59 protein-coding genes and 1 pseudogene (1 of these 60 cut by a window edge) are annotated in these 55249 nt (G+C 71.7%); 40 read left to right on the top strand and 20 right to left on the bottom strand.

Annotated elements, in window-relative coordinates; translation table 11 throughout:
* The 16 genes from ACXJMZ_RS26815 to ACXJMZ_RS26740 form a co-directional block, all read left to right on the top strand.
* Window positions 1–431 carry the 3' end of a phage tail protein gene (locus ACXJMZ_RS26815; protein WP_457032606.1) on the top strand. The gene continues 700 nt to the left of window position 1, outside the view, so 431 of the gene's 1131 nt are visible here — the last part of the coding sequence; its start codon lies off the left edge, out of view; the stop codon is at window positions 429–431.
* A gap of 46 nt (window positions 432–477) precedes the next feature.
* Window positions 478–1323, top strand: coding sequence for a hypothetical protein (locus ACXJMZ_RS26810; RefSeq protein ID WP_457032605.1), 846 nt, complete (start codon window positions 478–480; stop codon window positions 1321–1323).
* 47 nt (window positions 1324–1370) lie between these two features.
* A complete protein-coding gene (locus ACXJMZ_RS26805; RefSeq protein ID WP_457032604.1) occupies window positions 1371–2195 on the top strand; it encodes a hypothetical protein in 825 nt (274 codons plus the stop codon).
* On the top strand, window positions 2182–4575 hold the full coding sequence (locus ACXJMZ_RS26800; protein ID WP_457032603.1) for a hypothetical protein: 2394 nt from the start codon (window positions 2182–2184) through the stop codon (window positions 4573–4575). The genes ACXJMZ_RS26805 and ACXJMZ_RS26800 overlap by 14 nt, the downstream gene beginning before the upstream one ends.
* Before the next feature lie 42 nt (window positions 4576–4617).
* Entirely contained in the window at window positions 4618–4884 is a 267-nt protein-coding gene (locus tag ACXJMZ_RS26795; protein WP_457032602.1) for a hypothetical protein, read from the top strand.
* Window positions 4881–5549, top strand: a complete 669-nt coding sequence (locus ACXJMZ_RS26790; protein ID WP_457032601.1) for a hypothetical protein — start codon at window positions 4881–4883, stop codon at window positions 5547–5549. The genes ACXJMZ_RS26795 and ACXJMZ_RS26790 overlap by 4 nt, the downstream gene beginning before the upstream one ends.
* Window positions 5550–5647: 98 nt before the next feature.
* Complete coding sequence (locus ACXJMZ_RS26785; RefSeq protein ID WP_457032600.1) at window positions 5648–5884, top strand: hypothetical protein; 237 nt, start codon at window positions 5648–5650, stop codon at window positions 5882–5884.
* Window positions 5881–6222, top strand: coding sequence for a hypothetical protein (locus ACXJMZ_RS26780; RefSeq protein ID WP_457032599.1), 342 nt, complete (start codon window positions 5881–5883; stop codon window positions 6220–6222). The genes ACXJMZ_RS26785 and ACXJMZ_RS26780 overlap by 4 nt, the downstream gene beginning before the upstream one ends.
* A gap of 36 nt (window positions 6223–6258) precedes the next feature.
* Complete coding sequence (locus ACXJMZ_RS26775; protein WP_457032598.1) at window positions 6259–8166, top strand: peptidoglycan-binding protein; 1908 nt, start codon at window positions 6259–6261, stop codon at window positions 8164–8166.
* Window positions 8167–8314: 148 nt separating this feature from the next.
* Window positions 8315–9508, top strand: coding sequence for an MFS transporter (locus tag ACXJMZ_RS26770; RefSeq protein ID WP_457032597.1), 1194 nt, complete (start codon window positions 8315–8317; stop codon window positions 9506–9508).
* A 3-nt stretch (window positions 9509–9511) separates the two neighbouring features.
* Entirely contained in the window at window positions 9512–10705 is a 1194-nt protein-coding gene (locus ACXJMZ_RS26765; RefSeq protein WP_457032596.1) for an acetoin utilization protein AcuC, read from the top strand.
* Window positions 10702–11529: a phosphatase gene (locus tag ACXJMZ_RS26760; RefSeq protein ID WP_457032595.1), complete on the top strand. Its 828-nt coding sequence runs from the start codon at window positions 10702–10704 to the stop codon at window positions 11527–11529. The genes ACXJMZ_RS26765 and ACXJMZ_RS26760 overlap by 4 nt, the downstream gene beginning before the upstream one ends.
* Before the next feature lie 117 nt (window positions 11530–11646).
* A complete protein-coding gene (locus ACXJMZ_RS26755) occupies window positions 11647–11856 on the top strand; it encodes a helix-turn-helix domain-containing protein (RefSeq protein ID WP_057231645.1) in 210 nt (69 codons plus the stop codon).
* Window positions 11857–11960: 104 nt separating this feature from the next.
* Window positions 11961–12077, top strand: coding sequence for a 30S ribosomal protein bS22 (locus tag ACXJMZ_RS26750; RefSeq protein ID WP_449797774.1), 117 nt, complete (start codon window positions 11961–11963; stop codon window positions 12075–12077).
* A 140-nt stretch (window positions 12078–12217) separates the two neighbouring features.
* Complete coding sequence (locus tag ACXJMZ_RS26745; protein ID WP_457032594.1) at window positions 12218–13249, top strand: NAD-dependent epimerase/dehydratase family protein; 1032 nt, start codon at window positions 12218–12220, stop codon at window positions 13247–13249.
* Between the two features lie 7 nt (window positions 13250–13256).
* Window positions 13257–14261: a lysophospholipid acyltransferase family protein gene (locus tag ACXJMZ_RS26740; RefSeq protein ID WP_457032593.1), complete on the top strand. Its 1005-nt coding sequence runs from the start codon at window positions 13257–13259 to the stop codon at window positions 14259–14261.
* A gap of 71 nt (window positions 14262–14332) precedes the next feature.
* Here ACXJMZ_RS26740 and ACXJMZ_RS26735 read toward each other — a convergent pair whose 3' ends face one another.
* From ACXJMZ_RS26735 to ACXJMZ_RS26725, 3 genes are all read right to left on the bottom strand, one after another.
* Window positions 14333–15538 (bottom strand): DUF5667 domain-containing protein, encoded by a 1206-nt coding sequence (locus tag ACXJMZ_RS26735; protein WP_457032592.1) that lies wholly within the window; start codon window positions 15536–15538, stop codon window positions 14333–14335.
* 259 nt (window positions 15539–15797) lie between these two features.
* Window positions 15798–16625 (bottom strand): ECF subfamily RNA polymerase sigma factor, BldN family, encoded by an 828-nt coding sequence (locus ACXJMZ_RS26730; RefSeq protein ID WP_457032591.1) that lies wholly within the window; start codon window positions 16623–16625, stop codon window positions 15798–15800.
* A gap of 427 nt (window positions 16626–17052) precedes the next feature.
* Entirely contained in the window at window positions 17053–17940 is an 888-nt protein-coding gene (locus ACXJMZ_RS26725; RefSeq protein WP_457032590.1) for an HAD family hydrolase, read from the bottom strand.
* 66 nt (window positions 17941–18006) lie between these two features.
* Here ACXJMZ_RS26725 and ACXJMZ_RS26720 point away from each other — a divergent pair, with 66 nt between their 5' ends.
* The 7 genes and pseudogenes from ACXJMZ_RS26720 (at window position 18007) to hemB (ending at window position 25133) form a co-directional block, all read left to right on the top strand.
* Window positions 18007–18285, top strand: a complete 279-nt coding sequence (locus ACXJMZ_RS26720) for a glutaredoxin family protein (RefSeq protein WP_457032589.1) — start codon at window positions 18007–18009, stop codon at window positions 18283–18285.
* A gap of 147 nt (window positions 18286–18432) precedes the next feature.
* Entirely contained in the window at window positions 18433–19143 is a 711-nt protein-coding gene (locus ACXJMZ_RS26715) for a 3'-5' exonuclease (RefSeq protein WP_457032588.1), read from the top strand.
* A gap of 143 nt (window positions 19144–19286) precedes the next feature.
* Complete coding sequence (locus ACXJMZ_RS26710) at window positions 19287–20147, top strand: redox-sensing transcriptional repressor Rex (protein ID WP_457032587.1); 861 nt, start codon at window positions 19287–19289, stop codon at window positions 20145–20147.
* Window positions 20148–20181: 34 nt separating this feature from the next.
* Window positions 20182–21525 carry a glutamyl-tRNA reductase gene (locus tag ACXJMZ_RS26705; RefSeq protein WP_457032586.1) on the top strand — a complete coding sequence of 448 codons (1344 nt, stop codon included), beginning with the start codon at window positions 20182–20184 and terminating at the stop codon, window positions 21523–21525.
* Between the two features lie 41 nt (window positions 21526–21566).
* A pseudogene (locus tag ACXJMZ_RS26700) lies at window positions 21567–22335 on the top strand (hydroxymethylbilane synthase).
* A complete protein-coding gene (locus tag ACXJMZ_RS26695) occupies window positions 22332–23969 on the top strand; it encodes a uroporphyrinogen-III synthase (RefSeq protein ID WP_457032585.1) in 1638 nt (545 codons plus the stop codon). Before ACXJMZ_RS26700 ends, ACXJMZ_RS26695 begins: the two are co-directional and overlap by 4 nt.
* 183 nt (window positions 23970–24152) lie before the next feature.
* Window positions 24153–25133: a porphobilinogen synthase gene (gene hemB, locus ACXJMZ_RS26690; protein WP_057231630.1), complete on the top strand. Its 981-nt coding sequence runs from the start codon at window positions 24153–24155 to the stop codon at window positions 25131–25133.
* A 7-nt stretch (window positions 25134–25140) separates the two neighbouring features.
* Here the strand turns inward: hemB and ACXJMZ_RS26685 are convergent, their stop codons facing one another.
* The 3 genes from ACXJMZ_RS26685 to ACXJMZ_RS26675 form a co-directional block, all read right to left on the bottom strand.
* Window positions 25141–25398 (bottom strand): hypothetical protein, encoded by a 258-nt coding sequence (locus tag ACXJMZ_RS26685; RefSeq protein ID WP_457032584.1) that lies wholly within the window; start codon window positions 25396–25398, stop codon window positions 25141–25143.
* Between the two features lie 79 nt (window positions 25399–25477).
* Window positions 25478–25822: a hypothetical protein gene (locus tag ACXJMZ_RS26680; protein ID WP_057231626.1), complete on the bottom strand. Its 345-nt coding sequence runs from the start codon at window positions 25820–25822 to the stop codon at window positions 25478–25480.
* 81 nt (window positions 25823–25903) lie between these two features.
* Window positions 25904–26248 (bottom strand): hypothetical protein, encoded by a 345-nt coding sequence (locus ACXJMZ_RS26675; RefSeq protein WP_057231624.1) that lies wholly within the window; start codon window positions 26246–26248, stop codon window positions 25904–25906.
* 289 nt (window positions 26249–26537) lie between these two features.
* Here ACXJMZ_RS26675 and ACXJMZ_RS26670 point away from each other — a divergent pair, with 289 nt between their 5' ends.
* On the top strand, window positions 26538–27212 hold the full coding sequence (locus tag ACXJMZ_RS26670) for a hypothetical protein (RefSeq protein WP_457032583.1): 675 nt from the start codon (window positions 26538–26540) through the stop codon (window positions 27210–27212).
* Between the two features lie 70 nt (window positions 27213–27282).
* Here ACXJMZ_RS26670 and ACXJMZ_RS26665 read toward each other — a convergent pair whose 3' ends face one another.
* The 4 genes from ACXJMZ_RS26665 to ACXJMZ_RS26650 form a co-directional block, all read right to left on the bottom strand.
* Window positions 27283–27645: a hypothetical protein gene (locus tag ACXJMZ_RS26665; protein ID WP_457032582.1), complete on the bottom strand. Its 363-nt coding sequence runs from the start codon at window positions 27643–27645 to the stop codon at window positions 27283–27285.
* Between the two features lie 95 nt (window positions 27646–27740).
* Window positions 27741–27911 carry a chaplin gene (locus ACXJMZ_RS26660; RefSeq protein WP_457032581.1) on the bottom strand — a complete coding sequence of 57 codons (171 nt, stop codon included), beginning with the start codon at window positions 27909–27911 and terminating at the stop codon, window positions 27741–27743.
* Between the two features lie 31 nt (window positions 27912–27942).
* Entirely contained in the window at window positions 27943–28185 is a 243-nt protein-coding gene (locus ACXJMZ_RS26655) for a chaplin (protein ID WP_457032580.1), read from the bottom strand.
* A gap of 250 nt (window positions 28186–28435) precedes the next feature.
* Entirely contained in the window at window positions 28436–28705 is a 270-nt protein-coding gene (locus ACXJMZ_RS26650) for a chaplin (RefSeq protein WP_457032579.1), read from the bottom strand.
* Window positions 28706–28965: 260 nt separating this feature from the next.
* Between ACXJMZ_RS26650 and ACXJMZ_RS26645 the strand changes: the two genes are divergently transcribed.
* Both ACXJMZ_RS26645 and ACXJMZ_RS26640 read left to right on the top strand, forming a co-directional pair.
* Entirely contained in the window at window positions 28966–29205 is a 240-nt protein-coding gene (locus tag ACXJMZ_RS26645; protein ID WP_457032578.1) for a chaplin, read from the top strand.
* A 283-nt stretch (window positions 29206–29488) separates the two neighbouring features.
* On the top strand, window positions 29489–31132 hold the full coding sequence (locus ACXJMZ_RS26640; RefSeq protein WP_457032577.1) for an RICIN domain-containing protein: 1644 nt from the start codon (window positions 29489–29491) through the stop codon (window positions 31130–31132).
* A 67-nt stretch (window positions 31133–31199) separates the two neighbouring features.
* Here the strand turns inward: ACXJMZ_RS26640 and ACXJMZ_RS26635 are convergent, their stop codons facing one another.
* Entirely contained in the window at window positions 31200–32921 is a 1722-nt protein-coding gene (locus tag ACXJMZ_RS26635; protein WP_457032576.1) for a glycosyl hydrolase family 8, read from the bottom strand.
* Window positions 32922–33040: 119 nt separating this feature from the next.
* Window positions 33041–33907: an NAD-dependent epimerase/dehydratase family protein gene (locus ACXJMZ_RS26630; protein ID WP_457032575.1), complete on the bottom strand. Its 867-nt coding sequence runs from the start codon at window positions 33905–33907 to the stop codon at window positions 33041–33043.
* A gap of 172 nt (window positions 33908–34079) precedes the next feature.
* Here ACXJMZ_RS26630 and lysA point away from each other — a divergent pair, with 172 nt between their 5' ends.
* Entirely contained in the window at window positions 34080–35312 is a 1233-nt protein-coding gene (gene lysA, locus ACXJMZ_RS26625) for a diaminopimelate decarboxylase (RefSeq protein WP_457032574.1), read from the top strand.
* A 94-nt stretch (window positions 35313–35406) separates the two neighbouring features.
* Here lysA and ACXJMZ_RS26620 read toward each other — a convergent pair whose 3' ends face one another.
* Both ACXJMZ_RS26620 and ACXJMZ_RS26615 read right to left on the bottom strand, forming a co-directional pair.
* Window positions 35407–37818 carry an FtsX-like permease family protein gene (locus tag ACXJMZ_RS26620; RefSeq protein ID WP_457032573.1) on the bottom strand — a complete coding sequence of 804 codons (2412 nt, stop codon included), beginning with the start codon at window positions 37816–37818 and terminating at the stop codon, window positions 35407–35409.
* A complete protein-coding gene (locus ACXJMZ_RS26615) occupies window positions 37815–38501 on the bottom strand; it encodes an ABC transporter ATP-binding protein (protein WP_457032572.1) in 687 nt (228 codons plus the stop codon). Before ACXJMZ_RS26615 ends, ACXJMZ_RS26620 begins: the two co-directional genes overlap by 4 nt.
* 161 nt (window positions 38502–38662) lie before the next feature.
* Here ACXJMZ_RS26615 and ACXJMZ_RS26610 point away from each other — a divergent pair, with 161 nt between their 5' ends.
* Entirely contained in the window at window positions 38663–39190 is a 528-nt protein-coding gene (locus tag ACXJMZ_RS26610; RefSeq protein WP_457032571.1) for a hypothetical protein, read from the top strand.
* Between the two features lie 60 nt (window positions 39191–39250).
* Complete coding sequence (locus tag ACXJMZ_RS26605; RefSeq protein WP_457032570.1) at window positions 39251–39631, top strand: Imm32 family immunity protein; 381 nt, start codon at window positions 39251–39253, stop codon at window positions 39629–39631.
* Here the strand turns inward: ACXJMZ_RS26605 and ACXJMZ_RS26600 are convergent.
* Entirely contained in the window at window positions 39621–39965 is a 345-nt protein-coding gene (locus ACXJMZ_RS26600; protein ID WP_457032569.1) for a VOC family protein, read from the bottom strand. The genes ACXJMZ_RS26605 and ACXJMZ_RS26600 overlap by 11 nt on opposite strands.
* A 27-nt stretch (window positions 39966–39992) precedes the next feature.
* Window positions 39993–40901: a hypothetical protein gene (locus tag ACXJMZ_RS26595; protein ID WP_457032568.1), complete on the bottom strand. Its 909-nt coding sequence runs from the start codon at window positions 40899–40901 to the stop codon at window positions 39993–39995.
* 320 nt (window positions 40902–41221) lie between these two features.
* On the opposite strand from ACXJMZ_RS26595, the gene ACXJMZ_RS26590 reads away from it, so the two are divergent.
* From ACXJMZ_RS26590 to ACXJMZ_RS26575, 4 genes are all read left to right on the top strand, one after another.
* Complete coding sequence (locus tag ACXJMZ_RS26590) at window positions 41222–43294, top strand: SpoIIE family protein phosphatase (protein WP_457032567.1); 2073 nt, start codon at window positions 41222–41224, stop codon at window positions 43292–43294.
* 190 nt (window positions 43295–43484) lie between these two features.
* Entirely contained in the window at window positions 43485–43772 is a 288-nt protein-coding gene (locus ACXJMZ_RS26585) for a polyprenyl synthetase (RefSeq protein WP_457032566.1), read from the top strand.
* Window positions 43765–44817, top strand: coding sequence for a polyprenyl synthetase family protein (locus tag ACXJMZ_RS26580; RefSeq protein ID WP_457032565.1), 1053 nt, complete (start codon window positions 43765–43767; stop codon window positions 44815–44817). Before ACXJMZ_RS26585 ends, ACXJMZ_RS26580 begins: the two co-directional genes overlap by 8 nt.
* A 29-nt stretch (window positions 44818–44846) precedes the next feature.
* Window positions 44847–46016, top strand: a complete 1170-nt coding sequence (locus ACXJMZ_RS26575; RefSeq protein ID WP_457032564.1) for an oxygenase MpaB family protein — start codon at window positions 44847–44849, stop codon at window positions 46014–46016.
* A gap of 138 nt (window positions 46017–46154) precedes the next feature.
* Here the strand turns inward: ACXJMZ_RS26575 and ACXJMZ_RS26570 are convergent, their stop codons facing one another.
* Together ACXJMZ_RS26570 and ACXJMZ_RS26565 are read right to left on the bottom strand one after the other, a co-directional pair.
* Window positions 46155–46871 (bottom strand): maleylpyruvate isomerase family mycothiol-dependent enzyme, encoded by a 717-nt coding sequence (locus ACXJMZ_RS26570; protein WP_457032563.1) that lies wholly within the window; start codon window positions 46869–46871, stop codon window positions 46155–46157.
* Window positions 46872–46899: 28 nt separating this feature from the next.
* The gene (locus tag ACXJMZ_RS26565; RefSeq protein ID WP_057231582.1) at window positions 46900–47388 is read right to left on the bottom strand and encodes a hypothetical protein; all 489 of its coding nucleotides are present in this window, start codon (window positions 47386–47388) and stop codon (window positions 46900–46902) included.
* Between the two features lie 413 nt (window positions 47389–47801).
* Between ACXJMZ_RS26565 and hemL the strand changes: the two genes are divergently transcribed.
* From hemL to ACXJMZ_RS26530, 7 genes are all read left to right on the top strand, one after another.
* The gene (hemL, locus tag ACXJMZ_RS26560) at window positions 47802–49136 is read left to right on the top strand and encodes a glutamate-1-semialdehyde 2,1-aminomutase (protein WP_457032562.1); all 1335 of its coding nucleotides are present in this window, start codon (window positions 47802–47804) and stop codon (window positions 49134–49136) included.
* Between the two features lie 65 nt (window positions 49137–49201).
* Complete coding sequence (locus ACXJMZ_RS26555) at window positions 49202–49852, top strand: histidine phosphatase family protein (RefSeq protein ID WP_457032629.1); 651 nt, start codon at window positions 49202–49204, stop codon at window positions 49850–49852.
* Window positions 49853–50013: 161 nt separating this feature from the next.
* Window positions 50014–50613, top strand: coding sequence for a TlpA family protein disulfide reductase (locus tag ACXJMZ_RS26550; protein ID WP_457032561.1), 600 nt, complete (start codon window positions 50014–50016; stop codon window positions 50611–50613).
* Window positions 50610–51386 (top strand): cytochrome c biogenesis CcdA family protein, encoded by a 777-nt coding sequence (locus ACXJMZ_RS26545; RefSeq protein WP_457032560.1) that lies wholly within the window; start codon window positions 50610–50612, stop codon window positions 51384–51386. Before ACXJMZ_RS26550 ends, ACXJMZ_RS26545 begins: the two co-directional genes overlap by 4 nt.
* A 3-nt stretch (window positions 51387–51389) precedes the next feature.
* Complete coding sequence (gene resB / locus ACXJMZ_RS26540) at window positions 51390–53066, top strand: cytochrome c biogenesis protein ResB (RefSeq protein ID WP_457032559.1); 1677 nt, start codon at window positions 51390–51392, stop codon at window positions 53064–53066.
* A gap of 3 nt (window positions 53067–53069) precedes the next feature.
* Window positions 53070–54206 carry a c-type cytochrome biogenesis protein CcsB gene (gene ccsB / locus ACXJMZ_RS26535; protein ID WP_457032558.1) on the top strand — a complete coding sequence of 379 codons (1137 nt, stop codon included), beginning with the start codon at window positions 53070–53072 and terminating at the stop codon, window positions 54204–54206.
* A 61-nt stretch (window positions 54207–54267) separates the two neighbouring features.
* Window positions 54268–54672 (top strand): hypothetical protein, encoded by a 405-nt coding sequence (locus ACXJMZ_RS26530; protein ID WP_457032557.1) that lies wholly within the window; start codon window positions 54268–54270, stop codon window positions 54670–54672.
* A gap of 163 nt (window positions 54673–54835) precedes the next feature.
* Here ACXJMZ_RS26530 and ACXJMZ_RS26525 read toward each other — a convergent pair whose 3' ends face one another.
* Both ACXJMZ_RS26525 and ACXJMZ_RS26520 read right to left on the bottom strand, forming a co-directional pair.
* Window positions 54836–55042: an acyl-CoA carboxylase subunit epsilon gene (locus ACXJMZ_RS26525; protein ID WP_057231570.1), complete on the bottom strand. Its 207-nt coding sequence runs from the start codon at window positions 55040–55042 to the stop codon at window positions 54836–54838.
* A 57-nt stretch (window positions 55043–55099) separates the two neighbouring features.
* Window positions 55100–55249, bottom strand: a 150-nt coding sequence (locus ACXJMZ_RS26520) for a carboxyl transferase domain-containing protein (protein ID WP_457030221.1), incomplete at its 5' end; no start/stop codon positions are given.

Raw genomic sequence — 55249 nt, 5'->3', positions numbered from 1 at the left:
CGGAGAGCGCGTTCAACGCCGTGCTGTCCGCCGTGAAGACGCCGCTGAACGCGGTGATCGGGCTGGTCAACAGGGCGATCAACTCGATCAACGGGATCCGGATCGACATCCCCGACTGGGTGCCGGGCATCGGTGGCAAGGGCTTCGGGGTCAACATCCCGACCATCCCGATGCTGGCCAACGGCGGCGTCATCGCGCCGTCCGCCGGCGGCACCCTCGCGCTGATCGGTGAGGGCGGGCAGCACGAGGCGGTCATCCCGCTGGACCGGCTGGACAAGATGCTCAGCTCGGGCGGTGCCTCCCCGGCGGCGGTCAACCGCCTTGCGGCGGCCGTCGAGTCGCTCGCGCTGCGGCCGGTGCTGATCCAGGTGGATTCCCAGACCATCGCCCGGGCGGCGATGGACGGGCAGCGCCAGCTCGTCCGCCGCTGACGGCCGGCAACCAGAACTCACCACCTACTGAGAGGAGTTGTGGCTCATGCCGCACAACCTGTGGATCGGCCGCCCCGGTTCGCTCCGGGAGATCGACCAGGCCGCGAAGAGTTGGGACCGCAGCGCCGACCTCGGGGTGACCGAGTTCCGGTCGCTGAGCGGGCGGGCCACGGTGGTGTACGCGCCGAGGTCGGTCCGCCGGCTGAAGCTGAGCTGGGAGTCGTTGGACCAGGGGACGGCCGCCTATCTGGACCGGCTGGTCCGCCGGGTGGACGGCAACGGGCCGCTGGTGGTGCTGGATCCGGTGGTGGCGAATCTGCTGACGGCGGATCAGTCGGCGGGCCGGGCGCTGTCCAGGGTCGCGGCCGGGGCCGATCCGGCCAGGCCGGGGCAGTGGTACCCGGTCAACGGGCTGCTGGTGGAGTCGGTCAACGTCCCTGGGGCGTACGCGTTCCAGGCCACGGTGGCCACCGCGACGGTGAGTTGGAAGCACCCCAACTGGCCGGGGCTGCCGGTGGTGCCGGGGATGGCGGTGACGTTCGCGTTGCCGACCGCGTTCCCGGCGGCCACCTCGGTGGCGCAGGTGAAGTTCCTCAACTCGGCCGGTAACGACCTCGGTTCGGGGGCGCTGAGCAGTCCGGGCCGGACCGTCAACGGCACGGTGCCGGTCGGAGCGGTGTACGCGGTGCCGTTCGGGACGCCGGGTGCGGTCGGCAACCACGCGCTGGCCGGGGCCTGCTTCACGGTCGGCGGTGACTGGGCGTCGGAGGAGCAGCCGGGTGAGGGATACCCGGCGATGGCGGTGATCGGCTACGCGGACACCCCGGCGGCCAAGCTGCCCTACCGCAACATCTCGATTGATCTGCTGGAAGCGGCGAGCACCGCCGGTTGATCCCGAACGAAGCAGAACTCGCCATCTACTGAGAGGAGTTGTGCCATATGCCGCACAACCTGTGGATCGGTCGGCCCGGTTCGCTCCGGGAGATCGACCAGGCCGCGAAGAGCTGGGACCGCAGCGCCGACCTCGGTGCGACCGAGTCCCGGGCGGCGAGCGGACGGGCCACCGTGGTCTACAAGCCGAGGCCGGTCCGCCGGCTGAAGCTGAGCTGGGAATCGCTGGACCAGCGCACCGCCGTGTACCTGGACCGGTTGGCCCGCCGGGTGGACGGCGCCGGGCCGTTCGTGGTGATCGACCCGGCGGCGGTGAACCTGCTGGACGCCGCCCAGGCGGCGGGCCGGGACTGGCCCGGCAGCGGGGGGAAGGTGAACTGGTTCGGCCACGGGCCGGCCAGCACGCTGGTGGAGTCCGGTACGGCGCCGGGCACGTTCGCCCTCCAGGCCGGCGCGGTGGACAGCGGCGTCGGCTGGCGGCACTCGTACTGGGCGAACATCCCGGTGGCGCCCGGCATGACGGTGTCGTTCCGGAGCCCGACCGCCTTCCCGCTCACCGGCGTCACTCAGCTGGACTTCAAGGACGCCACCGGGACCTACCTCAGTACGGCCACCGGCGCCGCGGGCCAGGTCACTGCCGTCACGCCGACGGGCACCGCCTACGTCACCCCGGTGGCCAAGCCGGGCGCGGTCGGCAGCTACTCGCTGGCCGGCGCCTGCCTCACCATCGGCGGCGACTGGCCGGACCCGACGCTGCCCGGTGACGGCTGCCCGGCGATGGCGGTGACCGGCTACTCGGACACCCCGGCGGCCAAGCTGCCGTACCGCAACATCTCGATCGACTTCCTGGAGGTGGCAAGTGCAGCAGGATGACGCGGTCCTCGAGGCCGCCCTCGCGGTGGGCGAACGTTCCTACCAGAACACCACCCGGCTCGGTGGTGTCGATCTGTCCGCCCAGATACAGGCATGGAAGGTGGACAGGGCTTACACCACCGACCTCCCGCAGGCGATGCGGGCCTTCTCGGGCAGTTCCTCGGCCCAGCTGGACCTGGAGCTGGCCGGGACCGGCGGGGTGTCCGCGCCCGCGCTCTATTCGCCGTGGTCCGGCCGGATCACGGGTGACGTGGTCCGGCCGGGCCAGTCGGTGGTCCAGCTGAGCGGCCTCGGTGCCGGCGTCCAACTTCCGGTCTTTCGGGGCACAGTGCGCAACCGCAGTGCCGACTCCGGTACCGACACGGTGCGGATCAGCGCGCTGGACGGTGCGGAGCGGCTGCGCGGACCGGCCCTGTTGCCGAAGCCCTACGTCGGCTTCAGTGCCAACTCCCGCCAGCCGGTGGCCAGCGCCACCTGGTGCGTCGACGAGCTGCTGCGGCAGGCCGGCATCCTGACCTGTCCGCCCGCCCGTGCTCCCGACTACCAGACGGGTAAGCCCTACACGCTGCTGCACGCCTCACTGCACGGCGGGGTGACGCCCGGCATCGGCACCCTGGAGGTGGTCCCGGACGCCAGGCACTACCGCTGGAGCCGGTCGGCGGCGCCGTACGAGATGGCCCTGGTGCCAACCCAGCCAGGGGTGCAGATCGGCTGGATGCCGCGCTCCAGGGTGCTGTTCCCCGGCCCGGGGACACTCCTGGAGGCCACCTTCAACTCGCTTGCCGGAGCCGGGAACAAGGCGGTCTTCAAGCTGTACCTGGACCGGCTGGGGAAGGACTTCGGGCTACTGAAGTTCTCGGTCGACTTCGCCGCCGGAACGCTGGAGTTCTGGTCCGGCACCATGAAGGAGTCGGGTGTCGAGGAAGGGGTGGCCCAGAGCTGGTCCTTCCCCGCCCTGGCACAGCGGCGCGGGGTCTGGCAGCTCGGCCTCCTGATCGACAGCGCCTGGTCGCTGATGAGCGAGTACGACGCCAACGGGGACTGGATCAGCAACGAGATCATGGCCATTCCGTTCCTGCGGGGCGAGGATGGCACTGTCCTGCAGGGGAACTTCGCCGAACTCGGCGGCCTCGGAAAGCAGTTGGCCTCTGAGCTGTACCGGGTCGATCTGGTGACGGATGTCGCCACCGAGGGCGTCCAGCTGACCAAGGGCTACAACCTGCAGTCGCCGATCGCGGCAGACTTCAAGCAGAGCTGGACCAGGGGCGCCACACTGGACGAGGTCACCCTTCCGCTCTACAACATCCCGGCGGTCTCCGGCAGCCAGTGGGAGGTGATCTCGCAGATCGCCAAGGCGGCCATCGGCACCGCCGAGTTCGACGAGAGCGGCATCTTCAGGTGGCGCAACCACACCCGGTTCAGCAGCCGCCCGACCACCGCCCAGCGGACCGTGACGACACTGCGGGAGATCGCCTCGCTGACCGTGTCGGAGGAGATCGACGCCTGCCGCAACTACTGCGTCCAGCCGTACCAGGACTGGTCCAAGGTGGATGTGGTGGTCGGCGAGACTTATGCCGACGCCGAGGTGCGCAGCATTCCTCCGCAGGGCCGGGTGGAGATCGCCTACTCGGTGGGGGAGGGCGACTTCGACATCTTCGCCCCGCTGGTCGACGACGACGTCCTGGCGGCGGGCGGGTCGGCGCTGCGGTTCGCGCCGACCTCGCCCCCCTCTGTGGTGGCACCGGCGGTCAAGGGCCGGGTGGAGACCCGGATCCAGCGGGACGGCGGCACGGTCTACCTCACCCTGGAGAGCTGGTCCCCGAACACGGTCTACACCGTGAACCGCGACGGCTCGCCCTCGGTGCGGCTGGTCACCTACAAACCCTCGGCCGATCCGGTGGTGCGCACGGTGGTGGCCCAGAGCGTGGCCAGCCAGGCCAAGTACGGCCGGCAGCAGTACAGCGCGGAGGGCTCGGACTGGGTGCAGGACCAGCGCACCGCATCCGATCTCGCCAAGGCCCTGCTGAATGCCGGTATCTACCCGGTGCCGGTGTTCGGCGGGGTCGACGTCCTCTACGACCCGACGCTTCAACTGGGCGACGTGGTCCGGGTGGTGGATACCGCCGGAGCCGCGCTCGACACCATGGCCTGGGTGGTCGGCATGAGCGTGGAGGCCGGCCGCGACGGTGCGGTCCGGCAGACCTTGACGCTGCGCGGTACCGACTACAACTCGGTGCCGCTGGACGCTCCGGGCGCCGACCAGCCGGTGGACCCGGCGGCCTGGAACACCCGTACCTACGCCCAGGTGGCCGGAAGCTATCCGACCCTCGCGGCCCTCACCGCCTCCGGGCGCAGTTACCAGGGCCTGCATTCGAGCTGACGTCCCGACCGGGACCGACTCTTCGTCAGATTGGAGCACACCATGAGCGAACCCACCACGGTGGAACTCAGCGCCGTCCAACTCCAGCAGCTCGCCGACTCGGTGGCCGAGCAGCTGGCCGGCCTGCTGATCCGCCGCGATCCGGCCCAGCTGCCGGTCGGCGGCCTGGTCAGCACGCTCGGCCAGTGGGTCACCCCGCCGCAGGGCGCCGTGGCGGTCGCGACCGCACCGGACTTCCCGGAGCTTCCTCCGGTGGACCCGGGTTCGGTCCCGGCAGAGGCCGTGCAGGACGGGGGTGCGGCGGCATGAGCAAGCTGACCCCGATGAGCCGGCTGCCCTACCCGGAGGCCACCGACCCGGCCGACCTTCCCAAGCACCTGCAGAGTCTCGCCACCGAGCTGGACTCCCGCACCGTGCTCCGGTTCGACGACAGTGCCTCGCGAGACCTGGCGATCACGCAGCCGGTGACCGGCATGGTGGCCCACGTCAAGAATCGCGGCCACACCACCTACGACGGAACCGCCTGGGTGCCGTTGTTCGACCAGCCGCTCGCCATCTACCTGCAGACCACCGCGCAGAGCATCCCCAGCGGTGGGACCTCGCAGCTCAACTGGCCTGCCCCGCAGTTCGACACCCACGGCGGGTACAAGTCGGCCACCCCGACCCGCTACACGCCGGTGATGTCCGGGCACTACCTGGTAACCGCCCAGATCTCGTTCAGCGTGAACGCCAACGGCGGCCGGGTGGTGAACCTCATGAAGAACGGCACGGCCGGCTTCGGCCAGGCCGCGCACGCGGCCATCCCGGGCACCGCGTACAACACCACGGTGGTCGCCACCGGGCTGATCTACCTGAACGGTGTCGGCGACTACATCGAGATCCAGGTGGCGCAGAACTCCGGCAGCACCATCGCCACGGTGGCCCCCGGCGCGGACTCCTCCACCAAGCTCACCGTGCTGCGGGTCCACAGCTGACCCCGCGCCACTCACCCCACTGAAGCCCTGCTCCTGGCCCAACGGCCAGGAGCAGGGCTTCAGTTCGTTCCCCTCCCGTAGGTCCGTAAGGAGCACCCATGTCCGACTCCACCCGCCGTACCCTGCGCACCACGGTGCAGACCCTGCTCGGGCTGCTCGCCGCCGTCCCCCTGCTGGTGGACAGCGGCAGCCTGCCCGCCACCCTGCCCGGCCTCGCCCTGGCGGTCACCGTCTCCAGCACCGTCACCCGGCTGATGGCGCTGCCCGGCGTCGAGCAGTTCCTGCCGTCCTGGCTGCGCCGGGAGACCGCCGACGCGCCGTCGGGCGAGCGGTGACCGCTGACGTCCTGGGGACGGCCGCCCTCGAGCCCGTCGTGGTCTGGTGCGGCGCACTCACCGCCGTCACCGCGGCGACCGGCATGCTCTGGCGGCTCGGCCGGGTGGTCCGTCAGATCGCCCACCGGGTAGAGGAGTTCAGTGAGGACTGGCAGGGCACCGAATCCCGCCCCGGCGTCCCCGGGAGGGAGGGCGTGATGACCCGGCTGGACGGCATCGAGCGACGGCTCACCGCTGTCGAGCACGAACTCCGTCCGAACAGCGGCTCCTCGATGCGCGACGCGATCGACCGGGTGGACCGCCGCACGCTCCGGATCTCCCCCGACGCGGAGGCGTGAACTCCCTTACCCATCCATCGAATTCAGGAGGCATCCATGCAGTTCGTCCCGCGCGCCCAGTGGGGCGCCACTCCGCCCAGGGGTGACTGGCGGTACGTCGACGGCACCCGCGGCGTCAAGATCCACTACGAGGGCACCGCCGTCCCGTCCGACCTCACCCAGCACCACGACCGCTGCGCCGGCCGGGTCCGCGCCATCCAGGCCGCGCACCTGGCCGACCGGAACGAGGGCTGGATCGACATCGCGTACTGCGTCGATGACCAGACCCAGGCGCTCACTCCGTCCGGCTGGAAGAGCTACCAGGAGCTCAGCGCCGGAGACGTTCTGCTCACGCTGAACCACGCCACGGGGGAGGCCGAGTGGCAACCCGCACAGGGCATCCACGTCTTTCCCGCCAAGCCTCGCGAACTCATCTCGATGGAGGGGCGCTCGCACTCCTCGTTGACCACACCCGAGCACAGGTGGCCGGTGGAGTACTACTACCGCCGGACCGGGACCACCAGGGTCAAGAACCCGGACGGGACCTGGGCCGACATCGGAGGTCGTTCGCCGAGGAAGGTGCGTGGGTACGAGCGGGTGTTCGCCACCTCCGAGACCCTGACGGACAAGCACCGGATCACGGTCGCCGCACCGGTTGCCAACCTTCCTGTCGAGGCGGTCCACAGCGATGAGTTCGTCGAACTGGTCGCTTGGTTCTGGACAGAGGGCAACATCGCGAAGAGCCGGGGCAAGCTGACCACCGGCGTGACGATCTATCAGTCCCATGTTGCGAACCCTCGGCTGGTTGCAAGGATCGAACAGACGCTACGGAAGCTCTACGGCGCTCCGGTGCCCCAGCTGGACCGGCGTGGTGACACGCTGCCGCGCTGGCGGATGTACGAGAACGGCCACAAGACGGAATTCCGGCTGAACCACATCGCGGGCCGGTCGCTGTTGGACGTGGCAACGGCTCCGGACAAGGTCGTCCGCGCCGACTTCGTCACCCAGTTGACCCGGGAGCAGCTGGAGCTCTTCGTGGATGTGTCCGTTCTTGCGGACGGCTCGGTCGCGGGACGGGGCGGCACGGTCACCCAGAAGGTGCGGGGCAGGCTGGAGGCACTGCAAATCGCCTGTGCACTGCTCGGCTGGCCTGCCGGCATCCATCCGGCGCACTACCGGGGCCAGGAGCGATGGTCTCTGCACTTCAGCCGGTCCGAGCGGGCGACACGGTTCTTCCCTGTCGCGGCACACAGTCGCGGGCATCGGTTCGCCATCAGCAGGGTCAGCCACGATGGTCCGGTCTGGTGCCCGACCACCCCCAACAGCACGTGGCTGGCCCGCCGGAACGGGACAGTCTACTACACCGGGAACACGGCGGTCGTCTGCCCGCACGGCCACGTCTTCGAGGGACGGGGCGCCCACCACCAGACCGGCGCCAATGGCGGGGCCTCGCTCAACCGCGACCACTACGCGGTCTGCGCGATGGTCGGCGACTCCGGGCTGACCGAGCCCACCGAGGCGATGCTGCACGGCCTGCGGGACGCGGTCGAGTGGCTCCAGCGCGACGGCGGCGCGGGCCCGGAGATCAAGGGGCACCGGGACGGCTACGCCACCAGCTGCCCGGGCGGCCCGCTCTACCGCTGGGTCCAGGCCGGCGCACCCCGCCCCGGCGGGCAGCCCGCCGTACCGCCGCCCGCCGTCCCGTCACCCGCGCCCCGGCCCTCCACCGGGCCGGACTGGCCGGGGGAGTACCTCAGGCTCCAGTCCCCGATGCTGCACGGCGAGAACGTCCGCCGCTGGCAGCAGCGGATGCGCGAACGCGGCTGGCCGATCGACGTGGACGGCTGGTTCGGCCCGGCCTCGGCCGAGGTGGCCCGCCGCTTCCAGGCCGAGAAGGGGCTCAGTAGTGACGGTGTGGTCGGCCCCGCCACCTGGGCCGCGAGTTGGAACAGCCCGGTGACCTGAGCCGGGCTCAGCCGGGGACCGGTCCGCCCGGGCCGGTCCCCGGCAACGATTCGGTCCGACCCCTCCCGCAAACACGATCGAACGCCTACGCTCACGGCTCAACATCTCCGTACCGGCCGGTAGCGCCGACAGTGAGCGAGGCCGAGCCATGCCCGAGCAGCAGGTGGACGCGCGGTTGCGCCGGTCGCGGGCGGCGGTGGCGGTGAGCTTCGTGCTCCAGGGCGTCACCTTCGCGCTGCTGGTGACCTGCATACCCGAGATCCAGCGCCGGTACGGGCTGAGCGACGGGCTGCTGCCGGTCTTCCTGGCGGCGGTGCCGATCCTGGCAGGCGTCGGTTCGGTCGCCTCCGAGTCGGTGGCCGGGCGGGTCGGGGCCAAGGTGGTGCTGCGGGTGGTGCAGCCCGCCGTGTGCGTCAGCCTGGCACTGGTCGGTCTTGGCGGCGAACTGTGGGAACTCGCCATCGCCCTGGGCCTGTTCGGCCTGCTGGTCGGTGCACTCGACGCGAGTATGAACATGCTCGGGGTCGGCCTCCAGCGCCGGTACGGCCGGAGCATCATGCTCGGCTTCCACGCCGCCTTCAGCCTCGGCGGCATCCTCGGCGCCGCGCTCGCCGGGCTCGGCTCGCACTACGACCTCGACCTGCCGGTGCTGTTCGGCGGTGCGGCCGCCCTGCTGATCCCGCTCGCGCTGGTGGTCGGCACCCGCTTCCCAGGCCCGGCCGAACTCGGCGACGCCGTACGGGAGGCAGCCGCCGCCGCAGCCGCCCGGATCCCCTGGCGTCCGCTGCTGCCGCTGTGCGCGGCGATGGCCTTCGCGTACATCGCCGACGCCTCGGTCTCCAACTACAGCGTCAAGTACCTGACCGACGTGCTGGGCAGCCCGGAGGACCTGGCCAAGCTCTCCTACCTCGGCTACATGGTGGCGATGCTGCTCGGCAGGATGGTCGGCGACCGGGCGGTGGAGCGCTGGGGCGCGGTCCCGGTGGTGCGCGGCGGGGCGGCGCTGGCCGCGCTCGGCTTCGCGCTGGCCGCCGCCGCGCCGGGCGAGTGGGCCGGGGTGGCCGCGTTCACCGTGCTGGGCTTCGGCATCTGCGCGATCATCCCGCAGGTCTTCGCGGCCGGCGGCCGGCTCTACCCGGAGGCGTCGGACGCGGCGGTGGCCCGGCTCAACCTGTTCAACTACGTCGGCTTCCTGCTCGGCTCGCCGCTGGTCGGCGCCCTCGCCGAGGCGAGCTCGTTCCGGCTGGCGCTGCTGGCCCCGATGGTGCTGATCCTGGCGATCCTCCCGTTGGCCCGGCACTTCGGTACTTCGGCGGGGAGCCGGCAGCCCGCTACCGTGTGACCCATGCCCGAGAACTGCAGCGGCCTGCACCTGTACTGGGACGAGGCCGTCACCTCGTACGACTTCGGGGCGGGGCACCCGATGGACCCGACCAGGCTGGCGCTGACCATGCGGCTGGTGGAGGCGTTCGGCCTGACCACCGCACCGGGGGTGACCGTCCGCTCCGCCCCGCCGGCCGGGGAGTCGACGCTGCGGCTGGTGCACACCGCCGGGTACGTGGACGCGGTCCGCCGGGTCGCCGCCCACCCGGAGCACAGCGACCTCGCGCACGGCCTGGGCACCGCCGACACCTGGACGTTCGCCGCCCAGCACACCGCCTCCGCACTGATCGCCGGTCAGTCGGTGGCCGGCGCCGAGGCGGTCTGGCGCGGCGGGGAGGTCCGGCACGCCGTCAACTTCGCCGGTGGCCTGCACCACGCGATGCCGGACCGGGCGGCGGGCTTCTGCGTCTACAACGACCCCGCGCTGGCGATCGCCCGGCTGCTGGAGCTCGGCGCCGAGCGGGTCGCGTACGTGGACGTGGACGTGCACCACGGGGACGGCGTGCAGGCGGCGTTCTGGAACGACCCCCGGGTGCTCACCGTCTCGCTGCACGAGAGCCCGGCCACCCTGTTCCCCAACGAGACCGGCTGGGCCACCGAGACCGGCGGCCCGGACGCGCCGGGCACCGCCGCCAACCTGCCGCTGCCCGCCGGCACCGGCGACGCGGGCTGGCTGCGCGCCTTCCACGCCCTGGTGCCCGAGCTGCTCTCCGCGTTCCGCCCCCAGGTGATCGTCAGTCAGCACGGCGCCGACACCCACCTGGCCGATCCGTTGGCCCACCTGACGGTCAGTCTGGACGCCCAGCGGCTGGTCGCCGAGGCGATCCACCAGCTGGCCCACCACTACGCGGACGGCCGCTGGCTGGCGCTCGGCGGCGGCGGGTACGCGGTGGTGGACGTGGTCCCGGTTGCCTGGACCCACCTGGTGGCCGTCGCCGCCGGGCACCCGATCGACCCGGCCACCGAGCTCCCCGCCGAGTGGCGGGCCGAGGCCGAGCGGCTGACCGGCCGCCCCGGCCCGGCCCGGATGACCGACGGCGGCACCCCGCACTGGCGGGACTTCCACGACCACGGCTACGACCCCGGCGACCGGCTTGACCAGGCCATCCTGGCCGCCCGCCGGGCCGTCCTCCCGCACCACGGACTGCTGCCGTGACCCGGGCCGAGCTCACCCGGGCCGAACTGGTCGCGCACCTGCTCAGGCACCGGCTGGCAGGCCCGGCCGTCCCGACACTCCGGCAGAACAACCTGCGGCACTACCGCCTGTTCGGCCAGGCCGACCCGGCGGCCCTGATGGGCCTGGACCCGGAGCGCCGCTGGGGACCCGGCGCGGTGCTCGACCTGATGGCCGAACGGGTCGGTGTGCACCCCGACTTCAGCTACGGCCAAGGGCCGGACACCATCGACCCCGAGCGCACCGTGGACGCCCTGGAGCGCCTCGCAAGGCTGCTGGCCGCCACCGCCCGCCGCCGGGGCACCGTGCTCGCCGGGACCGGGCACCCGACCAAGCTGGCGGGCTTCCACGGCGCACTGGCCCGGGCCCTGGAGCGCTCGGGCTGCGCCCTGCGTACGCCCGCGCGCGGCACCCGGTTCCGCGAGCCCACCCCGGCCGGGCAGCGGAGCTGCGTGCTGGACGCCGTCGGCCCGGTCCTGGTGGTCCGCTCCGCCGACAGCGCGGGCGAGCTGCTGCACACCCACTCGCCGCAGCCCGTCCGGCTGGCGCTGGCCGCGCTCACCGAGGCCGGGCATCCGCTGCCCGACCTGGTGCTGGGCGACCACGGCTGGCTCTGCGGGGCGGGCCGGCTGGGCATCCCGGCCGGTGGCCTGGCCGACTCCAACGACGTGGCGCCGTTCGTCGCCGAGGCCGAGGGCACCGTGACGGTGGCCGTTCCGGTGGACGACGGTGCGCACCCGGACTGCTACAGAGCGCTGAGCGACTACGTACTGCAACGGGCGGATCTCGCACCGTACAAGGACTGAGCTTCTCCCTCTTCCCACTGGTACCACCCTTAACTACTCTGGGGATACACGTGTGCCGGTGGAGTCACCGAAGGGGAAGTCGGTGCCTTGCACACGGGTAAGGGTCGGGTGAGGGTCATGAGTTCCGGCGAACGCCCATTGCAGGAGGTCGTCTTCCTGACCGTGGCAGAGGTTGCCTCGGTCATGCGGGTGTCCAAGATGACGGTGTACCGGCTGGTACACAGTGGAGAGCTGCCCGCGATCAGGGTCGGCCGCTCCTTCCGAGTCCCCGAGCAGGCCGTCCACGAGTACCTCAGGGAGTCCTACGTGCGCCTCGAGAGCGCGTAGAGCTGGGGCCTCTTCGGAGCACGATTACGGCTTAACCGCAGCGACGGGTAGGCTAGGCCCTCCGTCAGTCGTATGGACTCCGTCTCTCACGGACGTGAGTCTCAGTGAGCGAGGGTAGTTCCGTGGGCTCTGTCATCAAGAAGCGTCGCAAGCGTATGGCCAAGAAGAAGCACCGCAAGCTTCTGAAGCGCACTCGCGTTCAGCGTCGTAACAAGAAGTAGGCACCCACGGCCGCGCCCTGCGCGCCAGGTGTGCAGACAGCGCCCGTTCCGGTTCAGGCCGGGGCGGGCGCTGTCGTTTGCCCGGATCGAAGCCCGGCGCGATACGGTGCGTGCAGGGCTTTCGAGAGGGGTGCGGCGCAGTGGGCAAGGTCGTGCTCGTCACCGGCGTCGCCCGGCACCTCGGGGCCAGGTTCGCGGCCCGGCTGGCCGGCCGCCCCGGCATCGACCGGGTGGTCGGCGTGGACAGCCGGGAGCCGTGGGGCGGGATGGCCGCCGACGGCGTCGAGTACGTCCGGGTCGACCTGCGCCGACCCGCCGTCGCCCGGGTGATCGCCGAGTACGACGTGGACACCGTGGTGCACCTGGACGTCAGTGCCGGGATGCAGGGTGGCCGGGCCACCGCCAAGGAGACCAACGTCATCGGCACCATGCAGCTGCTCGGGGCCTGCCAGAAGGCACCGGGCTTGCGCCGACTGGTCGTCAAGTCCACCACTGCCGTGTACGGCTCCGCCCCGCGCGACCCGGCGGTGTTCGGCGAGCGGATGCCGCCCAAGGCCCTGCCGCGCAGCGGCTTCGGCAAGGACGCCACCGAGGTCGAGGGGTACGTCCGCGGCTTCGCCAGGCGCCGGCCCGACGTGGCGGTCACCGTGCTGCGGTTCGCCAACATCGTCGGCCCGGCCGGGGACACCCCGCTCTGCGACTACTTCGCGCTGCCGGTGCTGCCCACCGTGCTCGGCCGCGATCCCCGGTTGCAGTTCGTGCACGAGGACGACGCCGTCGCGCTCCTGCACCTGGCGGCCACCGAGCCGAGGCCCGGCACCTACAACGTGGCCGGGGACGGCGTGCTGCTGCTCTCCCAGTGCGCCCGCCGGCTCGGCCGTCCCACCGTCCCGCTGCTCGGGCCCGCGCTGGGCCTGGCCGCCGGTCTGGCCCGGCGGACCGGCCTCGCCGACATATCGCCCGAACAGCTCCAACTGCTCAGCCACGGGCGGGTGGTGGACACCACCGAGCTGCGCGAGGGCTTCGGCTGGACGCCGACCATGACCACCCCCGAGGCGTTCGCCGACTTCGCCGCCGCCCAGTCCGGCGGGCTGCTGCCGCCCGAGCGGCTGGCCGCGGCCGCCGACCGGCTGGCGGGTCTGCTGACCCGTCAGAACCCTCCGAGGAGCTGAGGCCGAGATGACCGCTGCGAGGGACGCCGAGCCGGCGAAGGTGATCCCGATCGAGTCCGCACCTAGCTGGCAGCCGGAGCCGTCCGGGCCGGGCCTGTCGGACCGGATCGCCGACGCGGTCGGCGGCGCGCTGGCCGGGCCGCTCGGCTCGGCCGCCACCCGGGCGCTCGGCAAGGGCTGGGAGGACCGGGCCGCCAACGGCCTGTCCTTCCTGCGGCGGCGGATCACCGGCGACTACGAGGTGGACGAGTTCGGCTTCGACCGGGAGCTCACCGAGGAGGTGCTGCTCTCGATGCTCCGCCCGCTGGCGGAGAAGTACTTCCGGGTCGAGGTCCGGGGCATCGAGAACATCCCGGCCGAGGGCGGGGTGCTGATCGTCGCCAACCACTCCGGCACCGTCCCGCTGGACGCGCTGATGACCCAGATCGCCATCCACGACCACCACCCCCGGCAGCGGCACCTGCGGATGCTCGCGGCCGACCTGGTCTTCGTGCTGCCGGTGGTCGGCGAGCTGGCCCGGAAGGCCGGGCACACGCTGGCCTGCAGCGAGGACGCCGCCGCGCTGCTGGAGCGCGGCGAGGTGGTCGGGGTCTGGCCGGAGGGCTTCAAGGGCATCGGCAAGCCGTTCGCCGAGCGGTACAAGCTCCAGCGCTTCGGCCGGGGCGGCTTCGTGGCCTCCGCGCTGCGGGCCGGGGTGCCGATCGTGCCGTGCTCGATCGTCGGCGCCGAGGAGACCTACCCGATGATCGGCAACGCCCGGACGCTGGCCCGGGCGCTCGGGCTGCCGTACCTGCCGATCACGCCGACCTTCCCCTGGCTCGGACCGCTCGGCGCGATCCCGCTGCCGACCAAGTGGACCATCCAGTTCGGCGAGCCGATCCCGACCGACAGCTACCCGCCGGAGGCGGCGGACGACCCGATGCTGGTCTTCGATCTGACCGACCAGGTCAGGGAGACCATCCAGCACACGCTGTACAAGCTGCTGGTGCAGCGGCGGTCGGTCTTCTTCTAGACATGCCTCAGGGGGGCCTGGGCAGCTGCCCAGGCGGCCTGGGCAGCTGCCCAGGCCCCCCTGACGTGCACTCAGCCCAGCGAGATCTCCGGCAGCAGGCCCGGGATCAGCGCCGGAATGCGCAGCTCCTGGGTCGGCGGCTGGTCCTGCGGGGCGTCTGCGGCGGCCGGCGCGGGTGCGTCGGCGGCCAGCTCGGGCGAACCGGCGGCCGGGGAGGCCGCACCGCCACCGGTGACGCCCGGCAGCAGCTTGTCGAGCAGACCGGGGCTGGCCTTGCTGCTCGGCGTGGTCGCGCCCGGTCCGGTGCCGGAGTTGGGCCGGCCCGGGTCGGTACGCGGCTGGGTCGCGCTGCCGGCACCGGTGGCCGGGGAGGCCGCGGTACCGCCGGGGGACTGCGGAGCGCTGCCGCCGGGTGCGGCCGGGGAGTGGCCCTTGGCTGCCGACGGGGCCAGCTGGAGCGGGGCGACGTCCTCGGTCATCTCGTCGAAGAGCTCGTTCACCTTGCTGGCCTGGCCGCTGAGTTGGGTCGGCAGCTGGCCCTTGACGGCCGCCCACCGGTCGTCCTCGCCGTCGGTGAAGCCGGCCAGCCGGCGCATCGGGTCGAGCGACCCGTTGCTCCGGTAGACCGAGCGGAGCAGCTCCCGGCCCTTGACCGCCTCGGCGTGCATGTCGTCCAGCGCGCGGCGGACCTGCTCCACCGTGGCCGGGCTCAACGTCGCGCCGGTGTCCGCCCGGCCGAGCAGGCCCTGGGCCTCCTCCAGCCGGGTGGAGGCCTGGTCCAGCAGCAGGGCGCCGACCTCGGAGTCGGATCCTGCCCAGCTGAGCCGGAGGTCCTCGAGCCCGCGCTTCATGCCGTAGAGGGTGTCACCCGGAAGGGCGTTGGAGCTGGCGGCGGCCGCACCGGCGAAGCTGCCGACCGCCACGCCGGCCACCAGGCCGCCGATCGCCAGCCGCCGGCCCCAGCGCATCCGCGCCCCGGACCGGAGCGCCCGGTGCCTGCGCTGCTGCGGCACCTTCGCGGCTGGGCTGCCCGTCCAGTCGCGCTCGAACGCGGCCATCAGCTGGGCGCGTTGGAGCGTCCTGGCCTCGGTGCTGAGCTCGGGCTCGGGCAGTGCGCCGAGCGCGTCCGCCATGGTCAGCAGCTCCGCCATCGCGGTGGAGCCCCCGGGCCGACTGCTGCCGGGTCTCCGGTCCCCTTGGTGGGGCTCTACGTGGTGGGCCTCCAGCGCCTCGGCGAAGGCCCTCGCCCGCCGGTGCTCCAGCATGTTTGCCGTCACGGGCCACACCTCCCTTCGTCGTTGTGGACTCCCCGGCCTGCCGGACGGTTGCCTCGGCGGGCCAAAACCACTCCATCGGGTGAGCGTGGTCGATCCTGCTTGACCGACGGCCCGGCGGGGGCTTGCAGGTTGGCCAACGAGCAGGGCCGGGCGTCGGTTACGCACGGCCCCTCTTCCGCATTAAGCAGAGCATGTGACCGCTCGTTCACCCGCCCGGGGAAGCCAGGCAGTTGATATGACGCATCGTCAGCTATTGAGCTCACCGGGCGTCGGGGGGCAGCAGTCGGGCCAGGGTGCGGACCGCGCGGTACTGGAGGGTCTTGATGGCACCCTCGTTCTTGCCCATGATTCTGGCCGTCTCGGCCACCGAAAGCCCCTGCAGGAAGCGGAGCGTGACGCACTCCTGCTGCTGCGGATTGAGCCGTCGCACCGCGTCCAGCAGGGCGGCGTTGGAGAGTGACTCCAGCACCGAGTCCTCGGGGCTGCGCTCGCACTCGTTGGAGTCGAGCATCTCGCCGGTGGTGACCTCCAGGCGGAACCGGCTGGACTTGAAGTGGTCCGCCACCAGGTTGCGCGCGATGGTCACCAGCCAGGCGCCGAAGTCCCGGCCCTGCCAGGTGAAGGTGCCGATCCGGCGCAGCGCGCGCAGGAAGGTCTCGCTGGTCAGGTCCTCGGCGGTGGCCCGCCCGCCGACCCGGTAGTAGATGTACCGGTAGACGGTGTCCGAGTAGTGGTCGTAGAGCCGGCCGAAGGCCTCGCTCTCACCGGCCTGGGCCCGCTCGACCAACTCCATGATCGGGTTGTGCTCGGACTCGAGCCCCGGCGTGGGTGTGGTTCTGGCCCTGCTCCGGGAGCCGGGCCCGGTGCCCGCGCCGACCCGGCTGCGGGTGCCGGTGCCGCCGGTGGTGGTCGAGGAGCGGAGCGCTACCCCGCCCGCCGACGGGACACCGGCCAGCGCCGGTTGGGGCACGTACAGCTCGAACTCGCGGATCGCGGACCGGAGTCGGTCGAGGTGTGTACCGCGGCGCAGGTTGGTGGGCGACGGGCGGGAGGAGGCAGGCGCGTCGTTCCGGACGGGTGGGTACACGGGACTCCCAGAGGCAGAACTGTGGACGGATCACCTCCGCCTGCGCGGAGAGCACACTCCGACTGACCCCTCGTCAACGGGGACGTGTGGGTGGCGTGCATCCAGGAGAGAATAACGCTTTGTGCAATGACAGCTACACCCTGTGGCCGAAGTGGTCGTTTGAGATCCGCTTGGCGTGCATATGCGGCTGGAACTGACCGAAGATGGCATCAGCCGCTCGGCTCAATGTGATCGCCCGTGTGCGCCGGGTGACAGTTTCCGGAGGTGAGGGGCCCGATTCCCGGGTTCCGGCCCCGGCAACCCCCGACTTTCCCAACTCTCCGAACGATCGGTTCCGGTCACGGGCGAACACGATCGGATCACCCGGATCCGGCAGCGGAGTTCGCCCTTAAGAGTGACCCGCTTTCGGTGTCGTGCTGACCGGCCGTCAGGCCGCCCGCTGCCGACGCCTGAGCGCCACCGCGGCAGCGGTCGCACCGGCGAGGACTCCCAGGCCGGCCGCGGTGGGCAGGCCGATCCTGGCCGCCTTGCGGCCGGTCCTGAAATCGCGCACCCGCCAGCCGTTGGCCCGGGCGTGCCGCCGCAGCGTCGAGTCCGGGTTCACCACGTACGGGTGGCCGACCAGCGCCAGCATCGGGATGTCGTTGGCCGAGTCGCTGAACGCGGCGCACCGGCTCAACTCCAGCCGCTCCCGCCGGGCCAGTGCGGTGACCGCCGCCGCCTTCGCCTCGCCGTGCAGCAGCCCGCCGACCAGCCGGCCGGTGTAGACCCCGTCCACCGCCTCGGCCACCGTGCCGAGCGCCCCGGTCATGCCGAGCTGCCGGGCGATGATCCTGGCAACCTCCTGCGGGGCTGCGGTGACCAGCCAGACCCGCTGCCCGGCGTCCAGGTGCAGCTGCACCAGCGCCTGGGTGCCCGGCCAGATCTTCCGGGTGATCACGTCCGCGAAGATCTCCTCGCAGATCGCCTCCAGCTCGGTGGTCCGCTTGCCCGCCACCAGGCCGAGCGCCTTGTCCTTGGCGTCCGCCATGTGCGCCGGGTCCTCGGCGCCGTGCACCCGGAACCACGCCTGCTGCCAGGCGAACCTGACCATGTCGCGGCGGGTGAAGAACCTCCGCCGGTACAGGCCGATGCCCAGGTAGAAGATCGCCGCACCGCGCAGGATGGTGTTGTCGCAGTCGAAGAACGCGGCGGCCTGCGGGTCGTCCGGGGTCGGCGTGTGGTCCTCCGCCGCAGCGGCGGCGGCCTCGCCCGCCAGGGCCGACTGCTCGTTCGGGGAGCGCCGTACGTGGGAGAGCCTTCTGAGGGCGACCATGGCCCCGAGCATAGCCAGCCCGCGTGACCGGTACTTGAACGCAGGCGCAAGGTTGAGAATGGTGCGGTGACCCCACTGTTGCGACGTGACACCAGCAAGAAGCCCGCCGAGCGGACGGTGACCCTGATCGGGAAGCCCGGCTGCCATCTGTGCGACGACGCCCGGGCGGTGATCGTGCGGGTGGCCGAGGAGCTGGGAAGTGCCTTCGAGGAGCGGGACATCACCCAGGACGAGGAGCTGTACCGGAAGTACTGGGAGCAGATTCCGGTGACGCTGATCGACGGGAAGCAGCACGATTTCTGGCGGGTCGACGAACGGCGCCTGCGCGCAGCGCTCGGCGCCTGACGGCACGGCAGCCCCTCCGTTCGGCGGGGGTGCTTCGCCAAATCGTTGCCTGCAAAAATGAAGATCGGCTTAGGAAACGCCAGTTGGTCGGCTTACGATCTAAAACGTTTCTGTCCGCCGGGGGCTGGATGACGGAGGAGAGCATTCATGCTTCCCGGCCGACAACTGCCGCCCGCCTCGGGTGGCTTCGCCGTCGTGGACGTCGAGGCCACCGGCCGTAGCCCGTGGCGCCACCGGGTGGTGGAGATCGCCGTGCTGCTGCTGGACGGCCAACTCCGCGCCGAGGGCGAGTTCTCCACCCTGATCGACCCGGTCGGGCCGGTCGGGCCGACCCATGTGCACCGGATCAGCCAGGCCGACGTGGTCGGTGCGCCGAGGTTCCGCGAGGTCGCCCCGACGCTGCTGGAGCTGCTGGCGGGGCGGGTGCTGGTCGGTCACCACGTCAGCTGCGACCAGGCGTTCCTGGAGCGCGAGTTCGCCCGGATCGGGGTGCCGCTGCCGCCGATACCGACGCTCTGCACCCTGCGCCTGGCCCGGGCCCACCTGGCCGAGGCCGGCGGGTACGGCCTGGCGGCCTGCGTCGAGGCGGCCGGGCTCGGCTGGTACCCGGCCCACACCGCACTCGGCGACGCCCGGGCCACCGCCGACCTGCTCCGGTACGTCACCGGGGCGCGCCCGGACTGGTCCCCGCCGATGTACGAGGCCGCCGGGCTGCCCTGGCCCCGGCTGAGCCGGGCGCTGTCCCAGCGGGAGGCGCCCGGACGGCCGCTGATCCGCCGGGAGGCCCCGTTCGGGCCGTGGCCGCAGGGAGTCGAGCCGCCGGGCCTGGTGCTCACGGCTATGGGCGCCGAGCGATGAGTGGCGCACACTGTCCCAGCAGCGACTTGAGATCCGGCGTGATGCGCGTCACTGTGCCCGGACAAATCGGACACCATCTTTGTGCACACGTTCACAAACGCATAGCCTGGCTGCCAAAGCCCAGCTTCACCCACAGGAGCACCGTGGCAATCGGCCGATCCACCCAGAGCACTTCGCAGACGCCCGAGCCGGGCGCCGCGCGCCGACCCTCGCGTGCCCGGGGCATCCCGGAGGCGACTGTCGCCCGCCTTCCCCTCTACCTGAGGGCACTCACCGCACTCTCCGAGCGCTCGGTGCCCACCGTCTCATCCGAGGAACTGGCCACCGCCGCCGGGGTCAACTCGGCGAAGCTCCGCAAGGACTTCTCCTACCTCGGCTCCTACGGGACCCGTGGCGTCGGCTACGACGTGGAGTACCTGGTCTACCAGATCTCCCGCGAGCTGGGCCTGACCCAGGACTGGCCCGTGGTCATCGTCGGAATCGGTAACCTCGGCCACGCGCTCGCCAACTACGGCGGCTTCGCCTCCCGTGGTTTCCGGGTCGCCGCCCTGCTGGACGCCGACCCGACCGTGGTCGGCAACAGCGCCGCCGGTCTCCCGGTGCGGCACATGGACGAGTTGGAGGCGATCGTGGAGAGCCAGCACGTCTCCATCGGCGTCATCACCACCCCGCCCGGCGCCGCCCAGCAGGTCTGCGACCGCCTGGTCGACGCCGGTGTGACCAGCATCCTGAACTTCGCCCCGACCGTGCTGACCGTCCCGGACGGCGTGGACGTGCGCAAGGTGGACCTCTCGATAGAGCTCCAGATCCTCGCCTTCCACGAGCAGCGCAAGGCCGGCGAGGAGTCCGGCCACAACGACTCGGTGCTCGACCGCGCCCCCGGCCCGGTCCGGGCCGCCGCCGCCAAGCTCCGCCGGGCGGCCGGTGCCACCAAGGCCGAGCCGGTCAAGGGCAAGCCCGCCAAGGGCACCGAGGGCGAGCTCTCCGCGGTGATGCCCGCGTGAGCCGCCAGCAGATCCGCAACCCCAGGGGGCGGGCATGAGTCTTCTCGTCGTCGGTCTGAGCCACCGCAGCGCACCCGTCGGCCTGTTGGAACGCGCCGCGCTCACCGGCCAGGTGCCCACCCGGCTGCTGCACGACACCGCCGCCTCGCCGGCCGTCGGCGAGGCCGCCCTGGTCAACACCTGCAACCGGATCGAGCTGTACGCCGACGTGGACAAGTTCCACGCCGGGGTGGCCGAGCTCTCCCTGCTGCTCGCCCACCACAGCGGCGTGGACCTGGAGGAGCTCACCTCGCACCTCTACGTGCACTACGAGGACCGGGCCGTGCACCACCTCTTCTCGGTGGCCTGCGGGCTGGACTCGATGGTGGTCGGCGAGGGCCAGATCCTCGGCCAGCTGCGCGACGCGCTGGCCCGCGCCCAGGAGGAGCACACCGCCGGGCGCGGCCTGAACGAGCTGTTCCAGCAGGCCCTGCGGGTCGGCAAGCGGGCGCACAGCGAGACCGGCATCGACAAGGCCGGGCAGTCCCTGGTCACCTTCGGCCTGGAGCAGGTCGCGGTCGGGGCCGGCGAGATCGCGGGCAAGCGCGCCCTGGTGGTCGGGGCGGGCTCGATGAGCTCGCTGGCCGCCGCCACCCTGGTCCGCGCCGGGGTCGCCGATCTGCTGATCGCCAACCGGACCGCCGAGCGGGCCGAGCGGCTGGCGGCCAACCTGGGCGCCCGTACGGTCGACTTCGGCAAGGTCCGCGAGACGCTCGCCGACGTGGACCTGGTGATCTCCTGCACCGGCGCGGCCGGCGTGGTGATCAGCGCCGAGGACGTCGCCGCCGCGATGGCGGTACGGACCGCGGCGAACCCGCTGGCCTTCCTCGACCTGGCCATGCCGCGCGACGTGGACCACGCGGTCCACGACCTCGCCGGTGCGCTGCTGGTCGACCTGGAGAGCCTCTCCCAGGCCCACGCCGCCACCCCCGGCGCCGGGGACGTGGACGCCGTCGTCGGCATCGTCGCGGACGAGGTGGACGCCTTCGGGGCGGCCCAGCGCGCGGCCCGGATCGCACCCACCGTGGTGGCGCTCCGCCAGATGGCCTCCGAGGTGGTGCTGAGCGAGCTCGGCCGCCTGAACACCCGGCTGCCCGACCTGGACGAGCGCACCAGGGCCGAGGTCTCACAGACCGTCAAGCGTGTGGTGGACAAGCTGCTGCACGCCCCGACCGTCCGGGTGAAGCAACTCGCGGCCGAGCCCGGCGGGGCCGGGTACGCTGACGCGCTCCGCGAGCTGTTCGACCTGGACCCGGCGGCAGTGCAGGCTGTCTCCCGCACACCGATCGGTGCGCAGGCCAAGGCCGACACCACCCACGCGGGGGGAAGCCTCCGATGAACCACCAGCCAGCCCACGAGCATGACCGGGACGATCACCTCATGAATGGTCAACTGAGCAGCAGCGACGGCCAGTCGCAGCCGCTGCGCCTCGGCACCCGCCGGAGCGCCCTTGCGATGGCCCAGTCGGGCATGGTCGCCCGTACGGTCGAGCGGGTCACCGGGCGCCCCGTCGAGCTGGTGGAGATCACCACCTACGGCGACACCTCCCGGGAGGCGCTGGCGCAGATCGGCGGCACCGGAGTCTTTGTCTCCGCGCTGCGCGACGCGCTGCTGGAGGGCCGGATCGACCTGGCCGTGCACTCGCTCAAGGACCTGCCCACCGCGGCCCCCGAGGGCCTGCTGCTGGCGGTCGTCCCCGAGCGCGAGGACAGCAGGGACGCCCTGGTCGCCCGGGACGGCCTGAGCCTGACCGAGCTGGTCGAGAAGCTGGCCGGGCACACCGCCCGGATCGGCACCGGATCGCCGCGCCGGATGGCCCAGTTGAAGTCCCGAACTCGCCGTCGCACTGGGCGAGTTGGACCACCTGCCGACCCGGGTGGCGGTGGCCGCCGAGCGCGCCCTGCTGGCCCGCCTGGAGGCCGGCTGCTCCGCACCGGTAGCCGCCCTCGCCACCTGGCAGGGCACCGAACTGCGGCTGGAGGGCGTGGTCGGCACCGTCGACGGCGCCACCCTGCTGAAGATGACCGCCAACGGTCCGCTCGTCCCCGACGAGACCGCCGAGCGGCAGGCGGTGGCCCTCGGCCACGCGCTCGCCGAGCGGCTGCTCGACGCGGGAGCGGCCAACCTGATGGGGGAGCGAGCCCGATGAGCGCCGCCGCCAACCTCGCGCACACCCCGGCCGTCCAGGCCGGCCGCTGCACCTTCCTGGGTGCGGGCCCCGGTGACCCGGGCCTGCTCACCCTGCGGGCCGTGGACGTGCTGGCCTCCGCCGACGTGCTGATCGCCGACCCGCTGACCGCGGCCGCCGTGCGCACCCACTGCCCGGTCGGGGTCGTGGTGCACAGCACCGTCGGCGAGGACTGCCCGGACGTGGCAGCCGTGGTCGCCGAGGCCGTCAGGACCGGCAAGCACGTGGTCCGCACCGTGGACGGCGACCCCGGCCTGGACGGGTGCGCCGCCGAGGAGATGCTCGGCTGCGCCCAGGCCGCGATCCCGTTCGAGGTGATCCCCGGGGTCGCCCAGTCGGTCGGCGTACCGGCCTACGCCGGGGTGCCGCTGCGCGGCAGCCGCGGCGCGGACGTCCGGTTCGTGGACGGTGCCGGCCTGCTGGCCGGACAGACCATCGACCTCGGTGCACCGGAGACCACCCTGGTGGTCCGCACCACGCTGGGCCAGCTGCCCGCCACCGCCGCCGCGCTGGTGGCCAACGGCCGCAAGCCGGAGTCGCCGCTGTCGGCCACGCTCTCCGGCACCACCACCCGGCAGCGCACCTTCACCGCCACCCTGACCACCATCGCGGCCGACCTGAAGGCGGCCCGGGTGCTGCCCTCGCCGGTCTCGGCACCGGTCGACCCGGCCACCTCGGTGATAGCCGTGGTGGGCGAGCAGGTCGCCCACCGCTCCTCGCACTCGTGGTTCGAGACCAAGCCGCTGTTCGGCTGGAACGTCCTCGTCCCGCGGACCAAGGAGCAGGCGCACGGCCTCTCCGACCAACTGCGCTCGTACGGCGCGGTGCCGCAGGAGGTGCCGACCATCGCGGTCGAGCCGCCGCGCACCCCGCAGCAGATGGAGCGGGCGATCAAGGGCCTGGTGACGGGCCGTTACGAGTGGATCGCCTTCACCTCGGTGAACGCGGTCCGTGCGGTCCGGGAGAAGTTCGAGGAGTACGGCCTGGACGCCCGGGCGTTCGCCGGGATCAAGGTCGCGGCGGTCGGCGAGACGACGGCCCAGGCGCTGGTCGACTTCGGCGTCAAGCCGGATCTGGTGCCCAGCGGTGAGCAGTCCGCCGCCGGTCTGCTGGAGGACTGGCCGCCGTACGACCCGGTCTTCGACCCGATCGACCGGGTGCTGCTGCCGCGCGCCGACATCGCCACCGAGACCCTGGTGGCCGGTCTGGTCGAACTCGGCTGGGAGGTGGACGACGTGACGGCCTATCGGACCGTACGCGCCTCGCCGCCGCCGGCCGAGACCCGGGAGGCGATCAAGGGCGGCGGCTTCGACGCGGTGCTCTTCACCTCCTCCTCGACCGTCCGCAACCTGGTCGGCATCGCGGGCAAGCCGCACAACGTCACGATCATCGCCTGTATCGGCCCGGCCACCGCGAAGACCGCGGAGGAGCACGGCCTGCGGGTGGACGTGATGGCCCCGGCCCCGTCGGCCGCCGCACTGGCCCAGGCCCTGGCCGACTTCGGCGCGGGCCGCCGGGACACCGCCACCGCAGCCGGCGAGCCGGTCTACCGCCCGAGCGAGCGCCGTCCGGGCTCCCGCCGTAAGGCGCGCTAGCTTAGGTTTCGGTCGGAGATCGAGCATCTACGGTCCAGGGGCTCGGGGAACTGCGAGGAGATCTGGCGTTCGGGTCACAGGCGAAAGTGCCTGCCCACCAACGCACGGATCACCTTTGCCGAGGTCGGCGTCGCAGTTCCCCGAGCCCCTGTCTGCCGAACCATGTGCCGAGGAGAAGAAGCTGTGTCCGCTGAGTTCCCGTACGTTCGTCCGCGTCGGCTGCGCTCCACCCCGGCGATGCGGCGGCTGGTCGCCGAGACCAGGTTGCATCCGGCCGAGCTGATCCTGCCCGCGTTCGTGCGGGAGGGGATCACCGAGCCGCGTCCGATCGGGTCCATGCCGGGGGTGGTCCAGCACACCAGGGACACCCTGCGCCGGGCTGCCGTGGAGGCGGCCGAGGCGGGCCTGGGCGGGATCATGCTCTTCGGCGTCCCCGAGGTGCAGGACGCGATCGGCAGCGAGGGCACCAACCCGGACGGGATCCTGCAGCAGGCGATCCGGGACGTGGTCTCCGAGGTCGGCGACCAGCTGGTGGTGATGTCCGACCTCTGTCTGGACGAGTACACCGACCACGGGCACTGCGGGGTGCTGGCCGAGGACGGCAGCGTGGACAACGACGCCACCCTGGAGCGGTACAAGGAGATGGCCCTGGTGCAGGCCGCGGCCGGGGTCCACCTGGTCGGCCCGTCCGGGATGATGGACGGTCAGGTCGGGGTGGTCCGGCGGGCGCTGGACGAGGCCGGGTACCAGGACACCGGCATCCTGGCCTACACCGCCAAGTACGCCTCCGCCTTCTACGGCCCGTTCCGGGAGGCCGTCGGCTCCTCGCTCAAGGGTGACCGGAAGACGTACCAGCAGGACCCGGCGAACGCCCGGGAGTCGCTGCGCGAGCTGGCGCAGGACGTGGCCGAGGGGGCCGACCTGGTGATGGTCAAGCCGGCCATGGCCTACCTGGACGTGCTGCGGCAGATCGCCGACGCCTCCCCGGTGCCGGTGGCGGCGTACCAGGTGTCGGGCGAGTACTCGATGATCGAGGCCGCCGCCGCGAACGGCTGGGTGGACCGGGAGCGGCTGATCCTGGAGACGCTCACCTCGATCCGCCGGGCCGGCGCCGAGCAGATCCTCACCTACTGGGCGACCGAGGCGGCTCTGCTGCTGCGCTGASCGGACGTCAGTCGATCGAGGCGCCGCCCCCGGCGCCGCCGGCCGCCCAGTCGTCGCCCGCCACGAACCACTCGTGGAAGCCGGCCTTGATGTGGCTGGTCTCGGCGTGACCCCAGGCCTCGGCGGCCAGGAAGGGCTCGTCGGCGGTGGCAGCGAACTGGGCGCCACCGCCCGCGCTGACGTGGGCGTAGGCGGGGGCCGAGATGCCGGCCAGGGCCAGGGTGGCAACCGCGGTGATCGCGGCCTTGCCCAGGATGCTCTTCATCAGATGGTTCCTCTCTGCGTGACAGCGGCCCGAGGGGAGTTGCTCCCCCTCGGGCCCGGCGGCCGGTGTACGAGCTGGATCAGCCGATCAGGTGGGAGACGCCACCGTCGCCGCTGCCCAGGGTGTTCTGGCCGACGTTGCAGATCTGCTTCGGCTCGTTGTTGAGAACGTCCGCCTCGATCGGCACCGCGACACCGATGACGGCGACCGCGATGTTGTGCACCTCGGGCAGGCACACGTTCGGGTTGTCCAGGGTGTGGAAGTTGTTGCTGTGGTCACCGTGGGTGCCGGTGGCGTTGGTGCCGCCGTTGCCCGAGATGGAGGTGGCAGCACCGTCGGAGTCACCGATCGCCATGGCGGGAGCGGCGGTCATGGCCAGACCAGCGGTGGCAACGCCCACGGCGGCGAGAGCCTTCTTGATCATTGTTCTGTTCCTTTTCGGATCTGATGGGAGAGATGGAGCAGGGTGGATCAGTCGGCCCTTGCGGGCCAAGCCGGCGAGAGGTCAGCCGACCAGGTGGGAGACGCCGCCGTCACCGCTGCCGAGCGTGCCCTCGCCGACCACGCAGGTCTGCTTGGGCTGGTTGCTCAGCGCCGCGACCTCGACCGGCACCGCGACACCGAGAACGCCGACGCCGATGTTGTGCACCTCGGGCAGGCAGATGTTGGGGTTGTCGAGCACGTGGTAGTTCGGGCTGTGGTTGCCCCAGGTACCCGTGGCATTGGTCCCGCCGTTGCCCTGGATGGAGCCTGCCGCGCCGTCCGCGTTGCCGATCGCGGAGGCCGGAGCGGCGGTGGCGGCCAGGGCCGCAGCGGCCAGTCCGACAGCCGCGAAAGTCTTCTGGAGCATGGTGGAGATACCTCTCTGGATGAATCACATCGGTTGCCGGCCTGTCCGGGGGGATTACCTCCGACCGCGTCCTGGCTGCGACATTTAGATCAAAGAATGACGGGCGCGAAGGTTACGCGGAATCTTCGGAAATCAGTGACGGATCGCCAAACTCCTGGCCGTGCAGTCGGATTATTAGGCCATACCGGTTAACCCGTGCTATCCCGAGCCCCGCTTACTCGTTTAGGCAGATTGCTTTCGGCCGCGCAGCGGCCGCTACCGAAGCTCCACAGACAGAACGGTGATCAGCATGAAGCTCTCCAAGCGGGCGACCGGCGCACTGCTGCTGGCGGTCGGGTCCGGCGTACTCGCGGGCCAGTCGGCCGCGATGGCCGCACCCGGCAGTGCACCGGTGACGCCCGGTCAGGTCGCGTCGATCGAGGATGAGTGGGGCACCGAGGAGGTCCCGTTCACCATCCCGCTGGAGACCGTCAGCGAGCACCTGCCGCTGCTGCCGAAGGGCGGCCAGGTGTCGGGCGGGGTGCCGACCTCGCTGCTGATGCCGCCGGTGCCGGACTCCAAGCCGGGTGCCCAGCTGATCCCGGACCGGGTCGTCCCCGGCGTCGAGGTCGGCAAGGTCGGTCCCCGGCTGCAGGCCGCGCTGCCACTGCCCACGGCCGACCACAGCACCGAGCTGGGCGACCTGGCCCTGGACGCCCCGGCCGCCCCGCTGAACGCGCAGGGACCGGGTCTGGCCCTCGGTCAGCCGTTCTCCTGGGTCGAGGGCAACAGCGACTCGGCCGCCGACGACGTGCTGACCGCCGGCGAGCTGGACCCGCAGCTGATCACCGCGCCCGTCCAGGCGATCCCGGGCGCCAAGGCGAGCCTGGGCAAGGGCGACGAGAAGATCTCGGTGACCGACTCGCTGACCGACCTCACCTCGACCACCACCGGCACCATGCGTGAGGTGCTCGACCAGGCCTGACGCACCGTACGGAAGAGCCCGGCACCCGTCGTCCAGGTGGTGCCGGGCTCCGCTGTGCGCGGGCGTGCGTTCAGCCGGGCAGCAGGTCGGTGACCTCGCCGACCAGCAGCAGGTCCTCCGGGCCGCCACCACCGCTCAGCGGGGCGGTCAACGGGGCGGTGGAGACCGGCTGGAGGCCGTTGTCCGGTTCGAGCGCGAGGCCGTTGTTCAGCACGTCGGCCGAGGACTGGGCGAACGGGTCGAGCCGGAGCGTCTTGGCCGGCTTGACGCCGTGGCCGAGCGCGCCGGTCACCGCGCCGAGCCCCGCGCCCGCGTCCACCGGCTGCAACTGGCCGCCGGGCGCGGGCAGGTCGGCCGCCTGGGCGGCGGTGGGGGCGCCGAGCAGGGCGGCGGCGGTGAGCAGGCCGAGGGACAGGTTCTTCCTGAGCGTCATGGGTGCAACTCCTGGGTGTGCCTGGGCGGACGCCGAAGCCCCTCGGTCGGCGGACCGAGGGGCTTCGCACGGATGTACTGCCGATCAGCGGGTGATCAGCAGTCCTCCTCGGCCATCGGGGGAGCCTCGACGTTGGCGCAGGAGTTGCCGAACGACGGGTTCAGCAGGCCGACCAGGTTGGCGCTGTTGCCGCACAGGTTGACCGGGATGTGCACCGGCACCTGGATCGAGTTGCCGGAGCCCCCGTACGGGTACGGGGGCACCACCCGGGTGAGGCGTGGCTCAGCCGGGGCTGAGTCAGCCGACGTTGGCGCAGGAGTTGCCGAACGACGGGTTGAGCAGCGCGATGACGTTGACGGTGTTGCCGCAGACGTTCACCGGGATGTGGATCGGCACCTGGACGTTGTTGCCCGAGAGCACGCCCGGGGAGCCCGCCACGACGGACTCGGCCTCGGAGCTGGCGGTGGCGGCACCGGCCGAGCCGAGCAGCAGGCCGGCAGCGGCGAGGGAGAGGACAGCAGCCTTCTTCATGTTGCGCATGGGGATTCCTCCGTTTGGGCGGGCGACTCGAAATGTCGCCCGAGTTCTGGGGGTACCGTGTGTGGTGTTTCAATCGAGCGGCCCAAGTGCCCTGTTTCGCCCGTGGCTTGGACGGTCTCGCTCGGCCGCTTCGTTCACGCGCCCCGTCGTTCAGTTCTCGCACGGTCGAGATCTGTCCGCAATCGCGGCGCGCCCAGGCGGGTGTCGAAATACTCCACCTGGAAGTCTTTGGTCTGACGTTCCGTCAGGATCAGGCGTTGACGCAGGAGTTGCCGAACGCGGGGTTCAGCAGGCCGATCACGTCGATGGTGTTGCCACAGAGGTTGACCGGAACGTGCACCGGGACCTGCACGGAGTTGCCGGAGAGCACACCGGGCGAGCCGGCCGTGACGGCCTCGGCGGAGGCGCCACTGCTGTGGTGGCCGTGGCCGTGGCCGTGGGCGGCGGCAGCAGCGGCGCCGCTCAGCAGCAGTGCCGCGGTGGCGGCGGTACCGAGGGTGCCGTAGGCGAGCTTGCGCATGGTGCGAACCCATTTCTTGCGTGTGGATCAGTGGACTGGGTGGAGCTGGTTTCGCCAGTAAGAACGACGCAGTGCGCAGGGGGAAACGGGCGGCCTTCGCGATCACCCAAATGCCCCGATTACTGCATTCGGGTGATTGTCGAAGTCCCGGCGCAACCACGCCCGTTGGCCCTCGTTGGACTCGACGCACGCCTGTGCGCTTCCTTGCTCGTCCGCTGTTGGTACGGCAACTGGAAGAACTGATCTACGAGGAGACTCAAATGAGCGTCAAGAAGGCCGCCGCTGTCGGCGCCGCYGTTGTCGGCATCGTCGCSGCCGGYGCGGGCACCGCRMTGGCGAGYKCCKMSGCCGAGGGCGTCACCGCCGGYTCCCCSGGYGTCRKCTCCGGCAACTCGMTCCAGGTKCCGGTGCACGTTCCGGTCAACCTCTGCGGCAACAGCGTCAACGTGATCGGCGCGCTGAACCCGGCGTTCGGCAACTCCTGCGCGAACGTCGGCTGAATTCAGCCGCGTAACACCTGAGTTGTACCCGAACAGCGTCTGACGCCCCGCCGTCGGACCGCCTCTCGGTCGATTCCGCCGTACCCGAGCCGCCGCTCCCCGCCTCCCCTCCTGAGGCGCGGGGCGGCGGTTCCGTGCTGTCCGGCAGGCGTCAACTCCCTTGTCCTGAACGCGTCCTGACTCTTGTTGCGTTACTTGTCAGTACCTAGCATGTGAGCCGGGCTCATCTTCTGCGCCCACCGTTCCACGCCCGATACTCCGCCCCCACCCCAAGGAGTCACGCGTGATCAGGACAGCACTGCCCGGTGCGCGGCGACAACGCCGTGGCGCTCTGACGGCCGCCGCCGGCCTGCTCGCCGCCCTCACCCTGGCGGGCACCCCCACCGCCTCGGCCGCCCCCACGGCCACCGTGAAGCCCGCCGCCGTCGTCGCGCTCGGCGACAGCGCCATCTCCGGCGAGGGCGCCGGCACCGACACCAACGACTCGTACGTGCCCGGCACCGACACCCCCACCAACTACTGCCACCGGCACGCGAAGTCGGAGATCTTCGTCACCGACCTGCCCGGCGTCACGCCGATCGACCTGGCCTGCTCCGGCGCCCAGACCGGCGACCTGGTCAGCGACCCGGAGCTGGCGAAGATCACCGGTCCCGGCAGTGGCGACTTCGGCGAGGTCAAGCAGGACGTCCAACTCGCCCGGACGGCAGCCGAGTACGACGTCAAGATGGTGGTCGTCACGATCGGTGCCAACGACGACTTCGACTTCAGCGGCATCATGATGAGCTGTCTGACCCAGTACTTCCCGGTCCCCAAGGACCAGGGCTGTCGGGACACCATCGGCAGTGCCGCGATCACCCAGCGGGCCGAGCGGGTGATCCCCAAGGTGGTCGCCGCCCTCACCAGCGTCCGCAACACCATGCGGGCCGCCGGGTACGCGGACTCCTCGTACCAGCTGGTCCACCAGTCCTACTTCACCCCGATCACTCCGGACATCCGGCGCAACGACTACGTCGGCAAGGTCGCGGACGGCTGCCCGGCCTTCCCGGAGGACCTGGCCTGGGGGCACAACTGGGTGGTCCCGGTGCTCAGCGACGCGCTTCGGACGGCGGCGGCACAGGTGCCCGGGGTCAGGTACCTGGACCAGCGGCGGGTCTCCTACGGCCACGAGGTCTGCGCGGGCTGGACCAGCTCGCCGTACGAGTACACCAACGGCGACGTGATCGACCTGTCCGAGAAGACCAGGAACGGCTGCGACCACGAGATCGGCATCCCGGGCGTCTGCATGAACATGGTGCGGCAGTCCTACCACCTGCGGGTGGCCGGCTACCGGGGTGAGGGGGTCTGCCTCAACCAGTTCTACCGGCAGCCCGAGCTCAAGGAGGCGTTCTGCACGCTGAACCCGCAGAACACCACCTCGATTCAGTCGCTGACGCCCGGTCAGCCGTTCCCGGACAAGCCGGAGGCGGGCGCCTGGTACCAGCTCACCAACCTCGCCACCGGCCAGGTGCTGGACTTCGCGGGCGGCGGTACGTACGGCGACAGCACCAACGGCCGGGCCGCGATCGGCTACCGGGCGACCGGCGGGCTGAACCAGTCCTTCGTGCTCAACTCCCGTGCCGGGGGCGGCTTCTCGCTCAACTTCAGCGGCAACAGGTCGATGTGCCTGGACGCCACCGGGGCGGCCACCGCACCCGGCACCCGGCTGGTCCAGTGGGCCTGCCACAGCGGTGACAACCAGCGCTGGATCTTCAAGCCCGCCGCGGCCGGCGGCTTCCAGCTGGCCGCCGCGATGGACCAGTCCAAGGTGATGGGCCTCTCGGCCCAGCAGGACGGCCAGGGCAACCGGGTGGCCGAACTGGCCGCCGACACCGGTGCGGCGGACCAGCGGTGGCAGATCACCAAGCTCGGCATCGCGTACCTGCCGTGACGGCCCGTCCGTCGTGAGCGCGGACGGGCCCGGGGGCTGCCTGACCCGGACCCGTCCGCTCCACCCGCTACGGCAGCCAGTGGTTCCCGGTGATCGCGATCATCACCTGGAGCTGGATGCTGGCGCCGTAGTAGCCACTCGGGTCCAGCGGCGTGGCGTTCATCTTGTTCCAGAGCGCGTCCAGCCAGGCCTGGCTGGACGCGTCGGTGGCGGCGGCCACCGCGAACGGTGCGATGAAGGCGACCGAGGAACCGGCCTCCGCCACCGAGCCGTTCAGCTTGTAGCCCTGGGCGATCCTGCTCGGGTCACCGCCGGTGGCCGACTTGATCCAGGTGTTCATCTTCCGCACCGCCGCCAGCGACTTGGCGTCGCCGGTGGTGAGCGCGTCCACGCCGAGCCGCCACGGGTCACGGCAGGCGTTCCACGAGTAGGCGCCGTCCAGCGTGGACTCCAGCACCTTGCCGGGAGCCGGCTTGAGGTCGCCGGTGTTGGTGTTGACCACGAAGTCGGGCAGCAGCCCGGTGCTGGGGGAGTAGGAGCTCTGCAGGTGGCTGACGGCGTTCTGATGGGCGGTCAGGATGCCGTCCCAGGCGGTGTCGCCGGTGGCCTTCCGGAAAGCCTTGAAGTGGCCAGGAAGCCAGTCCGACGTACGGCTCATGGTGTTGTAGTTGCCGTCGGACCAGTCGCCGAAGTTGGTCAGCTTGGTGCCGGCCACCACCTCGCTCGCCTTGATCGCGTTGATCCGCTTCACCGCGAGCGCCTTGTAGTTGTACGTCCCGGCGCTGCCCCACTGCTTGTCGGCGAGCAGCAGCGCGTACGCGATCTCCAGGTCGCCGTCGGTGGCGGAGTCGCTGCCGTCGACGCTCTTGCAGCTCGCGTCCTGCTCGGCGGCGTGCAGGTCGCCGTTGTTGACCGAGGGGTGGTCGAGGACGAACCGGAGCACCCGGTCGAAGGAGGTCTTGGCGCCGGAGTCGGCCCCGGCCATGGTGGCCAGGACGGTGAGGCCGTAGCCCTGGCCCTCCGCGACGTAGGGGTGGTCCGCGTCGGTGGAGGCGATCGCCGACCAGGCGCTGTTCGAGCACTTGGAGGTGACGAAGGCGGCCTTCCACTTCTGGTAGTAGGCCACCACCTTGGCGTCGTTGGCGGCCTGGTCGCCGGAGACCTTGATGGTGCCGGCGGCATAGGGGAAGGAGTGGCTGCCGAACGGCACGTTGACGCCGCCGGGCGTGGGGGTCGGCGTCGGGGTCGGGGTGGGCGTCGGGGTGGGCGTCGGGGTCGGGGTCGGCGTGGGGGTGCCGCCGCTGCCGTACGCCTCCACCTCGAACAGCGAGTAGCCGTATGCCGTACCGCGGGCGGTGCCGTAGACCCGCAGGTAGCGGCCGGTGCCGCTGACCGTCAGGTCATCGATGCTGCCGTCGCCGGTGCTGGTGGAGTACACCTGACGCCAGTTGCTGCCGTCGTCGGAGAGCTCCACCCGGTACGCCTTGGCGTACGCGGCCTCCCAGTTGAGGACGACCCGGTTGACCGAGGTGCCGGCGCCGAGGTCGATCCGGATCCACTGGTTGTCCACGCCCTCCGTGCTGGCCCAGCGGGTGGTGCCGCTGCCGTCGACGGCCTTGGCGGCGGCGTAGGTGCTGCTCTCGGTGGAGGAGACGGTGACCGGCCGGTTGAGTGCGAGGTTACCCGGGGCGGCGTTGGCAGGGCTCAGGGCGAGCAGGCTGGTGAGCAGCGCTCCGGCTGCCGTGGCCGCGCAGAGCGCGACCGAAGTCTTGCTTCTGGTAAGGGACATGGCGGGAGCATCCCGGGATCGGGCGTCGGCGGTCAACAGGTAGGTTAGTAAAGTTTCCTAATGGAGACCAGTGTTCAGCAGGCTGTAATGCTCCGTGCCCGGATCGGCCGGACGGTTCGTCAAGCCTGTACCTGCTCCTCGATGACCTCGGGCAGCCAGTCGGCCAGCCGGGAGAAGCGGTAACCGAGCTGCTCGGCCCGCGCGTTGTCCACCCCGTAGTAGTGCCCGAAGGAGAACGGCGACGGCTCCCCGGCCTCGGTGAACCGGGCCTCGGGCACGCCGTGCGCGGCGATCAGTGCGCACAACTCCCGGACGTCCAGCTCCCCGTGCGAAGCGGCGTTCACCGGCCCGGTGACGTCCGAACCCGCCGCCCAGACCAGGAAGTCGGCGATCTCGCCGTACTCGACGAAGGTGGCCGGGCGGCTCGGCCGGTGCGCGACGATCTCCGCGCCGCTGCGCATCCGCTGGACGTAGTGCGCCAGCCGGCCGGTGAAGTCGGCGTCGCCGCCGCCCAGGACGTGCGCGGTGCGCACCGCCGCGTACGGCAGCGCGGACTGCCGGGCCAGCACCGCCTCGGCGGCCCGCTTGCCCTCGGCGTAGTCGTCGGACGGCGCCCCGGCCCAGGCGGCGGCGTCGAACTCCGCCTCGCCGAGCGGCCGTCCGGGCACCCCGTGCACCTGGTCGTAGACCTCCACCGTCGAGGTCATCAGGTACCGGGCGGCCCGGTCGCCGAACACCCGCAGCGCGATCTCCGCCTGCTCCGGGCGGTACAGCACCTGGTCCAGCACCACGTCGAAGCTCCGCCCGCCCAGCGCGGCGAGCAGGCCGGCCTCGTCGTCCCGGTCGGCCACCAGGTGCGCGACCCCGGGCGGCGGGGTCGCGGACCCCCGGTTCAGCACGGTGACCTTCGCCCCGCCGTCCCGCAGCAGTTCGACCACCCGCCGCCCGAAGTACCGGTTGCCGCCGATCACACAGACCTGGTCCATCGCCCTGCTCCGCTCTCTCGTACGTTGCTCGGAAGCATTCTCGTCCCCGGTGCCGCGCCGCCCGCCGTCGCCCTCGACTGTCCAGCGGACCGCCCACCAGGCGGACAGCTCTGCGGATTCCGGGCCCGATCCAGCAGGATCGAAGGACCACCTGCCTGCCCTGGAGCCCGTGATGACCACCGCAATACCCGGCCCCCGGATCGCCGCTGTCGCCGAGGAGTTCGGCACCCCGGTCTGGATCTACGACGCGGAGATCATCCGGGGTCAGATCGCGAAGCTCCGGCAGTTCGACACCGTCCGGTTCGCACAGAAGGCCTGCTCCAACACCCACCTGCTCCGGCTGATGCGCGAGCAGGGTGTCGCGGTGGACTCCGTCTCGCTCGGCGAGATCGAGCGCGCACTCAGGGCCGGGTACCGGCCGGACGGCGCCGACGAGCCGATCGTCTTCACCGCCGACCTGCTCGACCGGGCCACCCTGGCCCGGGTGGTCGAGCTCGGCATCCCGGTCAACGCGGGCTCGCCGCAGATGCTCGAACAGCTCGGCGAGGCGGCCCCTGGCCACCCGGTCTGGATCCGGATCAACCCCGGCTTCGGCCACGGCCACAGCCGCAAGACCAACACCGGTGGCGAGCAGAGCAAGCACGGCATCTGGCACGAGCACCTGGCCTCGGCCCTCGACCTGGTCGACCGGTACCGCCTCGACCTGACCGGCTTTCACATGCACATCGGCTCCGGGGTGGACTACGGCCACCTGGAGGCGGTCTGCGAGACCATGCTCAAGCAGGTCAGGATCTCCGGGCACGACATCCGCGCCATCTCGGCGGGCGGCGGCCTCTCCGTCCCGTACGCCGCCGGGCAGCCCGAGGTGGACACCGACCGCTACTTCCGGATCTGGGACGCCGCCCGCCGCGAGCTGGCCGGTGAACTCGGCCACCCCGTCCGGCTGGAGATCGAGCCGGGCCGCTTCCTGGTCGCCAACTCGGGCGTGCTGGCCTCCGAGGTCCGGGCCCAGAAGCCGGTCGGCAGCAACCACTTCGTGCTGGTCGACGCGGGCTTCAACGACCTGATGCGCCCCGCCATGTACGGCAGCGCGCACCGGGTCACCGTGCTCCGCGACGGTGTTTCCGTCGATGCCCCCGCGATCGACACCGTGCTGGCCGGGCCGCTCTGCGAGTCCGGCGACGTCTTCACCCAGGCGCCGGGCGGCGACGTGCTCCCCGTCCCGCTGCCCCGGGTGGAGATCGGCGACCTCGCGGTCTTCCACGACACCGGTGCCTACGGCGCGAGCATGTCCTCCACCTACAACACCCGCCCGCTGATCCCCGAGGTGCTGGTCGACGGCCCCGAGACCCGCCTGATCCGCCGCCGCCAGACCGTCGAGGACCTGCTGGCACTGGAGGACTGACGGGCCGTCGGTTACGTTCCCTGTCGTGGAACTGGTGGGGACCGGCCGGACAGCCGACGTGTTACGCGCTGGACGGCGGCCGGGTCTGCCGCCGCTACTCGTGCCGCAGTGCGCTGGGCCGCATCAGCCGGAGCAGCAGCGGCAGCCCGAGCACGGTGACCAGCAGGACCGAGGCGCCCGCCACCCCCGACAGGGTCAGCATCGAGCTCCAGTCGAAGCTGAAGTCCAGGCCGGCCGTGTACTGCAGCACCGCGCCCATCAGCAGCCCGCCCGCCGCCGCCAGCGCCAGCCCGAGCGCCATCGGGATCGCCGTCTGCCACAGCACGGACAGCGCCAGCACCCGGCGCCGGGTGCCGAAGGCGTACAGCACGCCCAGGATCCGGCGCTGCTCCCGCAGCCGCTCCAACTGGCCGACCAGCAGGCTCAGTGAGACCAGCAGCAGGGTCATCCCGGCCCCGGCGGTCAGCACCCGCTTGACCGCGAGGTAGGTGTGGTCCTGGGTGTCGTCGAACAGTGAGGCCGTCCGGGCCTGCGGGGAGATCAGCATCGCGTCGGTGGCCAGCTGTTCCAGCGGCTCCGCCAGTCCGTCCGACATCGCCGCCAGGACGACCGCGCGCTGTCCGCGCAGCACCTCGGGCGGGACCGCTCCCGGGGTGAGCAGCAGCAGGTTGCCGCTGTGGGCGATGCCGGGGTCGACGCGGCTCAGGCGCGGCGCGGGGGCGATGACGGCGGGCAGCGTCCAGAGCGGTGCCTCGCCGCCCGTCCCGCCGAAGGCCCGCACCCGGGCGCCGGGCGGCACGGGCTCTTCCCTGATCCTCAGGTTCGCTTCGTCGCCGATCGGACTGGCGAAGGCGTCACCGTCCTTGCAGCCGGGCAGGGCCGCGAACTGGGCCAGGGTGGCGCAGTCCGCGATCCGTACGGCTTCGCTGTACCAGTTCTCGCCGACCGGATCGGTCACGTTGAGCTCGACGAAACCCGCTGCCCCGGCCACCCCGGGTGACCGGCGGAGCCGCTCGGCCAGCTCCGCGGCGACCCCGTCGGCGGGGAAGTTCACCCGCTGCTGGAAGCGGTATCCGGTGGTGTCCGGCTCGTCCAGCCGGTAGGTCTGACCGACCCCCAGGAAGAGGGTCTGCAGCGCGATCGCCCCCGCCACCGTCACCACCACGCCGGTCACGGCGGTGGCGGCCGGCCCGGCCCCGAGCTGGAGCCGACGCACCGCCAGCTGCCAGGACAGACCGCCGCCCCCGGCCCGCCGGATCACCGCCTCGACCAGCCAGGGCAGCAGGGTGCAGACCGCCGCCAGCATCAGCAGCACGCCGAACGAGACCAGCAGCGAACCACGGGTGTCCTGTACCGGGTTGAGCAGACCGTCGCGGGGCATGCCGGACGGGTTGTAGCCGGAGGGCATCGCCATCGCCGCGCCGACCACCAGCAGCCCGAGCAGCAGCAGGGTCAGTCGCCACCACAGCCGGCGCCGGTCCGAACCGCTGCGCCGCACCACGCCGAGCGGGTCCACGGTCACCCGGCGCATCGCCAGCAGGGTGACCGCGACGGCCAGCACCGGAACCACCAGGGCCACCGCGACCGCGATCAGCGGCTGGGGTGAGATGTCGGAGGTGTAGAAGCTGAAACCTGCCACGGTCAGCCGTTCGATCAGCTGACGTCCGATCAGGAACAGTGCCACCCCGGCCGCCAGCCCGAGCACCGAGCCGACCAGCGACTCGCCCGCAGCCAGCCGGGCGGTCATCCGCCGGTCCGCCCCGGCGAGGCGCAGTGCGGCCAGCCGCCGGTCCCGGCGCTCGCCGCCGAACCGTGCGGCCGCCGTCAGGAACACCCCGACCGGCGCCAGCATCACCAGCAGCCCGACCACGTTGAGCAGCACCAGGCGCGGGTCCATCGGCTTGGGCGGTGCGAAGTGGCCGTACTCGGTGACCCGGTGCGCCCCGCGCTCCACCGACAGGTCCGTGGCGCCGAGCACGAAGGCGTACTGCCCGGGGCCGACCAGCCCGTCCGGGCCGATCGTGCCGGTCACCGGGTACGGCAGCCGCTCCCTGAGCAGGCGGTTGGCGGGTCCGTCCAGCAGGTCCGCGAGGGCGGGCGAGACGGCCATCCGTCCCGGCCCCGGGAAGGCGGCCAGGCCCGGCGGGAGGGTGGCCTGCGGGCCCTCGGGCTGCACCACCCGTCCCCGGATCGGGGTGTCCCGGTACCTGGTGTCCGCGGCGGCGACCAGCACACTGCGGTCGTCCGGGGCGGCGGGCCCTTCCTCGAAGGTGTCGTTCTGCAGGTAGAGCCGGTGGTTGCGGTGCTCGACGATGCCGGGAAAGGAGGCGGTGAACAGCAGCAGCGCCACCCCGAGACCGACCCCGGCGGCGGTCAGCAGCAGCCGGCCCCAGCCCTCCCGTCCGCTGCCCAGCGCGAGCCGGGCGCCGAGTACGAACTGCGCCAGCAGCCGCGAGCGGACCTGGTCGCCGGGCGGCGCCGTCCTGTTGACGGCCGGGGCGCTCACGCGGCCGCCGCCAGATCCCGGGTGCGACCGTCCCGGACCACGACCTCGCGGTCCGCGTACGCGGCCACCCTCGGCTCGTGGGTGACCAGCACGACCGCCGCGCCGGTCTCCTTCGCGGCGCTCGCCAGCAGCGCCATCACCCGCTCACCGTTCAGCGAGTCCAGTGCGCCGGTCGGCTCGTCGGCGAACACCACCGACGGTTCGGTGATCAACGCCCGTGCCACGCCCACCCGTTGCCCCTGCCCGCCGGACACCTCGCCCGGCCGGTGCGCCGCCACCTCCCCGACCTCCAGCCGCTCCAGCCACTCCAGCGCCCTGGCCTCGGCGGCCGTCCGCCGCATCCCGTTCAGCCGCAGCGGCAGCGCCACGTTCTCCAGGCAGCTCAACTCCGGTACCAACTGCCCGAACTGGAACAGGAAGCCGAACTCGGTCCGCCGCAGCGCACTCAGCTCCGCATCCGTGCACCCGGCCAACTCCCGCCCCCGGTACGCCACGCTGCCGTCGTCCGGCCGGCTGATCCCCGCCAGGCAGTGCAGCAGGGTGGACTTCCCCGACCCCGACGGCCCCATCACGGCGACGAGTTCGCCCGCCGCCACCGAGATCGAGGCGTCGTCCAGCGCGGGCGTCAGCCCGAAGTTCTTGCGCAGCCCTCGGGCGGAGAGCAGCGTGGCAGGTGCGGTCATCGCACGGCTCCGTGTCGTTTCGGTCGTTCACAGTACGGCCACCACACCCTCGGCGGTCCGTCGGGGCTCGACTATACACACGAGGTATACATCAGGTTTATAGAGCCCTGGTCCCGTAAAACCGGATGACCGCCCGCTGTGCGCGGGGCTTGGATACGAGCATGCAGAACGACATCTGGGCGGCCCTGTCCGAGCAGACCCGAGCCGAAGTGGACGAGTTGGTCGGGCTGGGGCGCAACGTGTGGGCGATCAAGGTGATCAGGGATGCGTTCGAACCGCCGAAGCCGGGCATTCACGCCGCCGTTGACGTACTGAACGACCGCTACCTCGCCCTGGGAACGGCGCCCTTCACCCCGTCCCCGCCGCTCGACCTCGACCGGCTCTACGGGACGGTCCGGACGCTGCCCACCCGCCCGGACGCCATCGAGGCGGTCTGGGACGGCGACACCACCGGCTGGTTCGTCGTCCTGCTCGCGGTCACCGCCGACCCACGTACCGAGCACGAACTCGGGATGATCCGCCTAGGCACCGACCTACGCCTCTTCGACGGCCCTCCCCCCGCCTGGCCGGAGGCCACCGAGGCCGACACCATCGGCCGGGCCCTCGCCGAACGCCTGGGCCTGCCCTTCCACTTCACCAGCCCCGACCACCCGGACGACACCGCCCCCCGCTGGTGGGACACCCGGTGATCGGGTGACCGGGCGTCACATCAGTCGGCCGCCTGAGCCCGTTCAGAAGGAGTTGTGTCCGTGAAGCTGGAGTCCGATCCCGCCTGTGGTGAGGTCCTGATCAGCGGGTCGTCGGCCGAGCTGGCCGCCCTGGCGCGCGCGGTGGCTACCGGCGTGGGCTTCGTCGGTGCTGAAGCAGGCAGTACCCCGACCGGGATCGAGGCCCGGCGGGCACCCGGCCCCGGGGTGCTGGTGCACCTCGATCGCGAGCGGCGGGTCCTGCTGATCAGCGGCGACGCCGCTGCCCGGGCGGTGCTCGCGGAGAACCTGCAGGCCATGGCCGACGAGGAGGACGGCGGCCACCTGCACGTCGACTGGTACCCGGGCCACTACTACCTCGCCGAGGGATCGATCCCGCTGGTGGTCGACAGCCCGCACGGTGGCATGCCGCTCAGGCGCTGACGAAGCAGAACTCGTTGCCCTCCGGATCGCGCATGGTCTGGAAGGCTCCCTGGTCGTCGCGCACGAGCTCTCCGGCCCGGGTGGCACCCAGAGTGACCGCCGTCAGGGCGGCTGCCTCGACGTCGTCCACCGCGAGGTCGAGGTGCAGCCGGTTCTTCCCGGCCTTGTCCTCCGGTACGGGCTGGAACGCGAGCCGGCCGAACCCCGGCGACTCGACGTGCGACCAGCCCCGCTCCCGGTCCACCGGCTCACCGCCGAGCAACCCGGCCCAGAACCGCACCAGCACCCTCGGCTCCCGGCAGTCCAGCACGATCTGACGCAGGCTCACTCGCATGCCCGGCAGCCTACGGCGTCCCGCGTTTCACCTCGCTGCGGCGGCCGGGTCATGGCCCAGGCATCGCGGCATCGCCGTCCGGGCGGCCCGCATGGCGTCCCGGGCTCGGGCGGCGCCGTCGCGGGCTGCCGCCGCACCGCCGCCGACGGCGGCGACCGGGCGGGTGCCGAGCCCCGCGCACGGTCGGCAGATGCCGGGTCTGGGCACCGGGTCGTGGCACCTGCCGCACTCGGCGTACCGAGCGGTTGGCGGCACGTCAGGGACCTGGACGGGTGGCATCCTGCGCTCCAGGCGGTAGCGGATCACCGCCGCCGGGGAGTGCATCGTGGCTGGCAGACCGGGCAACAGGGCCCGCGCCAACTCGGTGGCGGTGCTCCCGCGTTCCAGCCATCGCGTAACCAAGGGTGCCAGCTCCAGCGCCTCGGCCTCGCCGAGCTGCAGGCGTGGCTCCGGTCTGATCACCCGGAACAGTGTGGCCACCGCGCTGCGGCTCTGTTCGTCCGGCTCGGCCGGAGGTTCCTTGGCGGCGCTCCGGCCACGTCCTCGCTCGGCGCGGGGGGTGGGTTCTTTCTCCGGGTTCTTTATAAAAGGGGCGTCAGGAGTACCGGTCATTCCATCACCGGCACCCGGACGGGTGACACTCGGCTGCGGGGTGTCGAAGACGTGGGCCTGCGAGTGCACGGTGCCGTTGGGCATCCGAATCCTGTCGACCCGGTAGTACCCGGCCTGGGTAAGTTCCTTGAGGGCCCTGCGAATTGCCCCACGGCCCTGGGTGCTGGAGTCGGCCATCTGCCGGCCGTCCTCGCGCCAGCCGTCGGGCCGGGAGAGCAGGTCGGCCAGCAGGCCGCGGGCGGTGTAACTCAGCCGCCGGTCCTGAAGAAGGCCGTTGGGCAGAACGGCGAAGGCGCGTGCGTGGACGCTACGATGAACTCGCATGTGGAGGTAGTGCTCCTGTGCCGGACCCCGGGGTGTTGGCGCACCGCCGGGGTCATCTGACGTAGATGACGTCACGGAACGTAGCACATCCGTCACTCACTGATCGACCGCGCGAGTATGCCGCCCGATCGCACTGATGTCCACTCAACATGCCAGCAGTGCCCGGGAGTTCGTTTCGGCAGGTGGCGGATGCCCGGGGCGCCGGCCCGCGACACGTACCGACGGCGGGACTCCGGCTTCGAGGTCGGGCCGGTGTCCGCAGGTAGCGTTCAACGGGTCCGCCGGGGATCACCGGGCGTACGCGGAGAGGGAGCGCCAGGGTGGCCGAACCGCAGTTGGCGCCGCAGGTCTTCGACCGGGCGATCGTCGCGATCGCTCTGACCGCAGGGTCGGAGCACCGTCTCGCGTACCGGAACGAGGCCTTCCAGGAGTTGTTCGGGCCCCGGTCGTTGGACGTGCCGGTCGGGGAGCTGTTCGCCGAGTCCGAGCAGGAGAGCTTCGTCCGCACCCTTGATCTGGTGCTCGCCGACGGCACCGCCCGGCAGGTCACCACACCCCACACCCTCGACGGCACGGGCGAAGCGGACCACCGGCACTTCGTCTACAGCTGCTCGCCGGTCTCCTCCCGCCACGGCCCCGGCGTGCTGATCGCCGCCATCGACACCACCGCGCAGGTGCACTCCACCCAGGACGCCGAGCGGCTCTCGGTCGAACGTCTGCACGCCCTCGAGCGATACGAGGCCCTGGTCACGGCCGTCTCCCAACTGGTGTGGGTGGCCCGCCCCGACGGGTCGATGACGGAGCTGGTGCCGGGCTGGGAGCGGCTGACCGGACACCCCTGGCGGGACACCATGGACGAGGCGTGGCTCGAACTGGTCCACCCCCGGGACCGGGAGGGCCTGGTGGAGCAGTGGATGCAGGCCTCGGCGGGCGAGCCCTCGAAGTTCGAGCACACCTACCGGCTGCGGTTCGCCTCCGGGACGTACCGGCACATCACCGCCCGCGCGGTGCCGGTGGTCCGCGAGGGCGAGCTGGTGGAGTGGATCGGCGCGACCGCCGACGTCGAGGACCGCTGGCGCACCCGGCTGCGCGAGCGGCTGCTGGCCGGCACCGTGGCGGTGGCCGCGAGCGCCCGGCCCGAGGAGGCCTTCGCCGCCGTCGCCGAACTGGTGGTGCCCGATCTCACCGACGCCTGCACGGTGTTCCTGCTCTCCTCCCGGCAGAGCACCGGCCGGCCCGACCAGACCATCGGCACCCGGATCGCCTCCGCCGCCCGGTCAGGACTGCCGCCGCTGCCCGCGCTGCGCGAACAGACCTTCCGGCTCGGACCTGCCGCGCTCCGGGCGGTCGCCGAACGGACCCCGGTGCTGCTGACCTTCCCGCCCGGCGAGGTGCCGTCCGGGGTGGTGCCCGAGGAGTCCGCCCGCTGGCTGGCCGAGGCGCACGCCACCAGCCTGACCCTGCTGCCGTTGGTCATCGACGGCACCACCGCCGTTCTCGCGGCGGCCGCCACCTGCCAGGACGGGCCGCCGCCCGGCGCCGGCGACATCGAACTCCTCCGCGACGTCCTGCAACGCACTCAGAGCACCCTGAGCCAGACCCTGGAACTCCAGCGGACCCGCCAGGTCGCCCTGGTCCTGCAACGGGCCCTGCTCACCGACCCGCCCACCGTCCCCGGCACCGGGATCACCGCCCGCTACCAGCCGGGCAACCGGGCCGCCGAGGTCGGCGGCGACTGGTACGACGCCTTCCTGCTGCCCGAAGGCCCGCTCGTGCTGACCATCGGCGACGTGTCGGGGCACGATCTCACCGCGGCCACCACCATGGGCCAACTCCGCGCCATGCTCCGCTCGTTGGCCTACAACCGGACCGGGACCCAGGCCCCCGCCGACGTCCTCACCGCACTCGACCGGGCCGCCGACGGGCTCGGCGTCGGCACCTTCGCCACCGCCGTCCACCTCCACCTCACCCGCCCCGACCCCGGCACCGACCCCGCCTCCGACCCCGCCTCCGACCCCGCCTCCGGCCCCGCCTGGCGGGCCGCCTGGTCCAACGCCGGACACCCGCCACCCCTGCTGCTCCCCGCCACCGGCGAACCCCGCTTCCTCGCCGCAGCCGAGGCGGACCTCCCGCTGTGCGTGGCCCCGGCCGAACCGCGCCACACCCACCACGCCGACCTCGCCCCCGGCGACACCCTCCTGCTCTACACCGACGGCCTGGTCGAAGTCCCCGGCGAGGACCTCAGCACCGGCCTCGACCGCCTGCTGGCCGCCGCCCGAGATGCCCGGCACCAACCCCTCGACGACCTCTGCGACCACCTCCTCGCCCAGGTCCCCGACGCCCGCGACGACATCGCCCTGCTCGCCTTCCGGGCCCTGCCGCCGCACAACTGACCAGCCAGGGACGCCAGTCGGTACCACAAGTGGCCTGCACGTCGGTGACGCACCGTCACTTTCCACCGGTTCGGCTGAACTACGGACTGGGCCGATTCGGGCAGGGAAGGATCACCGTCGCTCGTGCGTGCCGCGCCGCCGCCCGGCGGACGCCGGTCACCGCCGAGCCACCGGGAAGGGTGGGGACGCCGTGTCGGCACGGGACAGCACGGAGCAGCACGCCGATCGGGGGGCCGAGGCGGTCCAACTGCTGGCCGGGGTCGTCGATCTCGGGCTCGAGCAGGCGGAGGGGTTGCTGCGGCGGGCGCGCGAGGTGTTGGGCCGGTCCGACCTGCACGAGATGGTGGCGGACGGGCAGGAGGACCTGAGGACCCGCGGCGAACTCCTGCTCGGCCGCTTCGCGCCCGCGTCCGAGTCCCACCTGGAGGCGGTGGCCCGCCGGGCGGCGGCCTCCCGGCAGCCGTCGCCCGATGGCTGAACCGGTGCGGGACCCGACGCTCAAGTCGCGGATCGACGAGGTGCTGTCCGGCTTCGTCGAGGAGGAGACCCGGCTGCTGGTCGCCATCGACGTTCAACTCAAGCCGGTGGCAGAGCAGTTACAGGTCGCGGTGGCGGACGGAAAGCGCCTGCGGGCGGCGTTCGCCTACTGGGGCTGGCGGGCGGCGGGGCAGCCGGACAGCGAGGCGATGGTGCGGGCCGCGGCGGCGATGGAGCTGGTGCACGCGGCGGCCGTGGTCCACGACGACCTGATCGACGAGAGCCCGATCCGCCGGGGTGCGCCCACCGCGCACCTGGCCCTGCGGCACGCCGTCGCCGAGGGGCCGGGGCGCGACGCCTCGGGCCGGGCGCTGGCGATGCTGACCGGCGATCTGCTGATGTCCTGGGCTGGGCAGCTGTTCGCGGGCTGCGGACTGCCCGCCGCCTACCTGGCACGGGCCCGTACGCTCTGGGCGACGCTCGGCCGCGAGCTGGTCGCGGGGGAGTGCCTGGAGATCCTGCGCACCCGGGCGGCGCCGTCCGCGGCGAGCTCGCTGGAGATCGTCCGCTACAAGACCGCGAAGTACACCGTCGAGCACCCGCTGCACCTCGGTGGACGGCTCGCCGGGGCGCCGCCCGCGCTGCTGGACGCCTTCACCGCCTACGGGGTGCCGCTCGGCGAGGCGTTCCAGCTCCGCGACGACCTGCTCGGAGTCTTCGGCGACCCGCGGCTGACCGGCAAGTCCAACCTGGACGACCTGGCGGGCGCCAAGCCCACAGCGCTGCTCGCGCTCACCCTGACCGGGGCGGCCGGGGCCGACCGCGCGCGGCTGCGGGCCCTGCTGGGCCGCGCCGACCTCGGTCCGGCCGACCTGGCCGAGCTGCGCGACATCATGATCCGCTCCGGCGCCCGTACCCGGGTCGAGGAGCTGATCACCCAGCGGGCGACCGCCGCCCGCACCGCACTGGGGCGGGCCACGATCCCGTCCCAGGCCGCTGCCGCCCTGGCCGAGTTGGTCGCGGCGGCCACCGCCCGTGCCTCCTGACCACGCAGACCCCGAACGAGGGACGCCCGATGACCGTGACACCCGAAGCGATGGACGCCCTGCGCCGACAGGGCGACCCGATGGCAGACGCCGTGGTCGCCGCGCTGTTCGAGCGCGGTGAGGTCGGCAGGTTCAACACCCTGATGCGCTGGTTCGACCGGACCGGCCAGCCGCTGCCGGACGACGTACCGGCCGAGGCACGCGCCTACCTGGAGGCCACCGCCACGCCGCCCGACTGGGTGGACTGGGACCAGATGGAGCGGGCCCGGCTGTTCTTCATCGACAACAACGTCCACATCTCCACCGCGCTGTCCTTCGCCTCGATGCCCGCCTGCTACGTCGTCCCGCACATCGCCAGGCTGCTCAGCGCGACGCACTCGCTCGAGTACCCCTCCAAACGGATGGCGGAGACCGGCCAGTTCACCCTCTACCTGATGCAGCCCGACGCCTTCGAGGCCGGCGGCCGGTTCATCCCCGCCGCCCAGAAGGTCCGCCTGCTGCACGCCTCGATCCGCCACCACCTGCGCCGCGAGAACCGCTGGGACGAAGCCGCCCTCGGCGTGCCGATCTGTCAGGAGGACATGATCGGCGGTCAGATGATGTTCTCCATCCAGGTGCTGGACGCCCTGCACCGGATGGGCATCCACATCTCCAACGAAGGCGCCGAGGCGTACTTCTACGCCTGGCGGGTGGTCGGCGCGATCCTCGGCATCGACACCGCCGCCGCGCCGGTGGACCTGGAGCAGGCCCGCGACTTCTCCGACCTCTACATGGCCCGCCACATGGGCCCCTCCGAGGAGGGCGTCGCACTCACCCGCCAGCTGATCGACCTCTACGAGGAGGTGGTGCCCGGCACGCTGCTCGACCCGGTGGTGGCCGCCCTGATCCGCTACCTGATCGGCGACACCTGCGCCGACTGGCTCCAAGTGCCGCGCTCCACCTGGGACAAGGCGATCGGCCTCACTCCGACCCTGCTCGGAGTCCTCGAACGCATCGAGGACTCCTCCCCGCTCGGTGCCTGGGCCCTGGACCGCCTCGGCGAGCTCACCGCCCGCTTCGAGCTCAGCTCCCTCACCCGCGGCCGGGTCATGCAGTACGCCATCCCCGAACACCTCAAGTCCGACTACGGCGTCACCTCCGCCAAGCCCCGCACCGACCCCTGGAGCCCGCCCCCGCTCTCCGCCGGACTCCTCACCTGACCGGACAGGGCCCGTCGGGTCAGGCGTCCGTCGCCTTCTGGCCTGAAGCTCCCGGATCCGGACGATCGCCACGTCCTTGCCGCAGCGATCAAGGATGGACGGCCGGAAGACTGAACGCGGTCGCCGCGGTGAGCGTCGTCAGCCCCAGCCGGGGGCCGGCGGCAGTGGCCACGTCGGTGGGGTCGGCAGGGGCCGGGTCGAGGTGAGCGCGGTGTCGGTTGCGCGGCCGCTGAGCCAGGCGAGGACGGCGTGGCCGGGGCCGGTGACGACGGGGCCGGTACGGGACGGGGCCCAGGTCCGGCCGAGGTCGGTGGCGTCGATGCGGGTGACGGGGAAGGCGTCGGCGGTCAGCGCGGCGAGGGTGTCGTCGAGGGCCCAGGTCACGTACGGGTCGGGCCAGTCCTCGGTGCGGTAGCCGGCCCGCAGGTCGACGTGGTGCGTTTCGAGCTCACGCCAGCAGCGGTGGAGGGTGTACCAAGCCGGGTGCCGCCAGCCCGCCAGCGCGGTGACGTGGGTGTCCCACGCTTCGGTGGGCATGGACCCGGCGGCTTCGGTCAGCCGTGCGAGGGCGCTGCGCAGGTCGGCGGCGAGCTCGGCGGCCGGGCGGTCGGCTCCGTCGGTGACGGCGCGGGCGAGTGCCGCAGCGTCGGCCCTCGGTGCGGGCTCGGCACCGGTGCGGGCGATGGTCAGCAGCCGGAGGTACGCGTCGGCGCTCCGTGCGACGTGGGTGATGACGTGCCCGCGGCTCCAGCCGGGCAGTGCCGACGGGGCACGGACCTCCGAATCGCTCAGGGCATCGAGCGTGGCGGAGAACCGGGCGCCGGAGCGGGTGACTTCCTCGATGATGCGGGGCACAGCCGTACCCTACCGACGAGTCGTCAGGTCAGGGCCAGACCAGGCAGTACAGCTGGTGCCCCGCGTCGTGCAGGCGGTTCGCGAAGTCCTGCCACTCGTGCAGCATCGTGTAGATCACGAAGGCGTCCCGGGGGCCCCGGCGGTCGGGGACGGTGGACCAGATGAAGGCGGCGGCGCCGAGTTCGGTCTCGTCGGCCTTGCGGAGGGGTTCGACGACGGTGTGCGGGAGCTGGACCACGGCGTAGTCGGGGTGCAGGACGACCAGCTCCAGGGGTGGGACCTGGTGCAGGGGGACGCCCTGAATACCCGTCAGGACCATCGCGGACATGGTCTCGGGCTTGATCTTGGTGGAGAGGTGGCCGTTCGGGGAGCCGCTGGTCTCCATCAGGTCGCCGAGGCGGCCGAGCGAGCCGAGCTCGCCGGCGTCCAGGCCGAGGCCGCCGGGGCCGAGGGCGGTGGGGACTCTGGCGGCGGTGGCGCGGTCGGGTGCGCCGAAGTACTTGTAGGTGACCCCCACTCTGCCTTCGCCCCGCCTTCCCCTGCCGCCCGCACCGGTACCCCCGCCGGCCGCTCCGGCACGCCGACGTGAGCCACCCACGGCCTCGTCGGGGCCGTCCTGCGCCTCGGACACTCGGACCATCCTCACCGGAATTCGCCGGAATCGACAGACCCCCGCACGCTCGGTGTCCCTCCGAACGTGCCCACTACCCGTTCCGCGCTGCCGTACACGGACCGGCCGGTCACAGTCTGACCCATCATCGGAGTGGGCCGCCGATCGCGGTAGTACGGATAACCGTACCCATGACGCTACAGACCGTACAGGCCGTTCGGGTCACATCAAGGCTGTACCCGTCCGGTACCAGGATCATCGTTCCAGATGATCGGGTCCGACATGCGGAGGTGCAGGACACGATTTGAGACCATGTCCGGGTGACCAACCCGAAGAGCTATCCCTATGAGGCCCCGCAGAGCCAGTCGCTGTTCGACCGCGCGTCGGTCGTGACCCCCGGCGGCGTCAACTCCCCGGTGCGCGCCTTCCGCGCGGTCGGCGGCACCCCGCGCTTCATGGTGTCCGGCACCGGCCCCTATCTCACCGACGCCGACGGCCGTGAGTACGTCGACCTGGTCTGCTCCTGGGGTCCGATGATCCTGGGCCACGCGCACCCCGCGGTGATCGAGGCGGTGCAGCAGGCGGTCGTCCGTGGCACCTCCTTCGGTACGCCCGGCGAGGGCGAGGTGCTGCTCGGCGAGGAGATCGTCTCCCGGGTCGCACCGGTGGAGCAGGTCCGGCTGGTGTCCAGCGGGACCGAGGCGACCATGTCGGCGATCCGGCTGGCCCGCGGTTTCACCGGCCGGGCGAAGATCATCAAGTTCGCGGGCTGCTACCACGGCCACGTGGACGCCCTGCTGGTCGCGGCCGGCTCCGGCGTCGCGACCTTCGGCCTGCCGGACACCCCCGGGGTGACGGGGGCCCAGGCGGGCGACACCATCGTGCTGCCCTACAACGACCTGGACGCGGTCGAGGCGGCCTTCGCGGCCAACCAGGGCCAGATCGCCTGCGTGATCACCGAGGCCTCGCCCGGCAACATGGGCGTGGTCCCGCCGCTGCCCGGCTTCAACAAGGGGCTCTCGGAGCTCTGCCGGAGCAACGGTGCGCTGTTCATCTCGGACGAGGTGATGACCGGCTTCCGTACCTCCAAGGCCGGCTGGTACGGCGTCGAGGCGGCCGTCGAGGGCTGGGCGCCCGACCTGCTGACCTTCGGCAAGGTGATGGGCGGCGGCTTCCCGGCCGCCGCGTTCGGTGGCCGGGCCGACGTGATGGCCTACCTGGCCCCGGCCGGTCCGGTCTACCAGGCGGGCACGCTCTCCGGTAACCCGATCGCCACCGCCGCCGGCCTGGCGCAGCTGCAGCACTGCACCGACGCGGTGTACGAGAAGGTGGACCTGGTCGCCGCCGAGATCTCCGCGCTGGTGAGTCAGGCGCTGACCAAGGAGGGGGTGGCGCACCGGCTGCAGAACGCGAGCAACATGTTCTCGGTGTTCTTCACCGACCAGCCGGTCACCAACTACGACGAGGCGAAGCAGCAGGAGTCGTTCCGCTTCACCGCGTTCTTCCAGAGCATGCTGTCCCAGGGCGTCTACCTGCCGCCCTCGGCCTTCGAGTCCTGGTTCGTCTCGGCCGCGCACGACGAGCGCGCGATCGAGTGGATCGCCGCCGCCCTGCCGGCCGCCGCCCGCGCGGCGGCCGAGGCCCGGCCCGCGTAAGTCCCCGCGCAAGTCATCGAGGAGCGAGCACAGTGAGTGCGAAAGAGATCACCGTCGTCCACCTGATGCGGCACGGTGAGGTGCACAACCCGGAGGGCGTGCTCTACGGCCGGCTGCCGGACTATCACCTCTCCGACCTGGGGCGGCAGATGGCGGACCGGGTGGCCGAGCACCTCGCGGACCGGGACATCACGTACGTGGTGGCCTCCCCGCTGGAGCGGGCGCAGGAGACCGCCGAGCCGATCGGGAAGACGCACGGCCTTGAGATCGCGGTCGACGACCGGCTGATCGAGGCGGACAACATCTTCCAGGGCAAGACCTTCGGCGTCGGTGACGGCTCGCTGAAGAACCCGGCGTACTGGCGGTACCTCACCAACCCGCTGCGCCCGTCCTGGGGCGAGCCGTACGTCGAGCAGGCGGTCCGGATGATGGGCGCGCTGGCGGCGGCCCGGGACGCGGCACGCGGGCACGAGGCGGTCTGCGTCAGCCACCAGCTGCCGATCTGGATCGCCCGGAGCTTCGCCGAGCGGCGCCGGCTCTGGCACGACCCGCGCAAGCGGCAGTGCTCGCTGGCCTCGCTGACCAGCTTCACCTACGAGGGCGACCGGATCGTCTCGATCGGCTACCGCGAGCCTGCCCGCGACCTGCTGCCGGCCCACCTGGTGGGCAAGGGGAAGAAGGGTGACGCCCCGGTCGGCAAGAGCTTCGGGGCCTGACCGGACGCCTGGCCGGACTGATGATCGGACTGACGGCATGTCAACGCCGGTTTGTCCGAATTAAGTGGATCGTAAGCGTAAGAACCGCAGGTCAAGGGGGGTCCGTCGGCTAACGTCGGACCCCCCTAAATCTGCCCAAAGTCTCATGCGAAACTTTTCACATGTCTGGGACGACCCGCCGTTACCTCCGCCCGGCCGCCGCACTCGCGGCCGCCGCCGCGCTGACCCTCACCGGCTGCACCGCGGACTCCAGCAGTTCCGACGGCCGGACCGGATTCATCTCCGACCCGGAGGGCGGGCTCGACACCGCTCCGGTCGCCTCCCGGCAGACCGCCCCCGCGATCTCGGGCACCACCCTGCACGGCGACAAGGCGGCCCTCGCCGACTACCGCGGCAAGGTCGTGGTGCTCAACGTCTGGGGCTCCTGGTGCAACCCGTGCCGGGCCGAGGCGAAGGGCCTCCAGGAGGTCTGGTCGAAGTACCAGGCGCAGGACGTCCAGTTCCTCGGGATCAACACCCGGGACCCCAACGTGAACAACGCCGTCCGGTTCGAGGACAGCTTCGGGATCACCTACCCGAGCCTGTACGACCCGGACGGCACCGAGATCCTCAAGTTCCCCAAGGGCAGCCTCAACCCGCAGTCCATCCCGACCACGATCGTGGTGGACCGTCAGGGCAGGCTGGCCGCCCGGGCGATGCGCCCGCTCTCGGTGGAGGACCTGGAGAAGCTGATCCAGCCCGTCCTGGCCGAGCCGAAGTGAGCGCCGCCCTCCTCCTCGCGGCGGGCCAGAACGAGACGGTGGCCAGCGGCGCGATCCTGCTGGCCGTGCCGATCGCGCTGGCGGCGGGGTTGCTCTCGTTCTTCTCGCCGTGCGTGCTGCCACTGGTGCCCGGCTACCTGAGCTACGTCACCGGCTTCTCGGCCGCCGACCTGGCCGACGCCAAGGGCGCCAAGCGCGGCCGGATGCTGCTCGGCTCGGTGCTGTTCATCCTGGGCTTCACCGCCGTCTTCGTCTCCGGCGGCGCGCTGTTCGGATTCTTCGGCTCGACGCTGCTCGAGCACCGACGGACCATCAGCATCGTGATGGGCCTGCTCACCATCGCGATGGGGCTGGCCTTCATGGGCCTGCTGCCCGGGTTCTCGATGCGGGAGGTGCGGTCGCACCGCCGCCCGACCATCGGCCTGGCCGGCGCCCCGCTGCTCGGCATCGTCTTCGGCCTCGGCTGGACGCCCTGCATGGGACCGACCCTGACCGCGATCAACGGCCTGGCCCTCGACCAGGCCTCGCCCTGGCGCGGCGCGATCCTGATGGCCGTCTACTGCCTGGGCCTGGGCGTACCGTTCGTGCTGGCCGCCGTCGCCTTCCGCCGGGCGCTCGGCGCCTTCGGCTGGGTCAAGAAGCACTACCAGTGGGTGATGCGCATCGGGGGCGGCATGCTGGTCGCCGTCGGCCTGCTGCTGGTCACCGGCGTTTGGGACTCGCTGATCGGCGAGCTGCAGTCGCTCACCGCCAACACCTCGATCGGAATCTGACCCGTGAGCACCCAGACAGATCTCGAGACGGACGCGGAGCGCCTCAGCAGCGCGCCGACCGAGCAGGACGGCCCGTCCGGCATAGGAGCGCTCGGCTGGCTGCGCTGGACGTGGCGTCAGCTGACCTCGATGCGGGTCGCGCTGATCCTGCTGTTCCTGCTCTCGCTGGCCGCCATCCCCGGCTCGCTGATCCCGCAGAACAGCCACAACGCCTTCAAGGTGCAGACCTGGAAGGCGGCGCACCCCGGCGTCAGCCCGGTGTACGAGAAGCTCCAGCTGTTCGACGTGTACAGCTCGGCCTGGTTCTCGGCGATCTACATCCTGCTGTTCGTCTCGCTGGCGGGCTGCATCATCCCGCGGACCTGGCAGTTCGTCGGCGTGCTGCGGGCCAAGCCGCCGGCCGCGCCGAAGAACCTGACCCGGATGCCGGTCTACGCGGCCTGGCACACCGAGGCAGGCCACAAGGCGGTGAGCGCCGCCGCGTACGCGCAGTTGAAGCGCCGCGGCTTTCGTGCCCACCTCTCCGGCGGGGCGGTGGCGGCCGAGAAGGGGTACCTGCGCGAGGTCGGCAACCTGGCCTTCCACCTCTCGCTGTTCGCCCTGCTGGCCGGCTTCGCCTGGGCCAGCCTGGCCAGTGGCGAGGGCGGCAAGCTGGTGATCGAGAAGCAGGGTTACTCCAACACCGCGACCCAGCTGGACGACTTCACCGGCTCCCAGTTCTACGGCCTGGAGGACCTGGACCCGTTCGGCTTCAAGCTGGACGGTTTCACCGCCAGGTACGCCACCAGCGGCCCGCAGGCGGGCAGCGCCCGGCAGTTCACCGCGCACGTCCGGTACTGGACCGGCAGCGACACCGGGAACCTGACCAAGGGCGACATCGAGGTCAACCACCCGCTGGAGATCGGCGGCAGCAAGGTCTTCCTGATCGGCCACGGCTACGCGCCCGTGGTGACCGTGAAGAACGCCAAGGGCGAGCAGGTCTACTCGGGCCCGACCGCCTTCCTGCCGCAGGACGGCAACCTCACCTCGACCGGTGTGCTCAAGGTCAACGACTACGGCGAGAAGGACGGCAAGAGGACCCAACTGGGCTTCAACGGCTACTTCCTGCCGACCGCCCCGGAGAGCTTCGAGAAGACCGGACCGGTCTCGCTGTTCCCGGACGCGGCCGACCCGATGCTGGTGCTGACCGCCTATGCGGGCGACCTCGGCACCGACTCCGGCCTGCCGCAGAACGTCTACCAGCTCGACACCAAGCACCTCACCCAGCTCACCCAGGACGGCAACCCGGCCCGCGCCAGGCTCAAGCCCGGCCAGGCCTGGACCCTGCCGGACGGCTACGGGACCCTCACCTTCGAGGGCTACCAGCAGTGGGCGAGCTTCACCGTCTCGCACCGGCCGGGCAACTCGATCGCGCTGCTCGGCGCGGTCGCCGCGATCCTCGGCCTGATCGGCTCGCTGTTCGTCCAGCGCCGCCGGGTCTGGGTGCGGGCCACCGCGGGCCCCGACGGCCGCACCCTGGTCGAGGTCGCCGGGCTGGCCCGGAGCGAGTCCGCGAAGATCGCCGAGGAACTGGCCGAGATCGCCGTCGACCTGCAGGACGACGCCCCGGCCGTCGATGACGAACCATCAGATGAACCGTCAGATGAACCAGCCCGCACCGCACAGGACTCCAAGGAGTAGACGGTGAACCTCGCCTCGTCGGTCGACCCGCAACTGGCCGACCTGTCCAACAAGCTGATCTACTCGGCGATGGCCGTGTACGTCATCGCCATGTTCGCCCACATCTTCGAGTGGACGTTCGGCAGCAAGGGCGCCGTCGCGGTCCGCTCGGTCGAGCAGGCCGGTCTGGCCGCCGCCGTCGCGGCCGCACAGAGCCCCGCCAAGGGCGCCAAGAAGGTCACCGTCACGGTCGCCTCGGCCGACGGCGGCACCACCACGCTGACCCGTACCGCCCTCGCCGACGCGGGCGCCACCGTGGTCACCAGCGGCCGTGACACGGTCGCCGACCTGGACGGCCCGGGCGCGGCGGGCAGCAGCGAGAAGGGCGACCTGGCGGGCCGGATCGCGGTCTCGCTGGCCGCGCTCGGCGCGGTGCTGCACGCCGGCGCGGTGCTCACCCGGGGCCTCTCGGTGGTGCGTTGGCCGTGGGGCAACATGTACGAGTTCTCCTGCGCCTTCGCGCTCGCCATGGTGGTCGCCTACCTCGGCCTGCTCGTGGCCAAGAAGCCGGTCCGCTGGCTCGGCCTGCCGGTGCTGGTCGCCGTCATCCTCACCCTCGGCCTCGCGGTCACCGTGCTCTACACCGAGTCCGAGCAGCTCGTCCCGGCCCTGCACTCGTACTGGCTGGCGATCCACGTCTCCACCGCGATCTTCTGCGGCGGCGCCTTCTACGCGGCGTTCATCGCCACCGTGCTCTACCTCGGCAAGGACACCTACGACCGCCGGATCGCCGCCGGGCGGACCAACGGCCCGCTCGGCACCCCTGCCTCGATCTGGCAGCGGCTGCCCGCCGCCGCCACCTTCGACAAGCTCTCGTACCGGATCAACGCGATCGTCTTCCCGCTCTGGACCTTCACCATCATGGCGGGCGCGATCTGGGCCGAGGCGGCCTGGGGCAAGTACTGGGAGTGGGACCCGAAGGAGACCTGGTCCTTCATCACCTGGGTGTTCTACGCCTGCTACCTGCACGCCCGGGCCACGGCCGGCTGGAAGGGCCGCAAGGCCGCCTACCTGGCGCTGCTGGCCTTCGCCTGCTGGTTGTTCAACTACTACGGCGTCAACATCTTCGTCACGGGTAAGCACTCCTACGCCGGAGTCTGACGATCCGTCCGTTCGGCCTGTTTCCGTACCGCCCGTTCGAATCCGCGAGGAGGGCCGCACCGTGCTGGAGTGCGACGAGGTCATGCTGACCGTCCGAATCACCGCTGCGGAGCGAGTACTGCTCCGTCGGCTCGCCCAGAGCCATCGGAGCGACGTGTCGGAGGTGGTGGCCGACGGGCTGCTCGACGTCCTGCCGATGCTGCACCGGCAGGCAGAGGCGTACCGGCTGCTGGCGGCGCTCGCGCCGCCGGCGCCGTGTGCGCAGACCGTCTGGCTGCCGACCGCCCTGGCCGACCTGCTGGTGCTGGCCGCTGCCCGGGTGGCGCAGCTGACGGGGGTTCGGCTCGGCTCGGCCAGCGCGATCCTCGGCGCGGCCGTGCGGCTGTGGCTCTGCCAGGACCCCGTCCGGCTGGAGGCCAACCTCAGCGTGATGCACGCCGGGCGTAAAGCGTTGGCAGTCGCGTAGGTTGCACACGCCAGGGGCTCGGGGAACTGCGACGCCGACCTCGTGCAAGGTGGTCCGTGCGTAAAGGGTCAGGCACTTTCGCAGTGACCCGAACGCCAGATCTCCTCGCAGTTCCCCGAGCCCCTGGCGTGTGCCAACTGGGCGTCCTGCAAAAAGCGGAGCGTTACGCCGCCTGCTGCCAGCTGACGGGGGAGTAGTAGGCCGGGCGACGCTCCACCCGGGACCAGGTGGCGATGGGCTCGGCCGGGGCTGCGGCGGCGTGCTGCGAGGCGGCCGCACGGGCCATCAGGACTGCGGTCAGGGCGGCGAGTTCCTCGTCCGACAGGGTGCCACGGACGATGCGGAGCAGCGGTTCGGCATTGGCGGTCATGAGGTCATTTCTCCCGCGTCTTGAAGTCTGGTGGGTTCCGGGCGGCGCAACGCCGCGTTACATCGGCGGGTTGCCGTGCTTACGGCTGGGCAGGTCGGCGTGCTTGGTGCGGAGCATGGCGAGGGAGGAGGCCAGGACGGCGCGGGTTTCGGCCGGGTCGATGACGTCGTCCACCAGGCCGCGTTCGGCGGCGTAGTAGGGGTGCAT

This window comes from Kitasatospora sp. P5_F3 (assembly GCF_054049135.1).
The sequence above is the reverse complement of the archived record's forward strand: the minus strand, read 5'-3'. Positions and strand labels throughout refer to the sequence as shown.

Bases quoted from the DNA above. Each gene is read 5' to 3' on its own strand.
- ACXJMZ_RS26810 (WP_457032605.1), top strand. From the start codon at position 478: ATGCCGCACAACCTGTGGATCGGCCGCCCCGGTTCGCTCCGGGAGATC.
- ACXJMZ_RS26805 (WP_457032604.1), top strand. From the start codon at position 1,371: ATGCCGCACAACCTGTGGATCGGTCGGCCCGGTTCGCTCCGGGAGATC.
- ACXJMZ_RS26795 (WP_457032602.1), top strand. From the start codon at position 4,618: ATGAGCGAACCCACCACGGTGGAACTCAGCGCCGTCCAACTCCAGCAG.
- ACXJMZ_RS26790 (WP_457032601.1), top strand. From the start codon at position 4,881: ATGAGCAAGCTGACCCCGATGAGCCGGCTGCCCTACCCGGAGGCCACC.
- ACXJMZ_RS26785 (WP_457032600.1), top strand. From the start codon at position 5,648: ATGTCCGACTCCACCCGCCGTACCCTGCGCACCACGGTGCAGACCCTG.
- ACXJMZ_RS26775 (WP_457032598.1), top strand. From the start codon at position 6,259: ATGCAGTTCGTCCCGCGCGCCCAGTGGGGCGCCACTCCGCCCAGGGGT.
- ACXJMZ_RS26770 (WP_457032597.1), top strand. From the start codon at position 8,315: ATGCCCGAGCAGCAGGTGGACGCGCGGTTGCGCCGGTCGCGGGCGGCG.
- ACXJMZ_RS26765 (WP_457032596.1), top strand. From the start codon at position 9,512: ATGCCCGAGAACTGCAGCGGCCTGCACCTGTACTGGGACGAGGCCGTC.
- ACXJMZ_RS26755 (WP_057231645.1), top strand. From the start codon at position 11,647: ATGAGTTCCGGCGAACGCCCATTGCAGGAGGTCGTCTTCCTGACCGTG.
- ACXJMZ_RS26740 (WP_457032593.1), top strand. From the start codon at position 13,257: ATGACCGCTGCGAGGGACGCCGAGCCGGCGAAGGTGATCCCGATCGAG.
- ACXJMZ_RS26725 (WP_457032590.1), bottom strand. From the start codon at position 17,940: ATGGTCGCCCTCAGAAGGCTCTCCCACGTACGGCGCTCCCCGAACGAG.
- ACXJMZ_RS26715 (WP_457032588.1), top strand. From the start codon at position 18,433: ATGCTTCCCGGCCGACAACTGCCGCCCGCCTCGGGTGGCTTCGCCGTC.
- ACXJMZ_RS26705 (WP_457032586.1), top strand. From the start codon at position 20,182: ATGAGTCTTCTCGTCGTCGGTCTGAGCCACCGCAGCGCACCCGTCGGC.
- ACXJMZ_RS26695 (WP_457032585.1), top strand. From the start codon at position 22,332: ATGAGCGCCGCCGCCAACCTCGCGCACACCCCGGCCGTCCAGGCCGGC.
- ACXJMZ_RS26685 (WP_457032584.1), bottom strand. From the start codon at position 25,398: ATGAAGAGCATCCTGGGCAAGGCCGCGATCACCGCGGTTGCCACCCTG.
- ACXJMZ_RS26680 (WP_057231626.1), bottom strand. From the start codon at position 25,822: ATGATCAAGAAGGCTCTCGCCGCCGTGGGCGTTGCCACCGCTGGTCTG.
- ACXJMZ_RS26675 (WP_057231624.1), bottom strand. From the start codon at position 26,248: ATGCTCCAGAAGACTTTCGCGGCTGTCGGACTGGCCGCTGCGGCCCTG.
- ACXJMZ_RS26670 (WP_457032583.1), top strand. From the start codon at position 26,538: ATGAAGCTCTCCAAGCGGGCGACCGGCGCACTGCTGCTGGCGGTCGGG.
- ACXJMZ_RS26665 (WP_457032582.1), bottom strand. From the start codon at position 27,645: ATGACGCTCAGGAAGAACCTGTCCCTCGGCCTGCTCACCGCCGCCGCC.
- ACXJMZ_RS26655 (WP_457032580.1), bottom strand. From the start codon at position 28,185: ATGCGCAACATGAAGAAGGCTGCTGTCCTCTCCCTCGCCGCTGCCGGC.
- ACXJMZ_RS26650 (WP_457032579.1), bottom strand. From the start codon at position 28,705: ATGCGCAAGCTCGCCTACGGCACCCTCGGTACCGCCGCCACCGCGGCA.
- ACXJMZ_RS26635 (WP_457032576.1), bottom strand. From the start codon at position 32,921: ATGTCCCTTACCAGAAGCAAGACTTCGGTCGCGCTCTGCGCGGCCACG.
- ACXJMZ_RS26630 (WP_457032575.1), bottom strand. From the start codon at position 33,907: ATGGACCAGGTCTGTGTGATCGGCGGCAACCGGTACTTCGGGCGGCGG.
- lysA (WP_457032574.1), top strand. From the start codon at position 34,080: ATGACCACCGCAATACCCGGCCCCCGGATCGCCGCTGTCGCCGAGGAG.
- ACXJMZ_RS26615 (WP_457032572.1), bottom strand. From the start codon at position 38,501: ATGACCGCACCTGCCACGCTGCTCTCCGCCCGAGGGCTGCGCAAGAAC.
- ACXJMZ_RS26610 (WP_457032571.1), top strand. From the start codon at position 38,663: ATGCAGAACGACATCTGGGCGGCCCTGTCCGAGCAGACCCGAGCCGAA.
- ACXJMZ_RS26600 (WP_457032569.1), bottom strand. From the start codon at position 39,965: ATGCGAGTGAGCCTGCGTCAGATCGTGCTGGACTGCCGGGAGCCGAGG.
- ACXJMZ_RS26595 (WP_457032568.1), bottom strand. From the start codon at position 40,901: ATGCGAGTTCATCGTAGCGTCCACGCACGCGCCTTCGCCGTTCTGCCC.
- ACXJMZ_RS26580 (WP_457032565.1), top strand. From the start codon at position 43,765: ATGGCTGAACCGGTGCGGGACCCGACGCTCAAGTCGCGGATCGACGAG.
- ACXJMZ_RS26575 (WP_457032564.1), top strand. From the start codon at position 44,847: ATGACCGTGACACCCGAAGCGATGGACGCCCTGCGCCGACAGGGCGAC.
- ACXJMZ_RS26555 (WP_457032629.1), top strand. From the start codon at position 49,202: ATGCGGCACGGTGAGGTGCACAACCCGGAGGGCGTGCTCTACGGCCGG.
- ACXJMZ_RS26550 (WP_457032561.1), top strand. From the start codon at position 50,014: ATGTCTGGGACGACCCGCCGTTACCTCCGCCCGGCCGCCGCACTCGCG.
- ACXJMZ_RS26525 (WP_057231570.1), bottom strand. From the start codon at position 55,042: ATGACCGCCAATGCCGAACCGCTGCTCCGCATCGTCCGTGGCACCCTG.